The organism is Metabacillus idriensis (genome assembly GCF_009674765.1).
Lineage (GTDB): Bacteria > Bacillota > Bacilli > Bacillales > Bacillaceae > Bacillus_P > Bacillus_P idriensis.
The window spans coordinates 115,343-173,013 of the sequence record NZ_WKKF01000001.1 but is presented as its reverse complement, the minus strand read 5'-3'; the positions used below and the strand labels follow the sequence as shown (position 1 = coordinate 173,013).

Here is a 57,671-nt window from a genome sequence, read left to right as displayed (position 1 = left end):
AGAATGAATTCACGCATTTTTAAGATGCGCCTCCTTAATATCGGATTTCAATATTGTTTAGCGATATTGTAACAAATAATTATTAATTTTATGTAAAAATTTAATGAGTATTGTGAGGATGCCCTTGGTTAGCCTTCTTTTCATCTTTTTAAGAAAACAAAAAAGACCAGGGGATAAACCCTGACCTGTTAGTGATGACTGTGGTCATCTCCTGCATTTTCTGTCTTTTCATGTTCATCTGCTTTTACAGATTCTTCTTCAGAAACTTTTCCTACCGTGAATTCTTTTTTAGGCATAACGTGAAGATCACGGGCAGTCACATGAGTCTGAACAAAATACGCGCCATCTTCACTGAATGTTTTTTTGATTTCATAGATGCCTTTGCCTTTATGTACCGCCTTGATCATTTCACTGTCTTCTTTGCTCTCAGCTTTCCATATTTCAAATTGCACGTCAGATGCATCATCTACAGCTTCATCGCCTTGTGTTACTGCGACAGAGAGCGTTTCCTCTTTATTCTTGCTGATTTCAGCTGGCAGTCTTATATCTGCGTTTACCATTAATGACCCTTCAGCTGTGTTATCGCCAGAATCTGCTGCGCAAGCAGTGATAGACAGAACACATGCCAGTAAAAATAAAGCTGTTAGTATACGTTTCATTTCATAATCCCTCTCCTATTAAGAAGCAAGTCTATACACGATACCTATTGTAACCGCTTTACCCATTAACAGTCAAAAATCTCCAGGCAATCACAAATTCACTATTACGTTTTAAACCTGAGCCTTAAAAATATGTCTTTATGCTTCAAATACGATATTGCCTTTAAATAAAACAGCTTTACGTTTTGACCTTCTAGCTACAGCTTCTGCTGAACAGGAGGCTTCCGCAAGGACAAAGCTAGCCTCATCTCCAACCTTGGGCCATACTTGTTTACCGTCTGTTGAAAGCGGCGTAATTCCTTTTGTGATATAGCCAAGCGCCTGACTTAAGCTGCGCTCGTCCTTCCAGCGATTTAACTGAGCAAGTGTATTTGCCTTCTCAAGCATATCTCCTGTGCCAAATGGATCCCAGTGGTCTGTAATACTGTCTGTGCCCAAATACACATCCACCCCTTGTGACTTCATTAATGAAAGCGGCATTTGAAAATCAAGCGGAGCAGTTGACGCTATATTGACTCCTGCTTCTGAAAATCTGACTGCAAGCTCCCGCGCTTCCCCTTCAGCTAAAGCAGCAAGTCCAAAACCGTGGCTGATCGTTATTTGTTTAGTAAGTTTTGCCTCTTCAATCATACTGACTAAGCGCTTCATAGTGTAAATTCCCAAGTGCCCTCTGTCATGCAGATGAAGATCGATTCCGGCATCAAATTCTGCGGCAATGTCCACCATTGCAGACAATGATTTTTCTATATCTTCATCAACTGTTGCAGGATCAACTCCCCCAACTAGATTGGCGCCATTTCTCATCGCTTCTTTCACAAGCTGCACACTGCCGCTTCGAAGCAAGCCGTGCTGAGGGAATGCGACAATCTCACCTTCTATTTTATCTTTATAGGTATGAAATGCCTGATGAAGAAATTCGAGATGCTGTAATCCGATTACTTGATCAACGTTGCAATGTGATCTCACAAATGTCGTTCCATTCATAAGCTCAAGCTGCAGAATTCTTTCTGCCCGCTCTTTAACAAACGGAAGCTGCTCAAGCAGCAGGGTCTGCTCTTCCTCGATGCGGGAAAAAATGTTTTTAGCTTTAACTGGAGCTTTCCATCTTCCTCCATAATAGGTTTTATCGAGGTGGATGTGCATTTCTGAAAACGCCGGTAAAGCTAGTGCCTCTTTTGCATCATAGATCTCACATTCACCCTCAATCCCATTTCCGGCAGGCGCTATTTCTTTAATTCTTCCATCTTCTATGCATAAATTAAAAACCATTGTTTCTGTTTCGATATAATTTTCGTCAAATTTATAACCCGTTTCTAAAACAACATTTCTCACCCATAGTTTCTTCATATCTTTACCCCTCCGTATGTATAGCCTTATTACCCTTCGTGTATAAGTTCAATGAAGTTTTGAGCTGTTTTTGGCAAATAATGATTTTTTAGAGAAATTACCCCTGATTCCCCGAGTTTTTCTGTGTCTTCAACTAGATAAACATGTAAATCTTTCAGTGAATTTAGTTTCACAACTGTTTCCGGCACAATCGTAGAGCCAAAACTCGAGGAAACCAAATCAAAAAGAATGGAAATATCAGAGCACTCACACATAATGTCTGGAATAAGTCCTCTGCTCGAAAAAGCTGAAGAAATTTTGTTATATAAACCAAGCCCTTCTGTACTTGGGATAATGAGTGGAACACCAGTAAGATCTTCAAACGAAACAGAAGATGACATCGTATGAGCTGAATCCGCAGTTACAAAATAAAAAGGCTCGGGTTTAAGCGAAATCACATCAAAATCATCAACTTCAAGCGGCAATCTCACTATTGCAAGATCAATGACTCTTTCTTTAAGAAGCTTGCAAAGCTGAGCGGATTCATTCTGTTGAATTTTATATGATACATCAGGATACCTTTTCTGAAATGTTCTCAAAAATCTCGGCAAGTCATAACTAGATAACGTATTTACGCCGATTGAAAGCTTTCCTGTTTTACCTGTTCCAGTTTCTTTGACTTCGAGCATAGCTTCTTCCATGGCATCTGTTATTTTCAGGGCATGCTGATACAGCTTATGTCCAGCATCCGTCAGCTCAAGTGATTTCCCCTTTCTTTCCGCCAATTGTAAACCAAGCTCTGTTTCCATTGCTTTCAGCTGCTGGCTGAGCGGCGGCTGTGCCATTCTTAAACGATTGGCCGCAGCCGTTATTTGGCCTTCTTCCGCAATGGCGATAAAATACTTCATTTGCCTGATATCCATATGTAACCTGCCTTCTTCGTATACTGAAAAGATATAGTTTATTCATTATATAAATATTTTTCATATATTTAACTGTATGATAGCATAATAGGAAACGAAAAAAAATGGAGAGAAAAACCATTGCTGCATAGATCATTATTATTTACTGTTATCCTTTTTATCATCATGCTTCTTGTGGTCTTCGGCTTTCATGAGGAGGAGCTCAAAGTAGACAGCGAGCCGCTCACAGACGGGGAATTAGTTGGTTAACTAAAAATGGTTTATTATAATCATAGATCATGTAAAAAGATACGTCTTTAAGATTCCAATCTTATTCTCATTCTGTTCTTAGATATAAAAGAAAAAGGGGAAAGAATATGACACTATCAAAATTAACAACGCCGCTTGCCTCGATACAGTGGCTCTTCTTTATTTTTGCCAATACGATTGTTGTTCCTATCTCAGTAGGAGCTGCATTTGAACTTACACCGGATCAAATTGCCATAACCCTCAGAAGCTCTCTGATTTTCACAGGTCTGGCATGCTTTCTGCAAGGGTGGATTGGCCACAAATACCCTTTAATGGAGGGTCACTCAGGAATTATTTGGGGGCTGATTTTAAATCTCGGCATGTCAGCTTCTGTACTCGGCATGAGCTTTGCCCAAATTGGCGGAGGAATTGCTACAGGCATACTGCTTGCCGGAATTACAACGATTATTCTGGCTGCGTTAAACCTCACTTCTGCGGTGCAGAAGATTTTCACACCTATGGTTGCCAGTGTGTATCTTTTTCTGCTGGCTTTTCAATTAATATTGACCTTCTTCAAAGGAATGCTGAAAATAGAACCGGACGGAACATTAAATGCTGCTGTAAGTTTATTTTCGATTGCCCTAGTTTTTTTCGTCAGCTTTTTAAAAATAAAAGGGAATGCTTTTCTGGGCAATTTCTCTATACTGCTCGGAATTGTTGTTGGGTGGATTCTCTATCTGATATTATTTCCTTCGGAAGGATCCATACAAGCCGTTACCGGGCAGGGCTCCATCTTCTTTCCGCTCGGAAAACCGAATCTTGAATGGGGAATTATCCTGATAGCCTTTCTTGGCGGCATGATGAACCTCAGCAATACAATTGCCTCCATTCAGGCTGCTGCAAAGCTTTATAAGGACGTTCCAGACTCTGCTTCATACAGAAGATCGTTTTTTTTAACAGGTACTTATTCCGCAGGTGCCTCCCTGCTTGGCCTTGTTTCATATGCACCCTTTACATCGACGATCGGATTTTTAGAAAGCACTCAACTATTCAAACGCAAACCCTTTTTCATTGGCGGGGCACTCATTACCCTTTTAGGCATATTCCCGCCGCTCGTAGCCATTCTCATTACACTTCCAATAACAGTCGGAAACGCTGTCCTTTTCGTTGCGTATCTGCAGCTTTTCGGCACAGCACTTAAAAGCATTCAAGGAACAAGCTTTGACTCAAAAACCATTTTCCGGATTGCAGCGCCGCTATTGCTCGGCGTAAGCATCATGAACACAGATCCCGCAGTCTTCCAGAACCTATCAGTCTATATTTCCCCCCTCCTATCAAACGGTCTTATGATGGGAATTCTGCTGTCTATTGTATTAGAGGCTTTTGTGAAGTGGGAATAAAGAAAAGCGGAAGCGCCCGTTTAGCTCCGACAGACAGATAAGGATCAGCGAGTAAAGGCGCTTTTTGCCTTTACTCGCTGATCCGTTCTGGCCGAGGAGTTGGGCGGTGGAACTGGACAATGTGTTAAACAGACCTACCTGTTCAGACTCGGGCAGACAGAAAAGAATTCACCCGAAAAGTCCGGGTCCCGCCTTTCCTGAGGGAATTTGTTCTGGCCGAGGGGCTAGGAGATGGAGCTGGACAAAGCCGAAAAGCGGAAGCGGCTGTTAACCTATCAGACGTCCATACCCAACACAAAAACCATTTATCTTCATGATAAACGGTTTTTATTTTATAATAGACTCTATTTAATCACTTCTATTGATAAAATATTGTCAAACCGTTTCAGAGCGAATATACTTTAATCCTCGATGAAAGGTGATGAATATGGAACAAACATATAAAAAAGAACCCTTTGCACTCTATGAAAAAAAATTTAAAGCGCTGGCTGATCAGAAACGGCTGGAAATTCTTCATCTCATATGCCGTCGCCAGACAGTGTGTGTAGGAGATTTAAGTGAAATGATAGATATGCCTCAATCTAAATTATCCTACCATCTTAAGATTTTATTGGACGCAGAGTTGATTTTGAAAGAAACCAAAGGCACCTGGAGTTATTATTCTTTTAATAAAAAAGAAATGAATCAGCTTCTTTCTGAAGAATTATGCGGACTGTTCACATCAAGGTGCTCAGAGGAAAAGTGATGCTCAGGAATTACTTTTTTATCATTTTTTCTGTTTTAAAGCAAAAAAAAAATAGCTTTCACTATTTTGGGCAGAGCTTAAGATATTTTCTTGGTCATCAGCATTTCATTAGCCTGATTTTCCGTACAGCCTTTAATTAAAACAAGTTCACTGACAAAGATGTTCTTTGCATTGTTCAGCATTTGTTTTTCACTTGTATTTAGGGCTTTTTCAATGCTTTTTCGCATGAGGTCTCTTACTACTTCAGCCCCCTGCTGGATTTCACCTGATTTTATTTTATCCATATTGGTTTTATATCGTTCTTTCCAAGGCAGCAGCTCATCTGATTCTCCGTCATGAAAAACAACTAATACTTCTTCTAGTTTTATTTGATTTTCTACAGGACGAATTCCGAGCTTGCCAAGTTTTTGCAGAGGGATCATAATCTGCATATTTCCGATGGACAGCTGAATCACAAAGTAATCCTGTTTCTTTCCTTGAATCTCCATCTCTTTTACAGATTCTATGATTCCTGCTCCGTGCATTGGGTACATAATTTTGTCGCCTATTTTGAACAAAAAAACACCTCCATATGGTATCTATTTACAGTATACCATACAGAGGTAAATATATCAAATTTTTAATTTTAACATCATTTATTATTTAATGTCAATAGTTATTTTTTTTTTGTTTCTGCGGCTGCCGTCCCTGGCAACACGACTTAAACACATTTCTTCCCGTTCCTCTCACAAACCTTAATGGCATTGATTTCTCCGCCGATCAAAATGGCAAATCCGGATAAATAAAGCCAGGTTATAAGAACGATGACACCGCCAAGACTGCCGTATGTAGCATTAAAATTCCCAAACTGAGAAACATAAAATGCAAACCCAAGCGATACGAGCTGCCATAAGATGGTTGCGATGATTGCCCCGAAGTAGACACCTTTTAAAGTCATCTCTTCATTCGGTGCCAAATAATACAAAACCATCAGCACGGCACACATCATCAGAAAAGAGATTAAAAACCTCATCACATTTAAAATAATTTCATTGTCACTAACAAATGAAAAATAATTTCCAACAAATCCGATAATGGCACTACCAAACACAGGCAATACAAGTGTAAGGGCAAACGTAATGACAAGGCCGATCGTCATAATGACTGCGTGAAGACGAATTTTCCAGAATGGACGTGTCTCTTCCACAATAAACGCTTTATTTAACGACCTGATAAGGGCATTTGTTGCATTAGATGCTGACCAGATCGTTGCCAAAATACCAAATGACAGCAAGCCTCCGTTAGGTTCATTAATTAACCCTTCTAAATGGTCAGAAAGCATCCCCCCTGCTTCTGCAGGCGCATATTGGTTTATAATATCAACCATCCTGCTCGTTTCAATATTGAAGTAAGGAAGCAATGCAACCAGGAAAATAAGAAGCGGAAATAAGGATAGCAAAAAGAAATGGGACAGCACCGCTGCCTGATCTCCCGTTTCATGCAGCTGAATTCGTTTAATAAGTTCTTTGATCAACCTGAGACACCTCCAATTGTAATATTCTTTTTCCTTAAATCACGTTCTTAAAACCTGAAACCATCATGAATGTTTGCCGAATGATCAAAAGAGGTATTTTGATAATTAAATACGGTAAGGAGTTTTGCAATGAAGAATGATGCACAAGAAAGAATGTCAAAGACATTTATTATGTATTCCATCCTCCTTATTGGAGCTTTCAGTTTTATTTTCATAGAATTTGCAGATGAAGTCATTGAGATGGAACTTAAATCATTTGATAACCCAATCATCCAATACATACATGGAATGCGCACCCCTATGCTTGGTCAAATCATGGCAGGCATTACTTCCCTGGGATCAGTAACCGGCATCATGATTGGAATGTCCATCGCACTCATTGTACTGTTCATCAACCGGCAATGGTGGGAAGGGCTGTTTTTAATTGTGGCAGTATCCGGTTCATCTCTTTTAAATTATTATCTGAAATGGATGTTTAAGCGGGACCGTCCCACATTTAACCCTCTTATTACAGAAGACGGATATAGTTTTCCGAGCGGACATTCGATGGTTTCCTTCTCATTTATTGGTATTCTCGCCTATTTAATAACTTTAATGGTCAAAAAGAAGAGTCTTAAGGTACTGATTATGGCATCTTTCTTTTTCATCGTTTTTTTAATCGGCTTCAGCAGAATCTATCTTGGCGTGCATTACCCAAGTGATGTCATTGCGGGGTTTGCTGCGGGAGGCGCGTGGCTCGTCATTTGTATTGTGGCTCTGAAGTTTAAAGCAAAAATATAGAAGAGCCCGGAGAATTGTCTCCTGGGCTCTTTTCACTTTAAATCCATCCGCGGAAGCGGGAAGCTTCCGCCATTTTCCTGCTTCCGATCATATACGCCGCAAGTCTCATGTCTACATTATGGACAAGTGCGGTTTGAAATGTATTCTCGAAAGAATCAACCATCACTTTTTGAAGTCTTTCCGCTACTTCTTCTTCTGACCAATAATATCCCTGATTATTTTGGACCCATTCGAAGTATGATACTGTCACACCGCCTGCACTGGCCAGCACATCCGGCACGAGAAGAACCCCCCGCTCCGTCAAGATTCTAGTGGCTTCGATGGTTGTCGGTCCATTTGCAGCCTCGACCACGATAGATGCTTTGATTTGATGCGCATTTTCAGCTGTAATCTGATTGGAAATGGCAGCCGGTACAAGGATGTCGCAATCAAGTGCAAGCAGTTCTTTGTTTGTAATGGTATTCGTAAAAAGTGTTGTTACTGTTCCAAAGCTGTCACGGCGGTCCAGCAAATAGTCGATATCCAAGCCATCTTCATCGTAGAGTGCACCGTATGCATCTGAGATGCCGATTACTTTTGCACCTGCGTCATGCATGAACTTCGAAAGGAAGCTTCCTGCGTTGCCGAAGCCTTGAATGACTACGCGAGCACCTGCAAGGCTTATGCCTTTTTTCTTAGCTGCTTCTTCTATGCAGATGGTCACGCCGCGGGCTGTTGCTGTTTCTCTTCCGTGTGAACCGCCGAGGACAAGCGGTTTGCCTGTAATGAAGCCCGGCGAATCAAACTCGCGCAGCCTGCTGTATTCATCCATCATCCACGCCATGATTTGAGAGTTTGTAAACACATCCGGGGCAGGGATATCTTTAGTGGGACCTACAATTTGGCTGACTGCCCGGACGTATCCGCGGCTCAGTCTTTCCAGCTCTTTAAGTGACATTTCTCTCGGATCGCAGATGATTCCGCCTTTTCCCCCGCCATACGGCAGATTCACAATGCCGCATTTTAAGCTCATCCAAATGGACAGTGCCTTTACCTCATCTTCGCTTACTTCAGGATGAAAGCGCACTCCTCCCTTAGTCGGTCCGACAGCATCGTTGTGCTGTGAGCGGTACCCCGTAAAGACTTTTACCGAGCCATCGTCCATCTGAATCGGAATACGAACTGTAAGCATTCTGACAGGTTCCTTCAGAAGCTCAAAAAATTCTTCTGAGTAGCCTAATTTGTTCAATGCCTCTTTAATAATTGTCTGCGTCGACTGAAATAAATTTAAGCTTTCTTTTTCTTTATCTGCCTGTACGTCCTTAATAATCCCCATGATTCCACCCCATTGATATGAATAGTAGCATTTATTTTTATTAGTTATTCTGATAACACGCGCGTAATTTTTTCGATTGCCCACTCAAGATCTTCTTCTGAAATCACAAGCGGCGGTGCAAAGCGAATCACTGTTTCATGTGTTTCTTTGCAGAGCAGCCCTTCATCCTTCAGTTTTTCGCAATAAGGACGGGCAGGTACAGTAAGCTCTACCCCAATAAACAAGCCTCTTCCGCGCACTTCTTTGATCAAAGGATTGTTGATTTCCGCAAGCTTTTCTTTAAAATAAGCACCGAGCTTTAGCGACCGCTCTGAAAGTTTTTCTTCTTCGAGAACCTGAAGGGCTGCAACAGAAACAGCACAAGCAAGCGGATTGCCTCCGAATGTTGAACCGTGAGACCCTGGGTTGAAAACACCGAGAATGTCTTTGTTTGCAGCAACGCAGGAAATCGGGAAAACACCGCCTCCAAGAGCTTTGCCTAAAATGTACATATCAGGCTTCACATCTTCCCAGTCACAGGCAAAAGTTTTTCCTGATCTGCCGAGCCCTGACTGAATTTCGTCAGCGATAAAAATGACGTTGTTCTCTTTGCACACTTGAGCTGCCTGCTTCAAGAATCCCTGAGGAGGAATGACGATGCCTGCTTCTCCCTGAATCGGCTCGATTAAAAAGGCTGCTGTATTTGGTGTAATGGCTGCTTCCAATGCTGCTAGATCACCATAAGGAATCAGTTTAATTCCAGGGAGCATCGGACCAAAACCACGCTTGTATTCTTCTTCTGAGGAAAGCGACACAGCTGACATTGTGCGGCCGTGAAAGTTTCCGATGCACGCGATGATTTCAGCGCTGTTTTCAGCAGCGCCCTTCACGTCGTAAGCCCATCTTCGTGCAGCTTTGATGGCTGTTTCCACTGCTTCTGCTCCTGTGTTCATCGGGAGCACCATTTCTTTTTCTGTCAATGCAGCAACAGACTCATAGAAAGGTCCAAGCTGATCGTTATGAAATGCGCGTGATGTGAGCGTAATTTTATCTGCCTGATCCTTAAGCGCCTGAATGATCTTCGGATGTCTGTGCCCCTGATTGACAGCTGAATAAGCACTAAGCATATCCATATACTGGCTGCCTTCAGGATCTCTCACCCAAACGCCTTCAGCCTCAGAAATCACAATTGGAAGCGGGTGATAGTTGTTTGCTCCGTATTGGGATGTTTGCTGAATGAGTTCTTGAGATTTTGTCAAAGTTGTCATATCTGTTCCTCCTTAAAATGTCTCTGAAGTTGTTTTTGCCTGCATGTGAAGCAGCAAATAGTCAGGTCCGCCGGCTTTAGAATCTGTGCCTGACATGTTAAATCCGCCAAACGGCTGATAGCCGACAATGGCTCCTGTACAGCCTCTGTTAAAATATAAGTTTCCAACGTGAAACTCTTCTTTAGCGCGTTCAATGTGATCGCGGTTGTTTGAGATGAGAGCACCTGTTAATCCATAATCTGTGTTGTTGGCAATCTCAAGAATGTGGTTAAAATCCTTTGCCTTGCAGAAGGCTGCGACTGGTCCAAAAATCTCTTCCTGCATAAGGCGGTCTTTTTCGCCTATATCAGCAAAAATAGTAGGCTGGATGAAGAAGCCGTCTGTATCGTCTCCCTCCCCTCCTGTCATGAGTCTGCCTTCTACTTTGCCTATTTCTATATAACTCATAATCTTGTTGTAGGAATTCTGGTCGATGACCGGTCCCATACAAGAGCCCGCGTCCTCAGGATTTCCGACTGTCAGCTCTTTTGTAAGTGCTACTGCCTTTTCAAGAACTTCATCGTATACATCCTGATGAACAACCGCACGCGATCCTGCCGAACACTTTTGTCCTGAAAAGCCAAAAGCTGAGGCAACAATGGCAGATGCAGCCAAGTCCAAATCCGCGTCTTTATCAACGGCAACAGTATCTTTGCCGCCCATTTCAGCGATGACCCGCTTCAGCCATTTTTGTCCGCTGTGAACTTTTGCGGCACGTTCATAAATTCTGCAGCCAACTTCACGCGAACCTGTAAACGAAATAAATCGTGTTTTCGGGTGATCAACCAAGTAATCTCCTACTTCAGCACCGCTTCCCGGAATGTAATTCAGTACACCTGCTGGAAGTCCAGCTTCTAAAAGAAGCTCCGCAAATTTCGCTGCCACAACAGGCGTTGAGTTAGCAGGTTTTAAAAGGATCGTGTTTCCCGCAACAATAGCCGCTGCTGCCGTTCCCGCCATGATGGCAAGCGGAAAATTAAACGGAGAAATAACGATTCCTACTCCAAGTGGAATATAGCTGAACGAGTTCTGCTCTCCTTCTCTGCTCTGCACAGGAACGCCGTCCTTCAGCTTCAGCATTTGACGTGCATAATACTCAAGAAAATCAATGGCTTCTGCCGTATCTGCATCTGCTTCACTCCAAGGCTTTCCTGCTTCTTTTATGAGGTAAGCTGAAAATTCATGCTTTCTGCGGCGAAGAATGGCTGCTGCACGTATCAGGATGGCTGCACGCGCTTCGGGTTTTCTTAGTTTCCATGTTTCAAAAGCTTCCAGCGCCTGCTCCATGGCTTTTTCGGCTAATTCCTTTGTCGCTTTGGAAACGACTCCAACCACTTCTGCTTTGTTGGCAGGATTAACAGACGTTATTTTTTCTGATGTCGTGATTCGCTCTCCCCCGATGATAAGCGGATACTCCTTATTCAGATGAGAGTTCACGAATACCAGCGCTTCTTTAATTGCCTGAATGTTTTCATTTTTACTGAAATCTGTAAACGGTTCATGCTTGTATGTGACGGTCATGGCCATTCCTCCTGAGTTTGATTCTTCAATAAAGATAGAATGCAAGTTCCATGCCAACCTGTTATCACAGCAGTGAAAGGATTCTTAGTGCAAAATAATATGGCAGTGCAGAATTTTTTTGCACCAGAAGCGCAAAATTATTTTGCCTAAAATGCATATGAGAGGATAAAATGGAAGAAAAGTACGATAAAGGGGGGGTAACTATGAATCTAAAAAAAGAAAATCTGCATTTGTTTATGGAATCCATCATTGATGAAATTGATGTGGGTCTTCATGTGATTGATAAAAAAGGACACACCATTCTCTACAATAAAAAGATGATGCAAATTGAATCAATGGACAGCCGGGATGTCATGAACAAAAATCTCCTGGACGTTTTCATGTTTTCTAAAGACGGAGACAGCACGCTCGTGCAGGCTCTTCAGAACGGCACAGAAACGAATAATATTAAACAAACCTATTTCAACAACAAAGGAAAAGAAATCACAACCGTCAACAACACTTTTCCAATCAGAGATGGCGATGAAATCATCGGCGCTGTTGAAATTGCAAAAGATATTACAAAGATCGAGAGGCTGATAAAGGACAATATTAAAAGAAAGGGAGGGACACGTTATACCTTTGAAAGTATTATTGGGGAAGGTCCTGCTATAAAAGAAGTCATTGAAAGTGCCAAGCGTGCGACACGCACAGCGTCATCTGTCCTGATTGTCGGTGAAACCGGTACAGGAAAAGAGCTTTTTGCACAAAGCATCCATAACGGAAGCAGCCGTTCAGCAGCTCCTTTTATCTCTCAGAACTGTGCGGCACTGCCAGACAGTCTGATTGAAAGTTTGTTGTTCGGCACCAAAAAAGGAGCTTTTTCAGGAGCGATTGATCATCCCGGTTTGTTTGAACAAGCAGAGGGAGGCACGCTGCTGCTTGATGAAATTAACTCTTTGAATCCTTATTTGCAGTCCAAGCTGCTGAGGGCTTTGCAGGAGAGAACGATCAGGCGGATTGGCGATACGAAAGATACACCAATTGATGTAAGAATCATAGCGACAATCAATGAAGATCCGATTGAAGCGATAACCAATGAACGCATGAGAAAGGATCTATACTACCGTCTGAGTGTAGTGACTGTTTTTGTTCCTCCGCTGAGAGACAGAACTGAAGATATCCCTCTTCTTATCAGGCAATTTATCCGAAAATATAATGAGCTTTTTCAAATGGATGTTCAGCGTGTTGATCAGGAGGTCATGGATAATCTTCTTTCTTACGAATGGCCGGGCAACGTGCGGGAGCTTCAGCACACGATTGAAGGAGCGATGAATTTCATTGCAGATGAGGAAACGATCCGACTTAACCATCTGCCTCTGCATTTCCGCTCAAAATCAAAGACGCGGACAACTGCTTCCTCCCAAGTACAGGTTTATGAAGAAAAAAGTGAGTCCCTGAAGCTGAAAGAACACTTGGACCGTTCAGAAGCCAACTATATCAAAGCCTTGCTGAAAAAGAACGGATATAACATTTCAAAAGCAGCAGAAGAAGCGGGTTTAAGCCGCCAGAGCCTGCAATATAGAATGAAAAAACTTCATATCGAAGCAAAAAAAAGCTTCTGAGGGAATATTTCCCCAGAAGCTTTTTTTCGTTATGCTGCTTCTTTAAGATCGCTGTTTTTACGAATATCAGAAACCGTTTTGATCTTATAATTTTTAAACACAATCGATCCAAGCAGACCGAATACACCACCGGCAACAGCACAAAGCGCGGCTGTTATCGTAACGGTTAATGGGTCATTAAATCCGTACATGACAGCTAAACCTGCGATGGGAGTTGCCGTTCCTGTTGCGTTGTTTACAAGTCCGAATAAGGCAACGACTACACCGGCTGCAGCTCCGCCGAAAAAGTTCGTCACATACACCGGAATCGGATTTGCCGTAATAATGTCTGCTTGAGTTAGAGGCTCAATCGCTACGGCAATAGTTGTTCGTCTGTCGCCAAATTTAAGACGGCTGAAGAGAACATAGTTCATGAAGGAAGATCCGAATACAGCCAAAGCACCAATCGCCATAGGCAGTCCAGTTAAACCAAGCATGGCTGTTAGAGCCATGGAGCTTAATGGCGCTGTAGCTACAACTGTAATCACTCCTCCAAGGATAATCCCCATTAGAATCGGGTTGCTGTTGGCTGTTTCAGTAATAATGCCGCCAATGTTCAGAAGTGTAGCATCCACTACTGGAGTTAGGGCGTTTCCTATTAATCTCACAAGCGGAGCCGCAACAAGAATCGTCACCAGCAAATCAAGACCTGCAGGTGTTTTTTTCTCAATCAGTTTTACCAGGAAAGCAACAAGATAGCCTGCAAAAAAACCAGGAAGCAAACCCAGTCCGGCACATGATACGCCAAGCATCAGGGCGTAAACCGGGGACACACCGAGTGCAAGCGCCACAAGAGCAGCAGCCGCTACTCCCCCCATGCTTCCTGCGGCATCGCCAACTTCTCCGAGAAATTCAACCTTCAGAAGATCTCCTCCAACATATCGCTGAAAGGCTTCAACAAGAAAGGCAGCAACGGCTGCATTTGCAAGCGCCCCCATCGCTTTCATGCCCTTTGGAGCTTTATAGCTGAATAATGAAAATAACCCAAGTACTAGTAATAATAGCGCTGTTCCTTTTACCAATTCCATCTGTCTCTCTCCTCTGGCTGTTAAGAATGTAAACATCAGCTGGCATTCATTCTTTTATAATCATCAAAAAGCTCTTATTCTTTCACACCTTCAGCCGCAAGACAGAAGGTATGAAAGAATAAGAGCCTGCATGCGGAATCATTGTTCAATACGATTTTCAAAGATTAGCCTCAGAGGATAATCAAAGATTAGCATATCACACAATTCACATCTTCTCATCTTTGTTGTTCATACCTTCTTGTAGTCTGGCATTTTAGCGGCTGCCAGGTAGAAACGATCAGACCATCTTGACTGAAATTATACAAGAATATAAAAGTTTAAATAATAGTAAGAAGTATATAGGAATTGGTTCCACCAGACAATGGATATTGAAAAGTTCGGAATAATCAATATACAAATTACATAATCTGCTGAATATCCCACAACTCGCAGGATCCATACTCCAGTCGGAAAAAACCCATAATATTATCCTTTTTCCAGCTAAAAATCGATCGATCTTCAAAAATACCTTTGATAAGCAGACCGCCTGTTTGTCCAAGTTCTGAACTACCAACAAAATAGTTTACTCGCCCAAACCGCCTTCCAACGCAGGATTCACGTTCGAACTCGCGAGCTCCATTTCCTGGTCAAGATTTGTTAGCCGCCATAAAAAAAAGAACCAAACCGCATTCGGCTTGGTTCCCCGGTCTCACTTCACTTTTACAGACACAGGAGTAATATCAAGAACAGCATTAACTACTGAATAATCATCTTTGCCGCCATCTTTATAGCCCCAGAATCCATCTGTTTCTTTCGTTTTTCTGAATGTAAGTTCGACACCTTTTCCTTGGTCAAAAGCGTAGCTTTTTACTTCTTTTTCACCACTGTTGTCAATCAGGTTATAGGAGAGGAACTTGCTTAGTGTTCCGTGAGCAGTCAGAACGCCTGAGTGCGGTGATGCTTTGTAATCTCCGTACTCGTAGCCAACTGTACTGACTTTGTGTTCGCTGATGTCGAATTGTTTTGTTTGAAGATCAACGGAGTCACCCGCTGCAATTGTTGAAAGAAGAATGTTCTTATACTCACTCTGTGTTTTCGGATTTGTTTTTACTTTAGATAAGTCAACCACTGTCACTCCTGCGCGGCCGACTACTTCAATTTTCTTTTCAGCATTGTTCACGACCATGGCTGTATCTTCATCTATTCCATAAGAAAGCTGATTGTTTTCTCCTTTTTCATAGGCTGTCGCAATCAGTCTGCCAAGGCGGGCTTTGTTGTCAAAGTGCTGATCGATGATGCCGTATTGGAAGAAACCAAGTCCGCGTTCAAGATAGCCTGATCCGCCTTCCTGCTGCTGCATGCCGTCATATGTGTCAGTAAAGCCTTTTGCAAGAGTATCAAGGCTGCCGCCGCCTGCAAGCATTACATCGCTCATGATTGCTGCACCGGCACTTGTTCCGCCGAGAACTGCCCCGTTTTTATAAATGTCCCAGATCGCAGTCAAGGCTTTGGATTCTGATTGATCTGAGTTAAAAAGAGCTTTCGTGATCTTCGTCTGATCGCCGCCTACAAACCAGATGGCATCAAGCTCTTTTATGCTTGCAGCTGCTTCTTCGCTGTTTTTGTTCTTTTCCCACTCTGCTGCATCGTTTTCAGGAGTCTCTTTGTAGTTTGTCGTTGAAATCGGCAGGATCTGAATATTTTCTTCTTTAACTCCGTATTTCACAAGATCTTTTTTAAACGCTTTGGATGAGTTCAACGATCCGCTCGCTGCCGGAACAATCCCAAACTTCGCGTCTGTTTTTCCTTCAGCAAGGTCTATAAACGCTTTATATACGGCTTCGTTTGTTGATCCAAGAGCACCGCCTGCGATTACAAGGTTTCCTTTAATGTCGCCGCGATCGGTTTCTTCAGGAATTTCAAAATTAGAAGGTTTATAGTTTTTGAATGCCTTATCATCTTTTTTGAACTTAATAGAAACCGGTGTAACATCCATTTTTACGTTTGTGATTGAATAGTCATCTTTTTGGCCATCCTGATATCCCCAGTAACCATTCGTTTCATCTGTTTTACTGAACGTTAATGCAAAGCCTTTTCCTTTGCTGTCATATAAATAGCTTTTTACTGATTTGGTCGACGAGTTATCAATCAGCGAGTAAGAAAGATATGGTTTGAGTCTTCCGTAAGAGGTAAGAATTCCAGTCGCTTCAAGCGGTTTAAACGAATAATACTCGTAGCCTTTTGTTTCATCTTTGTCCGGATTCACCGAAATAGCTTTAGTCTTCAAGTCAATTTTGTCACCAGGAGATAAGAAGCTGATCGAGACATTATTGACTGGGTGCAGCTTCTTGCTTGCAGGTTTTGCCTTGCCGGCATCTACAACTGTGACACCGCCGCGGCCTGCAATTTCCGCTGTTTTCGCCTTATTGTCAACGATTAAGGCTGTATCTTCATCAATTCCGTATGAATGAAATTTCTCTTTTTGTTTTTCATATTTCACAGCTGCTGCTGCCAGTCGGCCCAGTCTTGCTCTTTCATCGAAGTGCTGATCCACAATGCCGTATTGGAAAAAACCCAGTCCTTTTTCAATGTAAACAGGTGCATATTCTTTGTTCGCAGGTGCTTTATCCACCTCTGTGAATTCACCTTTTAACCCTCCAAGGCTGTCGCCTCCTGTAATCATAACGTCACTCATGATCGCAGCTCCGGCGCTTGTCCCGCCCAGAACAGCTCCATCCCTGTAGATGTCCCAGATCGCATCTAGCGCTTTTGTATTTTTTCCTTTTTCATCAAAAAGAGTGTCCGTAATTTTCAGCTGATCTCCGCCGACGAACCAGACAGCGGAAAGGTCTTCAATCTGATTGATGATCTCTTTTTCACTTACGTTGTTTTTCCACTTACTCTCATCAAAATCAGTATCACTGAAATCATGATTTGAGATTGGAAGAATATCTACATTTTCGGCTCTCACTCCGTATTTAACGAGGTCTGCTTTAAACTCATTGGAAGACTTCAGCTTTCCGCTCGCAGCAGGAATAATCCCGATTCTGGCATTTTCCTTTCCGCCTGCGCGGTCAATAAAAGATTCGTAGACTGCTTGATTGCTGCTCCCCAAAGACCCTCCTGCAATAACAAGACTGCCTTTAATTTCTTCCTTGCTTCCTGCAGAAGCAGGCATGCTGAAACTTGATGCAAGCAGACAGGCTGCCGCAAGCATACTGAATGGTTTCTTCACTCCAATTCCCCCTCAAAATTAGATATTCTCTTGTTAAAGCAGACTGACATTCATTTATGCTTCAAAGGTTCCCTTGATAGTTGGGACCCCTCCTTCAACCATTACTTTTCCCTTTGCGATAACTGTGTCAATTTCGAGTGTTTCTTTATCAAGCATGACGAGGTCCGCATCGTTTTCTGCACGGATTTCCCCTTTTTTCTTCAACTTTAATATGCGGGCTGGATTCGATGTAATGACTTGAAGAGCAGCCTCGAGAGAAACTACCTCATTAAGAACAGATGAACGGACCTCTTCAAAAAGGGAAGATACTTTCCCAACTTGAAGCCCTGCAAAATCACCGTCTGAATTAAAATATGGAAGGCTTGCCTGACCGTCAGATGAAAACGTAATTTGTGCAGCTGGAATCCCCCTTTCAAGCATCAGGCGCAAGCCTCTGCTGCACTTTACTTCGCCCTCCTCGAGAAATTGAGGAATGGTGCTTGTGGTCAAATCTACATAACCGCCAAGTTCCGCATATTTGATTCCCTCTTCAAACAGCTCAGCGTTTCGGTTAATATGGGTCGGATGGAAGTGATGGATAGGGATGTCCGTTTTTTCTGCGATTTCAAATAAAAGATCAAGTTTGCGGTCACTATCTCCGACATGAATTTCAAGCACTCCGGCTTTCCCGGTAATCAAACCGCCATTTCTGGCGGCAGCTGCAATTTTGGCCAGCTCTTCAAACGTCGGTTCAGATGAACGATGATCAGAGATCGCAATCTCTCCAACACCGATGATCTTGTCAATAAATATCAGATCCTCTTCAATTTTACCGGTCAGTGTTTTCACCGGAATCTGGTAAGACCCTGTGTGAAGATAAGCTGTGATGCCTTCTTCATCAAGTGCATGTGCTTTTGCAAGCAGACTCTCAATTCTTCTTGTTGTTCCGTCCGTTCCGAGTACTCCTATAACGGTAGTAATCCCGGCAGTTGTAGCATCCGTTAAATTCAGCTCAGGGGTGCGTGTTTTAAAACCGCCTTCGCCTCCGCCGCCAATCAGGTGAACATGAGCATCAATAAAACCCGGCACTAAAAGCTTGCCTGTTCCGTCGATCACCAGCACATCAAGTGATGCCGCATCCAAATCAATGCGGTCTTTGATATAGCCGATTTTATCTGCTGTAAGGAGCACGTCCTTTTTGCCTAAATAATGAGGCGCGTATACTTCTGTATTTTTTATAAGAGTAAGCAATGTTTGACCTCCTGTGTTTATCTATGATGACCAGTCTTTTAAAACGGCCCGTAATTCATCAAGTGAGCAATAACAACTGCTGCAAGTCCGATGAGATATTGAATGAAAACAAGCGGCAGCACCCATTTAGCCCACTTCGTCCAAGGTATACCCGCGATTGCAAGACCGGCCATTAGTGTACCTGCTGTCGGGAAGATGATGTTTCCGATTCCATCTGCAAATGAGAAGGATAGGACAGCTGTTTGACGAGTAATATCAAGCAAATCTGCAAGAGGCGTCATGATTGGCATTGTCAGCATCGCATGTCCGCTTCCTGAAGCAAGGATAAAATGGATAATAGCCTGGAAATTGTACATTCCGATAACACTCCAAAAAGCAGGAATATTCTCAAGTGCGCCTGAAACTCCGTAAAGCATAGGATCAATAATATGCCCTTCATTTAATACGACCAGCGTCGCTCTCGATACCCCGATAATGAGTGCTCCGCCAATTAACAGGGAGGAACCTTCTACAAACGATTTGGCAATTTGATCTGCAGAAAGTCTGCCGATGATTCCGATGACAATCGTTAATACTACAAAAAGAGCAGCAATCTCAGTGATATACCATTGAAATTTTATGACTCCAAATGCAAGAACTACGTAATTCAGCAAAAAGGCGCCTAAAATCAATTTATGTTTTGTCTCTAATTTTTCATTCGAATTCAACAGGACATCCGCTTCTTCTCTGCTGTATTTTCCGAAAAAGCCTTTTGATGGATCTTTCTTCACTTTCATTGCATGACGGTAAACAAAAATAACCGATACTGCATAAACAATGACGAATAATACAAGTCTGTACCCCATGCCGGAGAACATCGGAAGCTCAGCAATCCCCTGTGCCACCCCGACTGTAAATGGGTTCATGACAGCTGTTGTAAAACCTGCCGCAGCCCCAAGAATGACGATCGCCGTACCAGTCAGCACATCAAATCCCAATGCGAGCGCAAGCGGAATCAATAATGGAATATAAGCAAGTGTTTCCTCTGCCATCCCCATAAGAGATCCTCCGATGGCAAAAAACAGCATCATCGCAGGAATCAAAAGTTTTTCACGAGTTGCAAGCCTCTTAGCAAGCGTAGTAATCAATAGGTTAATCGTACCCGTTGCCGTTAACACTCCAAAAAATCCGCCGATGATCAAAACAAAGAAGATAATGTTTGCAGCTTCTACCATTCCGGTATGAAGTGCTTTTACCATTCCAAACGGGCTGACGGGTGTTTGTTCAGCGGACTGAAACGTATCCGGATCAATTTCTGTTCTTCCGTCAACCTCTACCCTTGCATAATCTCCTGCAGGCAATACGTAAGTTAATAGTGTTGCAACAACCAATACACCGAGTAAAAGTGCAAAAACATTAATCTTGCGTTCTTTCTTTTCCTTCCCCTTTGGTTGATAAGCTGTTTCAGCTTGAGCCATTAGTTCTTCTCCCCTTCTTCATGTTTTCTTTAGATAGCAAACGACATCTCCCTTGGAAATGCCTCTCCTCTCGGAAATTGTCATTTGCAAGTATATAATGCAATTTTTGTGCCAACATGAAATGAGAGGGGCTTTTTTATTTTAGGCTCTTTTCGTAAATATTGTTGCTATTAGACTAAATGATAAAAACATGAGTGGATTGCAGCGGAAGGAACTTGACTCCTGCGGGATATAGAGCAAAATGGGAGACCCCACAGGCAAAGCCGAGGAGGCTCCCATGCTCCCCGCGGAAAGCAAGTTCCTGGAGCGGAAAGGAACGGACAACATTTATCATGAAAAACAACAATTTATGCGAAAACAGCCTTATTTTATATCGTCCACCTCACAGCTTGTCCTTTAGTAAGTATAGTCCAAAAATAAAATTGACCCAACTCTAATATTCATCATATTGCATAAAGTATTATTATCTAAAATTTCTAATAATCATTGTCTTTTTGGTCTAAATTGGTTTATTTTTATGATATTATATAACCAATAGAACCAAAAGGAGTGAGAAAATGAAACCTTCCATTATTCTCCTGACAGGCGGTATAAAAACAAAAAAAACGCTTCATACCCAACTCAACCAGCTATTGGGAGATTATCTTTCCATTAAGAGCTATGCTGTAGATGATGGTCTTCCGACTGACCTTAAGGCAGACATTATTCTCTATTCCTCAGAATCCCTTAAAGAAGAACTAAGTCATTTAAAGAATATAGATGCAAAAGTACTAATAACCGGCCAGAGGACTGTTCATCACGAATACTTAGACAAGCTGCTGAACCTTCCGGCGGGTTCAAACGTGCTTGTAGTAAATGATGAATACAACGTCACGATGGAGCTGATTCAGTCCCTTTATCAGCTGGGAATTAACCACGTCCGTTTTATTCCGTTCAAGAAAAATCACTCTTATCAAGAAAATATAGATGCTGCAGTTTCACCCGGTGAAATCGAGCTTGTCCCTTCATATGTTCCGCTTATATTGGATATTGGCGTCCGCCTCTTTGATATGACCACTATCCTGAAAATAGCTGATTACTGCAGCCTGCCTGAGAATGCCACACTGCAGATCTCCGAAAGGTACATCCGCAGCATCATCCTGCTTCAGCAGAAACTGATGCTTGCCGAAAAGCAGACAAAAGAGGTCTATCAGCACATTCAGAATGTAGTTAACACAGTGGACGATGGAATTTTAGCCATGAATGAAAGAAATGAGATTACCGTTTTTAATGAAAAACTTGAAGCGCTTTTTCAAGTAAAATCAGCAGAAATAATGAATTTCCCCATCCAGACTGCCAGTTTTGAAAAAGAAGTTGTGGAATTTATTATGGAAGGATCGGAAGAAAGTCATTTATTCACCATTCACGGGGTGGATGTCGTCGTATTCCGCTACTCAATGACAGGAGAACAAACAACTGTTGCTGTTTTTAAAAGTGTGCGCCAAGCCTTTGAAATTGAAAAAACAGCACAGCGAAAGCTAAAGGAAAAAGGATTTTATGCTAAATACAGCTTCGATGACATCATTTGTGAAAACTCAAAAATGAAGAAGCTTAAACAAATTGCAAAGAAGCTTGCATTATCTGAACACCCGATTTTAATTCAGGGAGAATCAGGAATCGGCAAAGAATTATTTGCCCATGCGATCCACCGGCATTCCATGAGAAAGAACGGCCCATTTTTGCCGGTGAATTGCAGTGCCCTGTCAGAAAGCCTGCTTGAAAGCGAGCTTTTCGGATATGAAGAGGGAACTTTTACTGGAGCACAGCGCGGCGGCAAGAAGGGATTGTTTGAACTTGCAGATAACGGCACCATTTTCCTTGATGAAATTGGAGATATCAGCCTCTCCATGCAGTCCAGGCTGCTTAGGGTTCTTCAGGAAAAGGAAATTAGAAGAATCGGAGGAACCAAAATTATTCCGATCAACGTAAGGATTATTTCAGCAACAAATAAAAGAATTGAGGAACAAATGAAAACTCAAACATTCAGAAATGATTTGTTTCACCGTTTAAACGTGCTGAATCTTTCCATCCCTTCTTTAAATCAAAGGAAAGAAGATATTCCGCTCCTGACTCACCACTTTATTACGAAGAATGGAAAATGGCTGAAGGTCGATCCTATACTGATGGAAAAGCTGACAGCAGCTGAATGGAACGGCAACATCAGAGAGCTTAAAAATACAGTGGATTACATGATTACGGTTTGTGAAGGGGCCATCCTGACAATAAAAGATCTCCCTCATTCTTTTTCAGCAGCTCTGGAGACAGAACCGTCTCATCAAAACATGCTTGAACAAACAGAACATGACACAATCCTGCAGATTGTAAAAGAATGCAATAATTCAGGAAAAGCTGCAAGCAGGGACTATATTTCAGAAAAAACAAAAGAACGGAGCATCCCGCTGCCAATGTCTCCGCAGCAGGTGAGAAGGCGTTTGGATGACCTTGAGGAAAAAGGAATGATTATCAAACGCAAAGGACGCGGAGGCACAAGGATAACTGAAACCGGCTTAAACTATTTAGAGCGATTCCTTCCATAAAAAACCGGACTCATCATCTGAGCCCGGTTTTTGCATTTATTCTCTATTCTGCGCAAAGATCATGATAAATTTCAGCAATTCAAACAGCGAGATTAAAGCGGCGGCTACATACGTGAGGGCAGCTGCCCCCAGCACTTTGTTCACTCCGCGTTCTTCTTCATTGCGGATGATGCCTTCTGCAATCATAAAGTCCTTCGCTCTTCTGCTTGCATTAAATTCAACCGGCAGTGTGACAAGCTGAAAGGCAACTGCTGCGGAAAAGAAGATAATTCCGAGCCCGATCAGATTCAGCGAACCGAGCAAAAATCCTCCAATCAGCAAAAACGGAGCAATGCCGGAAGAAATACTGACAACACGGAACATTTTATGCCTGAGCGTTAATGCACCATACGCCTCTTTATGCTGAACCGCATGGCCTACTTCATGAGCTGCAACTGAAATAGCCGCAATGGACTGCCCGCCGTAAACAGGCTCAGACAGCCTGACTGTTTTCTTAGTCGGATCATAATGATCTGAAAGTGTGCCTCTTACAGGTTCAACGGGCACATGATGAAGTCCGTGATGATCAAGAATTCTGCGGGCAACCTCCATTCCAGTTAACCCGGAAGAAGCCTGAACTTTTGACCATTTATTAAAATTGCTTTTCACTTTAGCCTGAGCCCAAAGTGCAAGGCCAAATGCTGCAAAGACCAAAATATCCATGGGATGAAAAAACATACAGCGCCTCCTGAATCAGATTCTTACTGTTATATTTCCTCTAACAGCTTCTAATAAACAGAGAAGTGCTAACATGATGTGCCCGGAATGTAGTAAAATAATGGTATACTCCAATGGAAACGGATGTGAACACATGTCTATAAAACAGGAACAGGATACCCTTCAAGAATTACAGGAAGCTGAAAAGCATTATTCAGAAACAAAATTCTGGGATAAATTAAAGAAATTCGGAAAAAAAGCGGGCTCATCCGTGGTCTATGCCGTATTGCTTTTGTATTTTACGCTGCAGAAACCTGAAGTGCCGAAAAAAACAAAAGCCATCATTATCGGGGCATTAGGCTATTTCATTTTGCCGCTCGATCTAATCCCGGACCTTGCAGCCGGAGTCGGCTACACCGACGATTTGGGTGCACTGGGCCTAGCCCTTCTGCAGGTAGCTATGTATATTGATGACGATATTAAAAATCAGGCGAAGGAAAAGCTGACAGAGTGGTTTGGCCAGTCAGTGGATACTTCTGATATTGATGCGAAAATCAAATAAAATACAATAAAAATGTCTATTCCGCTTTGGATAGACATTTTTGTTGTATTTTATTGCCTGGGAGCAAACAGCATAACTGAAACTCCAACCAGACAGATTACTGAGCCCGCCCAATCATAAATATCAGGCGTTTTCCGGTCCACTCCCCATCCCCACAGAACGGAAAGAATAATAAATATACCGCCGTAAGCCGCATAGACCCTCCCAAAGGAAGGGAAAGTCTGCATAGCTGCAATCATTCCATATAAAGCTAAAGAGATTCCGCCAAAAACACCCCAATAAACCGGCTTGCCTTCCCGGAGCCAAAGCCAAATTAAGTATCCTCCGCCAATTTCTGCGAGCCCGGCCAGCAGGAATAGGAAAATTGTGTAAACCAACAGGCACCCTCCTTGTGTATCATTTTTATTAAATTTCTTTCTTCATCAGCTGAAGATCAATATACAATTGAATCCTTGTATGAAAATCATCAAAATCAATGGATGTGAGCTCGCTGATTTGATTAATTCTGTATTTGAGCGTGTTTGTATGCACATACAGCTGCTCGGCAGTCGGCTTGATTTTGCAGTTGTTGAACAAATAAATCTCAAGTGTATGTATCAGCTTTGTCTGGCTTTCTTCATCCTTCTTCTTCAATATTTGCAGGCTTTTATTGTTGTAGCCGGTTATACTGTGATGCTTTGAAATGGTTTCGAGATAGCGGAATATCCCGAGTTTGCTGTAAGTGAAGGGAAGCTTTTCAGGAGAGCCGATAAATTTGGCTGCATTAATGACTTCCAGTGCTTCAAAGTACGATTTTCTCAACTGCAAAATGGAAGAATAAGCATTGCCGATTCCAGCATAAATTTTATGGCTGTCCAATTGCGACAGGACGGTTGATGTCAGCTCTGATGCACTTGCCCCAAGCTGGTCAGCAACCTTTGCATTGCTCCCAATAATGACGATTACCTTCAGCTGATCTGTAAACACATGAGCAAAATGATTCAGCGCGTTTGCAAATAAGCGAACCGTTTCTGTCAGGTCATCCAGCTGTTCCTCTTCACTTTGAGAAACAGTAAAAATATTGACGATAAACGTTTCCGGGATGAGAATGCTGTGATTTGCCGCTTCCCATTTAATTTGATTTTCCGTTTGAAAGACTTCTCCAATAATCTTTTTATAAAACTCGTTTTTTTCTTCGTTTTCTCTTAGATTTATCTGATTTTTTTGATACAGAAGCTTGCCTATATGGCGGGATACTTCATGCAGAAAATCCAGCTCATTCTCTGACATAGGCTCTGTCTCCTGAACCCAGATATAGCCAAAAACTTGATCTTTGTAGATGGCGCTTACAACAACCCGCTGATTTAAGCCGATTTCTTTTATCTGTTTTACCCGAAAAGGATGAGTAATTGTTTTAAGCTGATCCACAATGCCTTCATCCATGAATTTCTCAAGAATGGGAATCGGCCAGTGCTTTGTAAAAATGGTCTGCTGATTGGCTTGATCGAAATGGCCTATGTAATAAGAGCTGTATGCCAGCAAAGAGAATTGATCATTTTCAATGACGACTGGTTTTTTTAAGTAAGTGCTGACCATATCTGTAATATCGTTAATGTTTGTAATCGTCTGTATCTTTTCCAGGATCATATAGATGGACCCCCGCTTCTCAAGTAAATGATGAACCTAATTATAATACTTTTGAGCGGCTAAAGGGAATAGAGAAAAGCGTGCCAGGCTATTCAGCTCCAACAGACAAATAAATAAACGGCCAGCATATTCTCATGCAGGCCGCTTTTCTCCTAGATGAATCTTACAATACTGCCGGAGCCCATCATTCCGACTCTTAAAATACCCATCGCTCATTTCCCTTCAGAAATTACTTTGTTTACTCTTACAGGACTGCTGTAAGAACTTTGGATCTCATAATGCTTGCCGAGGGAAGCAGACTCATGAAAACCATGCATAATTTCAAGTACATGATAAGCCAGATCGCCCGTTGCATGATGCTGACGTCTATTCAATATAGCATCTGCCATGTCTTCAATCCCTAAGCCACGCAGGTTCTCAACTGCATCTGAAACAAGCTCTTGCTCCACCCACTGATCCGTTCCTTTACGGTGGTTAAGCTTTACCGGCCCGGCAAACGTGTTCGGATCAGGAACAGAAATTGAGCCTTCTGTTCCGTAGATTTCAATAAACGGCGTTTGAGTGGCCTGCACATCAAAGCTTGTGATGATAGTGCCGATTGCTCCGCTCTCGAACTCCACAGTTCCGGAAATGTGGGTAGGTGTCTGAACAGGAATTTTCTTTCCTGCATTCTCTCCTGTCATTATGGTTCTTTCTAAAAAAGGAAAGCCGGAAGAAGCACTAACCCGCTTAACCGAGCCCATAAGAGAAATAAATGCCGTTAAGTAATATGGGCCCATGTCATACATCGGACCGCCGCCGACCTGGTAAAAGAATGCAGGATCCGGATGCCAGTGCTCCGGTCCGCTCTTAAGCATAAAAGCCGTAGCTGCAACTGGCTGGCCGATTGCACCATTCTCAATGAGTGCACGGCATGTCTGCAGCCCCGCTCCAAGGAACGTGTCTGGGGCTGCACCAATCAAAAGTCCGTTCTTTTTTGCCGCAGCCAATAGCTCTTTCCCTTCTTGGAGAGAAATGCTGAGCGGTTTTTCCACATAGACATGCTTCCCGGCGTTTAAGGCCTGCAGACACAATGCATAATGACCGCCAGGAGGTGTTAAATTCAGCACAATATCAACGTCTTCATGGTTGATTAATTCATCAACCGAAAGAACAAAAGGAATGCCATGCTCCTTCGACTTCTCTTCTGCTCTGCCGCGGTCCAAATCAGCAACCGCAATGATGGTTAAATGCTCAAAATGACTGCAGTTTTTTAAATATATATCACTGATTACACCACAGCCAATCAGTCCAATGTTTATTTTTTTCAAGATGTCCTCTCCTATCTATTACTCTTTTACAGCTCCTCCAGCCAATCCTTTCACTACTTTTTCCTGCGAAAAAATATAAATGACAAGGATCGGCAGACTTGCTAGTGTAAGGGCGGCCATTAAGCCCGGAATATTGACTGAAAATTCCCCTTTAAAATCCTGCAAACCAAGCGGCAAGGTCATGTTTTCCGGACTGGAAATCAGAACAAGAGCAAATATGAATTCATTCCATAAATGAATAAAGTTATAAATTAATACGGTCATCAACGCAGGTGTCAGCATCGGCAGGATGACACGCCAGAAAATACCGAAGTGATTACAGCCGTCAATTTTTGCCGCTTCTTCCAGGGAAACTGGAATCTCTTGCATGAATTGGGTCAGAATAAAGATTGATATTGGAAGACTAAAGGCAATATACGGACCGAGCAATGCCCAGATTGTATCGTACATCCCCATACTTTGTGAAAGCTTAAAAACAGGAATTAAGGTTGCATGGATCGGAAGCATCATCCCCGCAATAAAAAGCAGAAACACGACACGATTGAACTTAAACTTCATCCTGCTTAATGGATAACTCGCCAATGCAGCGATGAGCATTACTGCAAATACAGCCACTACTGATACGAGTATGCTGTTCAAAAAATAGCGGGACAGTCCCATTTCAAATACACTCTTAAAGTTTTCAAGGGTAAAGGAAGAAAAAAGTGAATAAGGCTGTTCAAAGAACTCTGTCCGGCTTTTTAAACTAGTTGAAATCATATAAAGAAAAGGAAAGCCTGTAAAAACAAGCAGAATAATGGCAATCATGTACAGAGGGATCTTTTTTATCGCTAGATTCATGCATAGGCTCCTTTCTTTTTCCGATAAAAGTCAAGCGCCTGAATGATGACCGTCACTATCAATGCAAGGAAAAACATTACAAACGCAATGGCACTGGCATATCCCATGTTAAAGTTTATAAATGCCTGCTTAAACATATAGGTTCCAAGCAGTTCAGTTCCGTGGTTTGGTCCGCCGCCCGTCATCACATAGAAAATATCAAACGCCTTAAGAGATCCGACAATCGCAAGGATGGATGAACTGACAATCGTAGGCATTAACAGCGGAAAAGTGATACGGAAAAACTTCGTGAACGCATTAGCACCATCGATTTCTGCAGCTTCATAAAGCTCTTCCGGAATTCCAACAATTGCTGCTTTAAACAGAATCATATAAAAAGGAGAAAACTGCCAGATGATAACAAGCAAAACCGCAAACATCGCAGTATGCGATTGGCTAAGCCATTCCACATTTTCAAATCCGAACAAACTTACAAGCTGGTTGATGATGCCGTTCAAAGGATCGAGCATGAGCATCCATAATAGTCCAACTGCTACAGTAGAAATTAAAAATGGAAAAAAGTATACACCGCTGAACAGCCTAATGCCCCTGATTGGCGCAAGCAGCATAAGCGCCATGATCAGTCCCAGAGGAATCTGTACAAAAACCGAAGTAAGCACAACCCAAGTATTATTCCTCATTGAAGTCCAAAAAATGCTGTCATTCAATAGATTCGCATAGTTCTGCAGTCCAACATATGTGCCCGCACCCACACCATCCCAATCGTAAAAACTGTAGAGCAATGTGGAGAAAATTGGGTACAGCACATAAATGATATAAATGATAATGGCAGGGGCTAGAAACAGACTGATGGTGACAAATTTGTTCAGTGATTTCCTTTTTGGTCTCACAGCAGGCTGAACTGCCGTCTTGCTCGTTCGTATTCCTTTTAATTGCGTTTCCATGTCATCCCTCCTAGGCGTATTTCAACTGCAAGGAACAAAGGGGCATAGCCCCTTTGACACAGCTCTATTTACTCCTTCTTCAGATCTTCCTTGGCTTTTTGCTCCATCTTTTTTGCCGCTTCTTCCGGTGTCATATCAAGACCGAAAACAGCTTGGGTAGTATCTTTATGCAGCTCTGCAAGCTCTGGTGGAAGTGTCTGGTCATATGGCATCTGAAGGTGAGTCGCATTTTTCACCACATCGTAAAAACGTTTTGTGAATGGATCTTTTGGAACAACATTGTCCACAGCCGTTAACGAGCCTGTGCGGTCTACATACTGCTGAGCGGTTTCCGTACTGCTCAGTTCCTTGGCAAGCTCGGTTGCAAGCTTCTGGTTTTTGCTGTTTTTTGCAACGGACCATACCGGACTCGCTGATGCGCCAAGGTGGGTTTGATCGCCCTGTCCTCCATCCACTTTCGGGAATACAAAGAAATCAAGCTTACTTTCAAATTCAGGAGCTTCTTCTTTCATATTGTTCACAAATGAAATGGTCATATCGGTCATCGCAGCCTTACCTGAATACATGAGCTGGCGTCCTTGTCCTTCATCATAAGGAACACCATTAAATCCTGAGTTAAAAGCTTTCATTTTTACCATTTCCTGAATGTGTTCCCCGGCTTTTACATAGGCCTGATCGTCAAAGCCTTTTCCAGTCCGGTGAAAAGCGCTGTCGAATAGCTCTGGACCGCCAATACGGCTAGCGAAGTTCATTAAATAGTAAGCACCTGGCCACTTAGTTTTATTGGCAAGCGCAATTGGAATGATGTCATTTTGGTTAAGGGTATCTATAATCTTCAGCCATTCATCATATGTTTCTGGAGGAGTTAACCCGTATTTCTCAAAAATGTCCTTGTTATAGAATACAACGTCAATGGATAAGCCTAGAGGTAATCCAAACACTTTGTCATCATACGTTGAATTATCCAGTGCCAGTTTGTTGAAATGATCTTTATCTGTTTCTGAAGTAATATCAAGTACCTTATCTTGTTCTACAAAATTCTTCAGCCAGCCTCCTCCCCAGCTTACAAAAACGTCCGGAGCACTGTCGCCGGACATGGCAACGGAAAGCTTCTGCTTGTAAGCATCATTTGGAATCTGGAGCATTTTCACATCAACATCCGGATGTTTTTCCTCAAACCGCTCCACAGCTTCCTGGTACACTTTTTCCTTCTCTCCCGGATCAATTTGCCAGAACTCCAATGTTTGTTTTCCCTTGGAATTTGATTCATCAGCCGACGACTCTTTCGCCCCTCCGCCATTTAAACCGCATGCAGATAACAACATTGCTACTGAGATACTTAACGTCAACACTACTCTTTTCACAGCTATTCCCTCTTTTCATTTAAATGGTAGTTACGCTGTTATGTAGTTCTTGGTGAGGTATTGAAAACTGATTTCAATGCTTTCAAGCGGTGAACGCCTGCTCTGATCTTGCTCTACAATCCACCAATTCACTTTGGAGGATTCCCCTATGTTTAAGATTGCTTCAAGATTTACCCCGCCTGTACCAAGTTCCGCAAAAAACTGATCTCCATCTGTGGTCATGTCTTTTAAATGAACAAGTGGAGTTCTTCCCTGATATTTTTCCAGCCACTTCACCGGATCCTCTCCTGCTTTTGTCAGCCAGTACACATCAAACTCCGCTTTTACCCAATCATGATTTGTTTCTTCGAGCAGCAGTTCAAGAGGCTTTCTGCCATCAGACAACGGCTGAAGTTCAAAATCATGGTTATGGTAAGCGAATGACAATCCTTCTTTATGACAAGTTTCACCAACGGAATTAAGGATAGAAATAAGCTCACGGTAATCCTGCTCACTTCGCCGCTCTGCTGGGAGGAATGGACAGACAATGTGTTTATTTCCGATGACGTGCTGATATTCTATGACAGAACTCAATTCCAGCTCCAATGCCGCCAGGGGAATATGGCTTGACGCTGCCTTAAGCCCAAAATCATCCAGAGTCTTTTTCAGTTCTGTTGCTTCCAGTCCGCCATATCCGGCGAACTCAACGCCTTCATATCCGATATTAGCAACCTTTTTCAGCGTTCCGATAAAATCTTTTTCTGCTTCGTTGCGCAGGGTATACATTTGCAGGGCTACTGGTATGCGTTTTGACATTTCAGCCTCTCCTTTTCTATAAATCTGGATTTATCAAATGTAATCGGTTTCATTTTTTATTAACTTTATAGCCTTTATTTTCTAAGCCTTTTAGTTTCACATAATGAAACCGATTACAATTTTAATTATCTTTAAGAAGTTTTGCACCGCATGAATCACGAATAATCAATTCGTTCTCCAGCACATATTGCCTTTTTGTCATTTCAACTCCATTAATCTGCTCAAGCAACAGCTCCATTGCTTTTTTGCCCATCTCAAACATAGGCTGTGCAATGGTGGTTATACCAGGATCATAAATAGCTGAAAGCTTAATATTATCAAATCCCACAACTGCAAGATCCTCAGGAACCGAAAGTCCGTAATCCTTCGCAGCCTTTATCACGCCTGTTGCCATTTCATCATTCGCAGAAAATACAGCAGTCGGCGGATGTTCCAGCGCCAGCAGCTTGGTCATCTGGTTATAGCCGGATTCATAGGAGAAATCGCCTTCCTGAATCAAGATGTTGTCAACATCCAGGTTATTTTGCAAAAGTGCCTGACGATAGCCTTTCAGCCGGTCCTGACTCAACAGAAGGTGAAGCGGGCCTGTGATATGAGCGACCCTGGAGTGTCCAAGCTTTATGAGATGCTCTGTTGCCGTTCGGGCGCTGCTCACGTTATCTATGGAAACGGTTGGAATGGCGATGCCTTCGAGGTAGTCCGCCGTAAGTACGACCGGATACTGTCTCATCACTTCGCCTAAAACACCTTTATCCATTCTGGCAGACAGCAATATCATTCCATCCACCTGACGCTGTTTTAGATGATCAAGGTATTCATATTCTTTTTCTACCTGTTTATTCGTGTTTGCAAGCAGCACCCGGTACCCTTTCTCGCAAGCAGCATGCTCAATCCCGCCGAGAATATGGGAAAATACCGTATTCATTATATTCGGAACAACTACCAGAATCGTGTTGGTTTCACTTCTTCTGAAATGACGGGCCAAAATATTCGGCTGATAATTCAGCTGCTCAATGATTGCCAAAACCTTCTCCCGCGTATCCTTCTTCACTGTTTCTGGATTTCTGAGCACTCTGGAAACCGTAGCCTTTGAAACATTTGCTTTCTCTGCAACATCGTTCATCTTTACCATTGGTGCATCCCCTATACTACTGAAATTGAATCTATTAATGTAACCGGTTACATTGAGTATATCACGATATGTCAGAATTAAAAGATTATTTATTGGAAAATATTAAAATAGATCGTTTTTCCTGTATTTCCCTATAAAAACTTAATAGAGTTTAAGAGAGATAAAAATAAGTAAGTCTGTTTTTAAACATTCAAGTGCCATTTCGTTTTTAAAAAAGCCTCTTTTCGTAAATATTGTTGCTATTAGACTTAATGTTAAAAACTCTAAGTGGATTGCAGCGGATAAACTTGACTCCTGCGGGAAATAGAGCAAAGTGGGAGACCCCACAGGCAACGCCGAGGAGGCTCCCATGCTCCCCGCGGAAAGCAAGTTCCTCTCGCTGCAAGGAACGGGCAACATAAAAACAACAATCTATGCGATAACAGCCTTAAAAAAGAGCAATAAAAAAACAGAAAGCTCCCGTAAAGGGTTCTTCCTGTTTTGTAAAACCTACTGCTTTAAAATTCTTTCAAATTCATCAAAATGCTCTTCCGCTTCTTTAGGAGGCTTAGGTGTCATTAAGCTGACCGCAACAATTGCAATTAAGCTTAATCCAAAACCTGGGATCATTTCATAAAGAGTGTCTGATAATCCTGCCATCGACCAGAAGATAACCGTTGCGGCACCGACGACCATCCCTGCCAGTGCTCCCCACTTCGTCATTCTCTTCCAGAAGAGACTGAGCAGAATCAGCGGTCCAAAAGAAGAACCAAATCCAGCCCATGCATAGCCGACAAGTCCAAGTATAGTGTCGTTTTTCTCCCAAGAAAGAATAAGGGCAATGACCGAGATAAGCAGAACGGATAATCTGCCTAAAAAGACCAGCTCTTTATCTGAAGCTGAACGTCTGAAGAACGTTTTGTATATATCCTCAGTTAAGGAACTTGCCGTTACAAGCAGCTGAGAAGAAATCGTGCTCATAACAGCTGCAAGAATAGCTGAAATCAAGAATCCTGTAATAAATGGGTGGAACAGCACTTCCCCTAAAACGATGAATACCGTCTCTGGATCATCAAGCTTCATGTCATTTTGAGAAAAATAAGTGATGCCGATGAATCCTGTCAGCATCGCACCGATACTTGAAAAGATCATCCATCCCATCCCGATATTGCGGGCTTTTTTGATTTCTTTTACAGAATTAATGGCCATAAAGCGGACAATGATATGCGGCTGGCCAAAATACCCAAGGCCCCATGCAAATAATGAAATAACTCCCAACAGGCTCGTTCCAGTAAAAATATTTAAAAGTGCCGGGTCAATTGAACGAGCTGTGTCAATAGAAGGCCCAAACCCACCGACATGGATCAGTGTAACAATTGGTACGAGTATCAAAGCAATAAACATGATAATCCCCTGAACAAAATCGGTCCAGCTTACCGCCAGGAATCCGCCAAACAATGTATAGGCTACTACAACGCCGGTTAAAATCCATAATCCAGTATGATAATCAAGGCCAAATGTGCTTTGGAATAAAACACCGCCCGATACCATTCCAGATGAAACGTAAAAAGTAAAGAATATTAAGATAACTAAAGCTGAAATAAGTCTCAGAATCCGTGATTCATCAGCAAAGCGATTTTCAAGGAATGCTGGAATGGTGATGGAGTTATTCGCTACTTCTGTATACGTTCTTAATCTAGGAGCAACATAAAGCCAGTTGGCATAAGCACCAAGCGTTAAACCGATGACAATCCACATGGAACTGAGTCCTGTCGCAAACATAGCGCCCGGCAGTCCCATCAAAAGCCATCCGCTCATATCTGCCGCACCGGCGCTTAACGCCGTAACAGCTGGTCCGAGTCCGCGGTCTCCGAGCATGTAATCATTTAAATTAGACGTTCGTTTGTAAGCAAAATACCCGATCAGGAGCATGCCTGCCATGTAAATGCCTATGGATGTAATCAATGCGTAGTCAATCATAGATGAACCCCTTTCCCTCCAAATACTCTCTATTTTTATAGCTGCTAATTTCAACAATTGCTGCAGAAAACCGCCTTTTGAGCGAAATTAGCTTTTAAAAAGAGGAAGCAACCTGTTATGTTACTTCCCCCACCTATTAACCCCAATCTGTTATCTATGAATCTGCAGATTAAAATGTTTCAGATGTTGTTTTAGCCTGCATGTGAAGCTGAAGGTAATCAGGACCGCCTGCTTTAGAATCTGTTCCTGACATGTTGAAGCCTCCGAATGGCTGGTAGCCTACGATTGCGCCAGTACATCCGCGGTTGAAGTAAAGGTTTCCTACATGGAAGTCTTCACGTGCTTTTTCCATGTTAGCGCGGTTTGTCGTAATGACTGCACCTGTTAAACCATACTCTGTGTTGTTCGCAATTTCAAGCGCTTCATCAAAGTCTTTCGCTTTTGCAAAAGCAACAACCGGTCCAAAGATTTCTTCCTGCATTAAGCGTGCTTTTGGATCAACATCTGCAATGATTGTCGGCTGAACAAAGTAGCCTTTAGAGCTGTCACCTTCTCCGCCTGTAAGAATACGTCCTTCTTCTTTTCCGATTTCTGCATAGCTCATGATTTTATCAAAAGCAGCCTGATCAATAACCGGTCCCATGAAATGGTTTTCTGTCGGATTGCCGACTGTTAACTGCTTTGTTAATTCTACAGCGCGGTTCAACACTTGATCGTAAACATCTTCTACGATTACCGCACGAGAACATGCAGAGCATTTTTGTCCTGAGAAGCCAAATGCTGATTTTACAATCGATTGAGCAGCAAGCTCAAGGTCAGCCTCTTTATCTACTACAATTGTATCTTTACCTCCCATTTCAGCGATTACACGCTTCAGCCAAATTTGGCCGTCGTTAAGCTGAGACGCACGGTTGAAGATGCGAAGACCTACATCGCGTGAGCCAGTGAAAGAGATAAAGCGGGTTTTCGGATGGTCAACAAGGTAGTCCCCGACTTCTGCACCGCTTCCTGGAACAAAGTTCAGAACGCCTGAAGGAAGTCCGGCTTCCATCATAACTTCTACAAATTTAGCAGCTACAATAGGTGTAGTTGAAGCTGGTTTTAATAGAATCGTGTTTCCAGTTACGATTGCAGCTACCGCTGTGCCTGCCATGATCGCAAACGGGAAGTTCCAAGGTGAAATGATGATGCCGACACCTAATGGAATATAGTCATAGCGGTTGTATTCTCCCGGACGGCTTTCAACAGGAACTCCATCTTTAAGCTTCAGCATTTGACGGGCATAAAACTCAAGGAAGTCAATAGCTTCAGCTGTATCAGCATCAGCTTCGTTCCATGGCTTTCCTGCTTCTTTTGTTAAAAGGGCTGAAAACTCATGCTTGCGGCGGCGGATGATGGCTGCTGCTTTGAAAAGAACATCTGCACGGATTTCAGGCTTTACTTTTTTCCAGCTTTCAAAAGCAGCAGAAGCTTCCTTCATCGCTTTTTCTGCATGGTCACGGCTTGCCTTTGACACGCGGCCGATTACTTCTTCTTTATCAGCAGGGTTATAAGACACGATTTTTTCATCTGTCGTTACTTTTTCTGCACCGATGTATAAAGGATAATCCTGTCCTAAATAGCCTTCCACTTTTTGAAGAGCTTCCTGGTAGGCTTTTTTGTTTTCCTCGTTTGTGAAATCAGTAAATGGTTCGTGTTTGTATGGAATCATTAGAAATCGCTCCTTAAGAATAATTTAGTTTAACCCTTAACTTTTCACCATGCCTTTAAAGGCAAAAGCAATATTGGATGGCCGCTCGGCAAGTCTTCTCATGAAGTAGCCGTACCAGTCAAGACCATATGGTACATAGACGCGCATTTTGTAGCCTTGTTTGACAAGCTCCAATTGCGTTTTGCTTCTCATCCCGTAAAGCATTTGGAATTCAAACATAGAGTTTGGAATGTTATGCTTTTTGGCGAGCATTTTTGTGTACTCGATGATCTGGTCATCATGAGAGGCAATAGCTGTATAGTTGCCGTTAAGCAGACTTTGCTCAATCAGCTTTTTATAGTTTTCATCAACATCTGCCTTTTCAGGAAAGGCCACCTCAGGTGACTCTTTATATGCTCCCTTTACGAGACGCAGAAACGGTTTATACTGCGCGAGATCGCTTAAATCCTTCTCTGTACGATATAAGTAAGCTTGTAAGACCGTGCTGATGCAGCTGTACTTTTCTTTGAACTGTTTGAAAATATCAAGAGTAGCTTGACAGCGCACTTCATCTTCCATGTCGATCGTCACCATGACATTGAGTTTTTCCGCTGTATCAAGGATTTTTGTCATATTTTCGATGACCAGCTTGTGATCAATATCAAGACCGAGGGATGTCATCTTTAATGATACTTGTGAATCCAGCTTTTCCCTGCTGATCATTTCGATTGTTTCGATGCATTCTGCCGTTCTTTCTCTTGTGACTTCCTCTGAATCTACGAATTCTCCAAGATGATCGACTGTTACCAGCAGGCCGCTTTCATTCAGCTGTTTAATGAATTTGATGGAACTTTGAAAATCTGTTCCACCGATAATTTTCCCTGCCGCAAAACTGCCGCCGCGCTTCTTTGCAATATTATTAAGTAAGTTATTTTTGGATAAGAATAAGAAAAAATCTCTTGTAATCGCTTCCATCGTTAACGTACACCTCCTGTAGAAGTTGTAATCACAAGATAATCTTACTTTTTTTCGACAATTTTCACAACGTTCTAAAAATACAAGAATTAAGCGCTTTATTTGTTGTTTTTGGACAATGGGAAATGATTTTAAAGCTTCAAAGCAGATTTATTGAAACCAAAAAAGCAGCCGAGGCTGCTTTTTGGTTTCCTATTTAACAATCATCACAGGACAGTTTGCTCGTTTTGCCACTTTATGACTCACGCTTCCTAGCACCATCTCCTGAAGTCTGTTCAGGCCTCTGCTTCCTACAATGACTAAATCAAACTGATTCTCATTTGCGTAGCTTGCAATCGTTGGGCCTGGCTCCCCTTTTTTAATTTGAAGATCGATTTCAATGCCCTTTTCTTTTAAAAGAGTTTCTGCCGGGTATATTCGCTGCTTTCTGTGCTCATCTCTCATGGCTCTGTCCCCTTCAGACAAAACCTCTGATTTTGATGAGGCGGCATCTACTACAATACAGGATGGTTACAATGGATTTTTCTAAAGATGCAATGTGGCCTGCTTTTTCTGCAGCTCTTAACGCATTTTTTGATCCATCAACTGCCAACAATACCTTTTTAAACATATTAACCCCCCCAATGATCTATTTTGATGTAAAATCCTGGACGATTTAATAAAAATTGCATAGAAAAATTGAACTTATTGCAAGATGCGTCTTAAATGGAAGAAAAAAAGAGATAAAAGGAGTTATAAATCAATGTTTACGCTTACATTGTACTATATATTTTCCGGTTATGATGATATAATTTCCGGGTTATCAACGGCCACGGCTTTCATGAGAGTTGAAAGTCACAACAAAATAAGATAAAAGAGGTGTTTTTTGATTGAACGTAAAGACAATTAAACAAGAGTGGTTCGGCAATATCCGGGGAGACATTTTGGCGGGTATCGTCGTTGCTTTGGCCCTTATTCCAGAAGCAATAGCCTTCTCCATTATTGCAGGAGTTGACCCGATGGTCGGATTATACGCATCCTTCTGTATTGCAGTGGTGATTTCATTTGTAGGCGGCAGACCTGGAATGATTTCGGCAGCTACAGGAGCCATGGCATTGCTGATGGTGACGCTTGTTGCTGATCACGGCCTGCAATATTTATTGGCGGCAACCGTACTGACAGGTGTGATTCAATTTGGTATGGGTGTATTAAAGCTCGGAAAAGTAATGAAATTCATTCCAAGATCGGTTATGGTTGGATTTGTAAATTCATTGGCTATTCTGATCTTTACGGCTCAGCTTCCGCATTTCGCCGGTGAAACGTGGATCATGTACACTATGGTAGCAGGTGCTTTAGCAATTATTTATATCCTGCCTAGATTCACTACAGCCGTCCCTTCTCCGCTGGTGGCAATCATTGTGATTTCCATTATTTCAGTTATGACAGGAGCAGGTGTAAGAACGGTCGGAGATATGGGCGAATTAACACAGGCACTGCCTTTCTTCTTGATCCCTGATATTCCATTAAACTTTGAAACTCTTCAGATCATTTTCCCTTACTCATTCGCTTTAGCCATTGTCGGATTATTGGAATCCTTGCTGACAGCGCAAATCGTAGATGATATGACGGATACGGAAAGTGATAAAAATAAGGAAGCAAAAGGCCAGGGCATTGCCAATATTATCAATGGATTTTTTGGCGGTATGGCAGGCTGTGCGATGATCGGCCAATCTGTTATTAATGTTAAATCCGGCGGAAGAGGAAGATTATCGACTTTCGTTGCCGGTGTATTTTTAATGGTGCTGATCTTATTGTTAAACGACCTGCTGATTCAAATTCCAATGGCAGCTCTTGTCGGTGTGATGATTATGGTATCCATCGGAACATTTGACTGGTCTTCTTTAACAAAGCTGCATATTATGCCAAAAACAGACGCAGCGGTCATGATTGTGACAGTTGTGACAGTAGTTGCTACACATGATTTATCAAAAGGTGTGCTTGCAGGAGTTCTTTTAAGTGCGCTGTTCTTTGCAGCAAAAATTTCTAAAGTTCATGCAGAAACATTTGTTAGCGAGAACAAATTAATGAAAACCTATAAAATCAGCGGTCAGGTCTTTTTTGCTTCAGTTGAAGATTTGCTTTCAAAATTCAATTTCAAAGAAAAAATTGATACTATCACGGTTGACTTAACCAATGCCCATCTTTGGGACGATTCAGCTGTAGGAGCAATTGATAAGATTATCCTTAAGTACAGACAAAATGGCACTGAAGTCAGAATAATGGGGCTGAACAAAGACAGTACCACTCTTTTAAATAAATTGGCCGTATATGACAAACCGAATACTAAAGCAGCAAACCATTAATTCTTAAGAGATGCATTCGTGCGTCTCTTTTTTGTTTTATGCGGTGGCGTAAATCAAAAAGAATGATGAATGAAAAAAGAGGAAACCTTAAACAGGAATTCCTTTTCAAACTTCCCTCCCAATCAGCTAAAAAGGCAGGTGTCTGTTTTGACCAATTCCGAAAAAATAATCCGTCCTCTTGGCAAAAACACGAGATGGGCCATCTCCTCCCTGCTTAGCAGTCTGATTATTTTAAATTACTTTGACCGAGTTGCAGTAGCTGCAGCAGCACCTGAACTGCAGAAGGCTTTTTCTCTCAGTGCATTTGAAATGGGGCTTGTTTTCACTATTTACAACTATGCTTATACCGTAATGCAGCTTCCTATTGGAGGGATGCTCGACAAATGGGGAGTCGGTTGGGTAACGAGAATCGGCATGATCCTTTGGACTCTTTTAACCATCAGTATAGTGTTTGTTCAAGGAACCCTGCTCTTATATATTCTGCGTTTTTTAACCGGCATTACGAGCGCATCCGCTTTTCCTGCAGCAGCAAAAGCTACAGCCAACTGGTTCCCCTTTCATGAACGGGGATTCGCAAACGCTCTTTTTGATTCCTCAGCAAAACTGTCCAATGTAATCGGAGGACCACTGGTAGCAATTTTAATTACTCTTTATGATTGGAGAATTGCCTTTTTAACAATTGGAGTCATAAATGTTATTTTTACGGTTATCTTCTGGAAATATTATGATGAACCCCGTTCTCATAAGAGCATTTCAAAAGAAGAAATCAATTACATTCAAAAGTATGGGGATCTTTCCAATATGCCTTCCTACAAAGTTCTTCTCGTTTTAAAGACCTTCTTTAAAAATCGAAAAGTATGGGGGCTCATGATCGGCTTCACAGGATATGGCTACACCTTTAATTTGCTTCTGCTCTGGCTTCCGACTTTTTTCAGAGAGCAGTTTAAACTTGATTTACTTTCCTCCTCCCTTTATACGGCCATTCCCTGGCTGATTGCCGCTATATCAGGTATTATCGCAGGAGGCTGGCTGGTTGACTTTCTGATAGGAAAAGGTCGTGCCTCAAACAAAGTTTATAAAGGAATCATCGTCATTGGAATGACAGTCGGCCTGACATTTCTGGGCTCTATTTTTACGGAAAATCCAATCATGTCCATGCTTTTTATTTCTATTGGCCTCGCTGGTATTTCCGCTACTGCCCCGGTCGGATGGACGATTGCAGCAAAGCTTTCACCGCCTGGGACAACTGCTGTTCTCAGTTCAATGGTTAACTTTTCGAACAATTTATTTGGGGGAATCATTGCCACTTTCCTGACAGGGTACATTGTTGATAAGACAGGTTCATTCAACATGGCATTTGTTCTTGCTGCTGCTGTTTTGGTTATTGGATTATTCTTTTATACAGCCGTTTTAGGCAAGATTGAACAAATTCCGATTGAGAAGACATAAAAAGAGGCTGGGACGTAACGATCAATTCCTGAATGAAAGCCGAACATTTAATAGTGCGAAAACCTTTAAAAGAAAGGGGTATTTTCGCATAGATTGTTGTTTTTCATGATAAATAATGTCCGTTCCTTTCCGCTCCACTTATGGTTTCTATCATTTAGCCTGCAGCAACAATATTTATGAAAAGAGCCAAAGAAAAAAATCCGAACTAAAACGAAATTCAAGTTGGAATTTCACATAATAGTTCGGATTATTCTTTGGCTGAAACCTATTGTCCTAGCCTTGTGTGTTACTTTTCTTTTTTCACATCAATCACCTTTACAACGACGATAGGCGATCTTTTAAGTCTTTTATAAATAAAGTCGGATATCACTGAATTTAAATGTTTCTCGATATCCCCTTCAACTTTATCTTCCCTGATGACAGCAGCAGCAAGTGCTTCTATTTCCACAATGAAGTCATTGGACTCTCTTAAGTAAACAAAGCCTCTTGAAATGATCTGCGGTTTGCGGATGATTTCTTCTCCGTTTTTAAAAATCAGAATCGAAATGATTCCGCTGTCTGCAAGCTGCTTCCGCTCGCCAAGCAAGGATGTTCCTACATCACCGATTCCATTTCCATCAACATAGACAGAACGGGCAGGCACTTTCCCTGCCTGATACGCCTTGTCACTGGAAACATTCAATACATGCCCATTATCCAAAATGAAAATATCTTCTTCTGGAATAAAGCATTCCATTGCAAGAGTCTGATGCATTTTCTGCATGCGGTATTCGCCGTGAATCGGCACCAGGAATTTTGGATTCAGCAGCTTCAGCATAAGCTTCAGCTCTTCTTGACCGCCATGCCCTGACGTATGAATGTCATAGAGCTTATTGTCAATTACATCTGCTCCGGCTTTCATCAGCTTGTTGATAATTCTGTTTACACTAAGAACATTTCCCGGTATTGGGGAAGAAGAAAAAATAATGGTATCGCCTTCCTCAATATGGATGTGGCGGTGTTTTCCTTCAGCAATTCTTGAGAGAGCAGCAAAAGGTTCCCCCTGGCTGCCTGTACACAAGATAGTCAGTTCGTTGTTTTTATAAGAACTGATTTCATCCGGATCTATAAACGTACCGCTTGGCGCTTCAATGTAGCCCAGCTCAAGGCCGATAGATATCGCTCTTTCCATGCTTCTTCCCGTGTAGGCCACCTTCCTGCCGCAGGCTACAGATGCTTTTATAACCTGCTGAAGGCGAAAAACATTTGATGCAAATAAAGCCACAATAATACGGCCGGACTGTCTTCTGACCAAATCTAAAATGTTTTGCCCAATCTTTTTTTCTGATACTGAAAAGCCGGGTACTTCACTGTTTGTGCTATCTGACAGCAAGCAGAGCACACCTTCTTGTCCAACCCTTGCAACCCTCGATAAGTCCTGCTCCGGTCCTGTGGGTGTCAGGTCAAATTTAAAATCTCCTGTGTGAACAATGTTTCCTATTGGCGAATGGATGACCACGCCAAATGAATCCGGAATACTGTGAGTTGTCCGGAAGAACGTGACATCCAGGTTTTCCAAATTAATCGTGCTTTCTTCTGTAATTTCATGCAGTACTGCATCTCTGAGCAGGTTGTGCTCCTCAAGCTTGCTTCTGATAAAACCCATAGCAAGTCTTCCTGCAAATACAGGAACATTCAGCTTTTTCAATAAGAAAGGCACACCGCCAATATGATCTTCATGTCCATGAGTGATAAAAAGCCCTTTTACTTTATGGGCATTTTTCACCAAGTATGTATAATCAGGGATGATGTAATCAACGCCTCTTAATTCTTCGTCAGGGAATTTGACTCCTGAATCGACAATCACAATCTCATCTTCATATTCAACGAGGTACATATTTTTCCCGATTTCACCCATTCCGCCAAGCGGAATAATCTTTACATTTTTCTCTATTGTCATGTTTAGTCTCCTAGCACTGTTGATCACTTTCAATTTCCGAGTCTTTATTTTTACAGCTATTATTTCATTGTATCATACCTTTTGCCTCAGAAAGGCCATTAATAAAACAGCAAGAAAAAAGACTGAGACAAAAGCACGTGATGTGCCTTTATCTCAGCCTGTCTTTCTAATTAAACCCTCGTTTTTCCTCTCTTTACAAAAAAGTTATAAAGAAAAACAATCACTGCAAGAACAAGAAGAACGTGAATAATTCCGCCTACTACATTAAATACAAGACCAAGCACCCAGAATAAAAGTAAAAGTCCAATAATCGTCCATAACATCGCATTTTCCTTCTTTCTCTCTTTATTTTATTTCATTAAAGATTATCTTCCCTCCATTTTTAAAAATTAAACTTTTACATAGATGATCCATTTGTCTCTTAATGATGTTTTCCTGACATGTCAGCTGATTTTTCTTTTTCACCAGCTTCCTCAGCAGCTTTCAACTCATCTTCAGTTACATTTCCGACGGCAAATTGCTGCTTTGGCATGACATGCATATCCCGGGCTGTGACATGTGTTTGGATAAAATACACGCCTTCAGCTTCTAAGCTGCTCCGGGCTTTGTAGATTCCATTTTTATCATGTGAGGCTTCAATCAAGACAGCCTTTTCTTTTTCATTCGCTTTCCATATTTCAAACGTGACCTCATCCGCATCTTCAACAGAATCATTGCCCTGTGTCAATTTCACTTTAAAAATAATTTCTTGATTGGAAGCGAGTGTTTCTGGCAGTTTTATGTCTGCTTTTACAATTTCGGGTGTTTCTTTTCCATTGGCTGCACAGCCGGTTAAACAGAATATAAGAATGATCATCCACGTATTAAATGATTTTCTATTCACGATTTTCATCCTATCCACGCTTTCAGCGGTTTGATTCTCACGAAAACAAATCGGTCCAGTAAATAGACTGCTATGATTGAAATTCCGACTAACGGCATAATCACCCCAAAAATCATCATAATGAAGAAAACTCCCCTTGCCGCCTTTTTATTCATTGACCCAGCGGGAGCTCCTGATTTCCCTTCAGGTTTTCTCTTTCTCCACATAATGAAAGAGCTGACAACCAAGCCGATCAACCCTAGACAAACAATCAACCCGATAATTTGATTGGCGAGGCCAAATAATGTGCCCTCATGGAGGGAAATGCCAAGGGATATTGCTTTAGCCATGATTCCGTAGTCACTGAACCTCACGTCACTTAAGATAGTCCCGCTGTACTGATCGAGGTGCAATGTTGCATCATCACTCGGATTGGGATTCGAAGCGGAAATGGTATAAACACCCTTCTCACCTTGAGGGAAAGAAATTGTATATGGCTTCGCAACTTTTTCATTTTCAGATATAGATTGAACATCTTCAAGCGAAATAGGTACATATTTTGCACCGGATGATGGTGGAACTGGAAGGTTTTCCGTTGCCCATGGCACCTCTTCTGCAACATCCCGCGTTTTGATGTCAGACTCAGGCTTTTCACCCCAGCTGTAGGCAAATGGCGGGGCTCCCGTATTTGTGGATGTGGCCACTTTATTAATTTTCTCCCCCATTACCCCTGACCACGGAAGACCTGTTGCAATTAACACTAAGATTGCAGCCGAAAACCAAAAAGCAGGCACAGCATGCATATCACGCCAAAACGTTCTGCCTTTTTTTGTGAACCTCGGTAAAATAGTGCCCCAGATGGAAGCTTTATTTCTTGGAAACCAAATATATAATCCTGTGATCAAGAGGATTACCGCCCAGCAGGCTGCAAGCTCGACAAGTCTATTTGCGACTGTACCGCCGACAAGCAATTCACTGTGAATCTTTTTAAAAATTTCCGTGAATTTTTCTTCTGTTTTTAAGCTTCCCTGAATGTCTCCGTTATAAGGATTTACATATACGGAAATCATTTTTTCATTCTGCAGCAATCCAAGCTCTGACGTCCGCATCGGATCATCATAAAATTTGATAGAGGTTACGGTTCCATCAGGATATTTCTCCTGAACATTTGACACTTGAGCGGTAGGTGAAAGTGTACTTGATCCTTCTTCCTGGACATAGTAAATATCCTTATATATGAAGTTTTCTATCTGCGGTTTAAAAAGGTAGACACCTCCGCTGAATGCCAGAATAATCAAAAAAGGCGAAAAGATTATTCCTGCATAAAAGTGCCACCTCCAGACAACTTGATAAATAGATGGTTTTGTTTTGTTTTTTGAAGGTTTTACTGGTGCTTGTTCTGCGTTTTCCCATTGATAGTTTATCTCGCTTTTAATCATGTTCGTTCTCCTTTTACATTTGTTTCTTCACATCAGCAATGAGTTTTTTGAAATTATTTCCATGTGTAAAGCTATAATCGTTTACAATTTCACCATTCTTGTTGATTAAGTAAAAATTTGTTCCATGTATCACTTGATCAGATGCTTCAGGTTTTTGAACAAGAGTTTGAAATTCATCTCTTGCAAATTTCTCTACCTCCTCCTGGGAATACCCCGTAAGCATATTCCAGTTTGAATCATCTTTTGTAAACTTTTGCATAAATGCTTTAAGCTTTTCCGGAGTATCCACAGATGGGTCTACGCTAATTGAAACCAGTTCCACAGGCAGCTCTTCTGCCTTCAATTCTGTCTGCAGGGCTGCCATGTTTGCAGTCATGGGCGGGCACACGGTCTCACAGCTTGTGAAAATGAAATCGGCAATCCATACCTTACCTTTTAAATCATTGGTGCCAAAAGCCTGTTCATTTTGGTTTGTATAGGTAAACGGTTTCATTTGATACGGTCTTTCTTCGTTAAATTGACAGGCGCTTTGAATAACACAGCTGAGAATCAGTATAAACAGGACTGTTTTGTTCAATGTTCCACCTCATTTTTTCAGTTGATTACCTTAAGAGTACATAATGATTGTGAACTTACTGTGAGAAAAGAATAAAGATTTTTCAACAAAATGAAGAAAAGCAATTGAGCCGGGTGGATACATATTTTTCCCTCGGTCTGAAATTTAGAGGACTCACGCAACAACCAAAAACCGCCCGAAAAATCGAGCGGTTCAAAATAAATTTATAATAGGCCTGGCAGGATAACAGTAACAGTGGTTCCATTTAATGAATCACTGCTGATTAAAAATTCCCCTTCATGCAGCCTGACTATTTCTTTCACAATGGAAATACCAAGACCTGTTCCGCCTGTCATTCGGCTCCGTGCTTTATCCGAACGGAAAAAACGTTCCCCTATATGGGTGAGATCTTCTTCTGATATCTCATTTCCCTTGTTGTTAAGACGTAACAATAGCTGCTTGTTTTCTTCAATGAGAGTTATTTTTATCTTACTTTCTTCATCTGCATATTTGATTGCATTATCCAAAAGATTGTAGAAAACTTGCTGCAGCCGTTTAGGATCTCCTATAACGACAAGATCTTCATAAATATCCAGTTCTGTTTTTAACTTTTTTTCATTGATTCTGATATCAAATAATGCAAGCGTATCTAAAAACAGTTGAACAATGGCGATGGGTTCAGCGTTAAGTGTATACATATTTTCCTGAAGGTGATCAAGATCGATTAAATCGGTGATCAGCTTATTCAGGCGATTCGTTTCTCTTTCAATCGTCATTAAATAGTGCTCCGCTTCTTCAGGCGATGCATACATTCGGCGGTTAAGAGCCTGACTGTACCCGCCAATATAAGTAAGCGGCGTTCTCAGCTCATGCACAACATTTGCAAGAAACTCTTTTTTCCTCGCTTCCTGCTCCTCAAGCGACTGGCTCATGGAATTGAATGCGTGAGCAAGCTGTCCAATTTCGTCATGATTGTTATGGACAAGACGATTCGAGTAATTGCCCTTTGATACCTCTTTAGAGAATTCCTGAAAATCATTCAGAGGCTTAAAAAGCGATCGCCGAATCTGATTGACCGCTAAAAAGAGAATCATAAAAAACAGAGATCCGACAAGCAGAAGAATAGGCAGGCTTCCTTCGAATACTTCTTGAAGATCTGCTAAAGGAACATAGATATAGATGAATCCTATAAGCCCTTTATCTCCCATAATCGGGAAAACTGCGCCTATGATTTCACGGTTAAACTCTTTTACATAGCCATCCTTCACGATGTAATCCCCATTTTCAAGGATTTCGCGGTCTTCACTTGTAATCAGAGCTTCATAGTTCACTTCATATGGAAAATACGAACTTAAATCTTCAATATCATCCAGTACAATCACTTCATACTCAGACACGACATTGTACCAGTGAATTTTTTCAATGATTTCATCGCTTAGAGAGCCGTAGTGATAATGCGCAGCTGTTCTCTCGCCCTGATAAATGACAGACTCTTTGATGCTGTTAAAATAAAGTTCTTTGTATAAAAAATGCAGAAAAAAGAAAGAAAATAAAATGCTGAATACAATGCAAATGCCAATCAGCATCAGTACTTTCTGGCTTAAGTTCAGACGTTTCAATAGTTACACCTCAAATTTATACCCGACACCCCATGCTGTTTGAATGAGATATGCATAATCCTTCAATTTCAATCTAAGTGTTTTAATATGAGTATCTACCGTTCGGCCTGTACCAATGTAATTTAATCCCCAAACCGATTCAAGAAGCTGTTCTCTCGTAAAGACCGTCCCTTTATTTTTTGCAAGCAGGGACAGAATCTCAAATTCTTTTAATGTTAAGGATAAAGGCTGATTTTTTATCATCGCTTTATAGCCAGATGCATCAAGAACAAGCGGACCAACAGTTATCCGATTACTTAAAATGCTGCTCTGCCTCACTCTTCTTAAAACAGATTCAATCCTTGCAAGCAGTTCTCCCTGGTGAAACGGCTTTACAATATAATCATCCCCGCCAAGTTTGAGGCCCTGGATTTTATCCCATTCCTCCCCTTTCGCAGATAAAAAAATAAGGGGGATATGATGGTTTTTTTTCAATTCTTCTGCAAATGTAAAGCCGTCCATATAAGGCATCATAACGTCCGCAACTATTAAATCAGGCGCATCAATATTTATCCGTTCAAGAGCGTCCATGCCATTAGAAGCTTCAATGACTGAATAGCCCTCACTAATTAAAAATGTTTTTATCAGTGCTCTCATTGCTTCTTCATCATCAATGATCATAATAGTTACTGTGTTCACTATTCAAACCCCGCTTTAAAGTTCTATATTAGAGTATAATCTTTATTTTATAATAATGATGTGAAGTTTTTATGAAACGGATGTCTTAAAGACAAAATCTTTTAAAAAATGAGGTTCGGTTTTTTTCTCATATAGGAGGTTATACAAGATGAACTATGTAATGATCGGAGCCGGAGGAATCATTGGCAGTTTGCTCAGGTATTCTTTAGGTGTGCTCACCCACCCTTGGCTCAGCAATGGTTTTCCTCTAGGAACCCTTCTTGCGAACCTGATTGGCTGCTTTATACTCGGATGGTTTACAACTGGCATTTTGAGGCTGAAGCTCTTTCATCCTCATATTTTAGCCGGGCTTGGAACAGGTCTTGTCGGGTCATTCACAACCTTTTCCACTTTCAGCGTTGAAACAGTCCTGCTGCTTCGGAGCGGTTCAATTCTCATGGCGCTTATCTATGTGATCCTCAGTCTTGCTGGAGGACTTTTTATGTCATGGTATGGGTACTTCCTGGGACTCCGCATGTTTAAGGGAAGAGGCGAGGCTGCATCATGAACTTATTATTAATTGCTGCTGGCGGGTGTTTAGGGGCCATTGCCCGTTTTATCATCAGTTCACGGTTGAATAACAAAAGTCAGACTGGATTTCCAATCGGCACACTCGCGGTTAATTTAGCCGGCTCTTTTCTGCTCGGGTGGATGACCGGAAAAGGGCTGCCGGAAAGCTTTTATTTCCTATTCGGCATTGGCTTTATGGGAGCTTTCACAACGTTTTCCACTTTTAAGCTTGAGAATATCCAGCTTAGAGAAAAGAAAAATTATCCTGTTTTAATCAAATATCTCCTCTTCTCGTATGCCGGCGGGATTCTGCTCGCATTTATTGGATTAATGACTGGAATGGGCAAACAGTGATTGCCGCATAAAAATAAACAGCGTAAAATCTTCACATCCAAGACATCCTACTAATGGAGGGATGTATAGTGGAAAAAGACTTACAGCTATTGAAACAATTAACCGAAACTGCAGGCCCATCAGGTTTTGAAGCACGAATTCATAAAGTCCTTGAAGAAAACATAAGTCAAATAACGCCTGAGATTATAAAAGATCATCTTGGAAGCATCGTTGGAATTACGGGAAAAAAAGGCCCGAAAATTTTAATCGCCGGTCACATGGATGAAGTCGGTCTTATGGTTAAAGCCATCACGAATGACGGTTTCCTGAAATTCCAGACATTAGGCGGCTGGTGGGGGCATGTCATGCTTGCCCAGCGCGTAAAAGTCCTGACGAAAAATGGAGATTTGACTGGTGTCATAGGTTCAAAGGCACCTCATGTTCTGTCCATAGAAGAACGAAAAAATGTGCTGAAGCCTGAAAATATGTTTATTGATATTGGAGCTTCCAGCAAAGAAGAAGCAGAGAGTTTTGGAGTTCAGGTCGGAGATCCGATCGCGACTGTTTGTCCATTCGAAGTACTTCCAAATCCCAAGTTTCTGCTTGCCCGGAATTGGGATAACCGCGCAGGCTGCTATGTAGCCCTGAAAACATTAGAGAAAGTCGCTGCAGATAAAAAATCTTCTAATGTCTTATATGCAGGAGCCACAGTTCAAGAAGAAGTGGGTCTAAGAGGCGCTCAGACTTTAGTCAATAAAGTCAATCCGGATATATCGTTTGCACTTGATGTTGGTGTGGCTGGGGATACACCAGGAATGAAAGAAAAAGAAGGACACACAGAACTCGGGAAAGGTCCTTTGCTCGGTTTTTTCGATGCAAGCATGATCCCGCATCCAAAACTCCGTGATTTTGTCGTCGGTGTGGCAAAAGAACTTTCAATCCCTTACCAAGTAGACATCATGCCTGGCGGAGGCACAGATGGAGGGAAATTCCATCTTGGTTATCAGGGTGTTCCTACTTTGGTTGTAAGCGTTCCGGCAAGATATATTCACAGCCACGTTTCCATCGTGCACAAGGACGATCTGGATCATTCAGTCGAGCTGCTCTACCAAGTCATCAAGCGCCTTGATGAAAAAACGCTCAAGCTAATTACAGAAATGAACGGAGAAATTCATTAAAATTTATAAAGGCTTTTTTCTCATTTCGTGTTGCAAGATCCGGTTTGATGCTCGAAATTCGGCTTCGGCGAGCGATTTCGTGTTGCAAAATCCGGTTTGGCGCACGAACTTCGGCTTCAGGAGGTCATTTCGTGTTGCAAAATCCAGTTTGACGCTCCAACTTCGGCTTCGGAGGACAATTTCCTGTTGGACAAAATTTCCACCGAAAACAGCCTTTATAAAAAACGAAGAGCAAAAACTCTTCGTTTTTCTATTTTCTATTAAATCCTCCCACTTCGTCTTTCCAATAGGGCTACGTCTCTCCATCCCCCATTCATTTTGCCGATTCGTTCTCTTATCCCAACTTCTCTAAAACCGGCTTTCTTATGTAATTTTAAACTTGAGATGTTTTCAGGGAAAATTCCAGCCTGAAGCGTCCAAAATCCTTCTTTTTCGCTTAATTCAATAAGGGAGCGCAGCAGGGCAGTTCCGATCCCCCCACCCTTATATGATTTTCCGATATAGATGCTGACATCTGCTACCCCTGCGTAAACGCATCTTCCTGAGACAGCACTCAGAGCGGCCCAGCCAAGAATTTTATTTCCTTCTTTAGCGACAAGCCGGCATGTTTTAGAATGACTTTCATTCCAGCTCTCAAAAGAAGGGGCATCCGTTTCAAACGTAGCATTGCCAGTTGCAATGCCTTCTAGATAAATAGCTCTAACCTGATCCCAATCACTGTCTGTCATTTTTTTTATCTGATAATCCAACCTATACACCCTCTCAAAGTTATCTCGCTTAATTTATTATAAAATTCAGCTTTTTTGATGAAAAGAAAAAAGCCTCATTTCTGAGACTTTTACGATTAACAGCATTCACTTCCGCCAATCAATACGAAACCAGTTCCATCAGCCGTGTTCTCTTTATCCAGTGTTATATGTTCAACTGAAGAGGAAATTTGAGGATCTATTGCAACCTTAATGCCATTTACTTCTTGAACGATGTCCGCATCCATTGGTGCATCAAGCGATAAACCGATTTGCGGACCGCAGCACCCCGAACCTAAAGAATAGACTCTTATTCCTTCAGCATTTCGTTCTTGAAAAATGGTTTCTAATAATTGTTTCGCATTCTCTGTTATTTTCAATTTCTCCATCTCCCTCAATCTAAGTTAAGCGTTTGGGTATAATCGTTTTAACGTTTCGTGCATTTCAGGCTTTACATTGATTTTTGGGCGAGCTGTTTTAGCAATGTTCTCCGCTTCTTCTATCGTTTTTGCTTGTTCAAGTTCTAATAATGTACCGATTGCTACTGTACCGGTACGGTTACTCCCACCTTGACAATGGAAATATATTTTTTTCCCTTCGTTGTATGCTTTGACGACGTGATCAATGGATTCCTTTACTGATTCATCCTGCTGATCAGCATCATCTACGATAGGGCTGTGAACACGATGATAATTTGGGCTGTTTTCAGGTGCTTCTGCTCTTAAATCAAATACGATATCTGCTTTTTCATTTGCCATCATATCTTGTGCATCGTCTGCACCGCCAATATAAATGCGATCCTTGATTAATTCGTGATAATTTTTCGTTGTCATGCTGTATTCCACCTTGTCCATTTAAGTTAAGCTCAAGCATCAAGCTTTTTTAGTTCATCGTTAAATAATCCTTTAATTTTTCATAACCAAGTTTTTCTTCTTTCATCCATGGAATAATCGCGGTTTGAGGAGAATAGCCGGATGTTATTTTTTCAATCCAAGCCTTTTCTGATGTCGCTCTTCCTTTTAATATAGGGTCTTTTGTATTTGTTGCATATAAACTCTGGTTAATGACCCACCATTTTGGATGAATTTGTGCCCGGTTCAAGTCTTTCTGCAGCCTGCCTGCTTCAAGAACCGGTGTTGCTTCTGCAAGTGTGACAATGACCACTTCAGTCTCATCAGAATTTCTGAGACGGGGAAGCAGCTTTTTAACACTCTCTGGAACTTCGCCGTTCGCCCGGGTCATTTCTTTGTGATAAGCCTCCGCTGAATCAAGCAATAACAAGGTGTGCCCTGTCGGAGCCGTATCAATGACAACTATTTCATCCTCAGAACGCTCCACAACATCTGCAAAAGCTCTAAACACCGCAATTTCTTCTGTGCAAGGCGAGTTTAAATCCTCCTGCAAGTAAGCTAGCCCTTCTTCATCCAGCTCTTTCCCTGCATGTAAAAGAACTTCACGTTTGTATTTTTCGACTTCTTCAACAGGGTTTATACTGCTGATAGAAAGATTATTTTTCTTGATGCTTTGCTCAAATATGTATTCTAAATGTGCTGCCGGATCAGTTGTAGTTAAATGAACGTTATGTCCCTTTTCTGCTAAACCAACAGCTATGGCCGATGCAACTGTTGTTTTGCCGACTCCGCCTTTTCCCATTGTGAAAATAAGCCGTGTCCCGCCGTTTGATAAGCTGTCAACGACTTGGTGCAAGCCTGGTAATGCTATAGAACCTTCTGTAAAATCTTTTATCTCTGCAATAGGCAATGTGTATTGTTTAAATAAGTATCTTAGATTTTGAATGCCTGTAAGTGAATAAGAAACATAGGGAAGTGTATAAGAAATCACTTGTTTCAGTGCTTCTGGCATTTCTTCTAAGGCATCGCGCTGGCGCTGATAAAAAGCTGTTGACACTTCATCTTCTGCTAGATGAGTTTGCAGAAGTCCATTGATCAGAAGAATTTGATGGTTAATGCCAATTTCTTTTAACTCCTGTGACGCACGATTTGCTTCATATAATGAGGAAGCATCTGGCCTAGAAACAAGAACTAATGTCGTTTGATCAGGATTCGAAAGAGCTTCGACCGTTTTAGCATATAAATCTTTTTTATCCCCAAGGCCAGACATAGGTCCAAGACAAGAAGCACCATGAGTGCTTTCCTCTAAAAACCCGCTCCAGGCTGTTGGAAGCTGCAGAAGTCTGAGCGTATGTCCGGTTGGAGCAGTATCAAAAATAATGTGATCATAAGCATCCACAACTGAAGCATCACCAAGCAGCTTTGTGAATTCATCAAATGCAGCAATTTCTACCGTGCACGCTCCTGATAATTGTTCCTCCATGGTCGCCACAACTGTTTCTGGAAGCTTTCCGCGATATGGGCCAACTACTTTTTCCCGGTAAGCACTTGCCGCTTCTTCTGGATCAAGATTACATGCATGCAAACGTTCAACTGAAGGGACTGGTACGACTTGATTGGTCAGCTCCAGTTCAAGGACATCCTGAAGATTTGATGCAGGATCTGTACTGACTAATAAAACCGTTTTACCCTGATCTGCCAGGGCAACTGCTGTCGCACAAGCTGTGGATGTCTTGCCGACCCCGCCTTTCCCAGTGAAAAATAAGAAAGGAGTTTTTATTCCATTTTTCGGATTATAAGGCTCGTACATTTCCGTTCACCTGCTTTTCCTTACAATTGGTTAAGATTGATGGACAATCTAGCTTTAGGTTTTTGTTTTAACTCATCCTGGTTTACATGGAACCATTCCGCAAATTCTTCTGTTGAAGGGTACGATTCCTCTTTTACGACTTCACCATCAAAAAGAGTGATTGGCAGAACATCTGGTCCTTTTTCATGAAGCTTTTGATTGATGAGATTGTTTTTGGTGAATTCACCGGGATCATTTGCAAGATTGTATCTCGTGATTTCATATCCCTTTTGAGTTAACGAATAAACCGCAGATGCAACCCGGGTTAATTCCGGATCCACACTCGGACCGCAAACTCCGGTTGAACAGCACATAGCCGGATCAAAAATCTCTACTTTTTTCATATAAGCAAGCTCCTTCATTAAAATATAATGATTTACTTATGCATGATATAGAAAGAAAGCCGGGAGATCATCTCACGGCTTTTCTATTTTTATTATTCGCCAGTCTTGGCAAAACGCTCAATTCTTTCGCCAATCTCATCACGCACACGCTGGAAGAACGCCCATTTCTCTTCTTCCGTGCCTTTGCTTTCGCAGGATCGTCAAATCCCCAATGCACACGTTTAATGTGCGGCGGGGTAACAGGGCAATTGTCAGCTGCATGCCCGCATAATGTAACAATTAGGTCTGCATTGTTTAAGATTTCCTGATCAATCACATCTGAAGTTTGGTTTGAAATATCAATTCCTGTTTCTTTCATTGCTTTAACAGCGTTTGGATTTAAACCATGCGCTTCAAGTCCTGCACTTTTTACATCCCACTCTTCGCCAAGATGTTTTTTCGCCCAGCCTTCAGCCATTTGGCTTCTGCAAGAGTTACCAGTACATAAGAAGTAGATCGTTTTTTTAGACATAGGTGTAGTCTCCTTTTAAGTTGAGTTTGATGTTTTTAGATAATGAGCAGCCATAGATAAAGTCCAACAAGTGTGATAAACAAGGTTGGAATCGTTAAAATGATACCTGTTTTAAAATAAGTGCCCCAGGATATTTTGACGCCTTTTAATCTTAAAACATGGAGCCATAGAAGTGTGGCAAGAGAACCAATCGGCGTAATTTTAGGCCCTAAGTCAGAACCAATTACATTTGCATAAATCAATGCTTCCCTTAAAGTGCCCGCTGTATCTGTATCGGCAATGGCTAAAGCATCAATCATGACTGTCGGCATGTTGTTCATGACCGAAGACAAGATGGCTGCAATGAAGCCCATTGAAATCGTTGCGATAAATAATCCCTGATCAGCTGCCATTTGAATTACATCAGCTAAAACAGCCGTTAATCCGGCATTTCTGAGACCATAAACGACGACATACATCCCAATGGAGAAGAATACAATCGCCCATGGAGCCCCTTTTAACACCTTTTTAGTATGAACAGCCGGGCTTCTTCTCGCCATAGCCAAGAAGAAAATGGCGACGACACCAGCAACAAAGGATACTGGGATATGCAAGAACTCACTGATAAAGTATCCAATGAGGAGAACCCCCAGTACGATCCATGATAGGCGGAACATCTTCTCATCCTTGATGGCTTCTTTAGGTGTTTTTAAATCTTTAAGATCATACTTCCCTGGTATGCTTTTACGGAAGAACAAGTATAAAACGAGAATACTTGCACCTAAAGCAAAGAAGTTAGGAACAATCATCCGCGTGGCATATTCAATAAATCCAATGTCAAAGTAATCAGCAGAAACGATATTCACCAAATTGCTGACTACTAACGGCAATGACGTAGTGTCGGCTATGAACCCGCTCGCCATGATAAATGGAAAAACCATTTTCTCTTCAAAATTCAGGTTGCGGACCATGGCAAGTACAATGGGAGTTAAGATAAGAGCTGCACCGTCATTCGCGAAGAACGCAGCGACCAATGCTCCTAAAATCGAGACATACACAAACATTCTTACACCGTTTCCTCTTGCTGCTCTTGCCATATGCAGAGCAGACCATTCGAAGAAACCAATCTCATCTAAAATCAGAGAAATAATAATAATGGCAATAAATGCAAGGGTTGCATTCCAAACAATTGAAGTTACATCAATAACGTCACCAAAATCAACTACTCCAACTAATAAAGCAACTATAGCTCCACCGCATGCTGACCAGCCGATGGAAAGGTTTTTAGGCTGCCATATTACTAAGATGAGAGTTAAAAGAAAAATCAATGAAGCTAATATGACTGAAGTCAATCTTTCTTCCCCTCTCTATTCACAGGTAATGCGTAATCCTTGTGTTTCTAATTCTGTTAATAAGTTATCTTGTGCAGGTAAATACTCTAATAATCCTTTTATGAATGGATAATATTCACTTTCTTTATTCATTGAATAAAAAATCCATTGCCCTTTGCGTTTTTCTTTTACCAATTCTGCATCACGAAGTTTCCGCAGATGCTGACTGATTGCAGGCTGGCTTGTTTTGAAAATCGCAGTAAATTCACAGACACAGCAATCATTTGTCTCAAGCATTTTCATCATCGTGAGACGCGTTTTATCACCAAGCAATTTAAGTATTTGAGAAACTTTCTGAATATCAAGCGTTGAAGTCACTTCCAAATTGCCAACACCTCCATGTCGGAATCATTATATAACATTCCACTTATATAATAAAGTGCTTATATATAAAAACTTTGTAAATTTACTGTAAGCATCATAGTTTTTTCGGACAAAAAAACTTGGATTTAAACTCCAAGTTTTTCATCAACTATGCAAGTTATTTTTTATTCGAATTGAACCAGATGTCTTTTCATTAAGAAAAAGGATAAACCATAGGAGTCCTAAAGCTATAAACACACAGGCTCCTCCCCAATACAAATAGAGGAATCCGTTATTAAGCTCGATGAGCATGTAGCTGAGGAATGGCCCCAATGCTGCTCCTACATCCTGAACAATTGAGTAGATTGTAAGGAAAGAAACAACATTTGCACTCTTTGCTGCATCGATCGCAATAGCGTCCGTAAGCGTAGATATCGCTGTCGCTCCGACCATGACTGCAAGTGCAGAAAAAATCCACAATCCTAATGGCAGGGAACTTGAGATCATTCCAAACGACACAGCTGAAAAGAAAAGAGATAAAAAATAGATAGGAACCCTCCCGCTGATTCCGTCCGACCAGATGCCAATTCTTCTTGCTAAAAAAGGTTCCCACATCCACCTTGCCGACTGGATTAGTCCGGATAAAAAAGTAACGCCTATAATAAGTCCAAAGAGACTGATTTTCTGGCCATAATGATGTTCAATGATGGAACTTAAAGTTGAGGTCAGGACTCCTTGAACGAACAAAGTGATTAAAAAACCGCTTATAATGACAAGCAGTTTCCGCTTAAAAACAAATGCAAAATGAATGGATGATGAGTTTATTTTCTTTTCTGTCTGTGATTGTGAATCTGCGGCAAAGAAATAGATAATTAGAGGAAGGCCAAGCAATGTCAAAAAGCCAAATGCTAAAGAGACAAAACTAAGTCCCAGCCACGGCACTAATAGGCCGCCAAGGAGCATACCGAACAAACTCCCTAAACGGTAAATGCCATTATATAATCCCATCGCCGCGCCGCGATGGTTTTCATCTGCATAAAATGCCACACTTGAAAGTCCGCCGATCCGAAAAAAAGACCATGCAATCCCCCATAATCCGCGAAGGATAATCCAAGCAATAAACCCCTTAAACAAACCATATCCCAGTGTGGTGAATGCTCCAATAATGATTGCAAAGATCAGCCCGGTTTTTAATGAGATCTTTTTATAAATCCACCCTGCGATTGGACCAAAAGGCAGACGAATAAACCGATTGATGGAAAGAAGAATTCCCACCTGCCAAATAGAGTCAAGGCCTGCTTCTCTCCAGAAGATGGGCAAGGCAATATAAAGCATGGAATCTCCAAGTAAGCTTAGGGCAGTAATGATGGCAACCATGGTAATCACTTTTTGATTATGGGGTTTGCTTATTATTTCCTCCATGCAGCCTGTCACCTCATTCAAAATTACTATTCTTTTATTTCTTCATATGCCTCTAGGAACACTTTATAGCTTTGATTTCCTAAATAATCTTCTTTTGAACGAAAGAGGCGTTCAAATGTCAAATTGCGTGCCTGTTGGGCTGAACATTCAAATGCATTCATAAGCAATTTCATATAGGCAATGAAGTACTCTTTTCTTAAAGCGCCGGCGTGATTAATCACCATATCGTTCACTCCATGTTTCTAAGTTTATTTTCATAGCTGAAAGGGAGAGCAGCATTCTCCCTACTCTACTTAACAGCAAGAACTCGTTTCGTCACATGAGGATTTCGAATTAAGGTTCAAACTGCATACACCTGTCTCAGGAAGATCTAATTCCACTTTTTCAGCTGCCATCTGATCACCGCTTAGATGGGCGACTACAGATCTTACTTGCTCATATCCAGTTGCCATCAAGAATGTAGGAGCACGGCCATAACTCTTGGCACCGACAATATAAAAATTCTTTTCCGGCTGACGGAGTTCCTTCTCCCCGTGGGGACGTACAGTTCCACAGTTGTGAAAATTAGGATCAATGAGAGGGGCTAAAGCTTCT

Annotated in this window: 54 protein-coding genes, 2 pseudogenes and 1 riboswitch (2 of these 57 running past the window's edge); of the genes and pseudogenes, 12 read left to right on the top strand and 44 right to left on the bottom strand. The window is 41.7% G+C overall.

Translation table 11 applies throughout. The features are described from left to right. The 4 genes from GJU41_RS00910 to GJU41_RS00895 all read right to left on the bottom strand — a co-directional run. Positions 1 to 17, bottom strand: partial view of a PadR family transcriptional regulator gene (locus GJU41_RS00910; protein ID WP_070876144.1) — the beginning only. The gene continues 286 nt to the left of window position 1, outside the view; only the first 17 of its 303 coding nucleotides appear in the window; it begins with the start codon at positions 15 to 17; the stop codon falls past the left edge of the window. Positions 18 to 188: 171 nt separating this feature from the next. Then, entirely contained in the window at positions 189 to 659 is a 471-nt protein-coding gene (locus GJU41_RS00905; RefSeq protein ID WP_070876145.1) for a FixH family protein, read from the bottom strand. A gap of 138 nt (positions 660 to 797) precedes the next feature. Then, entirely contained in the window at positions 798 to 2,006 is a 1,209-nt protein-coding gene (locus tag GJU41_RS00900; protein WP_070876146.1) for an amidohydrolase, read from the bottom strand. Positions 2,007 to 2,035: 29 nt separating this feature from the next. Further along, positions 2,036 to 2,908, bottom strand: coding sequence for a LysR family transcriptional regulator (locus GJU41_RS00895; protein WP_070876147.1), 873 nt, complete (start codon positions 2,906 to 2,908; stop codon positions 2,036 to 2,038). A 120-nt stretch (positions 2,909 to 3,028) separates the two neighbouring features. On the opposite strand from GJU41_RS00895, the gene GJU41_RS25140 reads away from it, so the two are divergent. From GJU41_RS25140 to GJU41_RS00885, 3 genes are all read left to right on the top strand, one after another. Next, a complete protein-coding gene (locus tag GJU41_RS25140) occupies positions 3,029 to 3,157 on the top strand; it encodes a hypothetical protein (protein WP_263596905.1) in 129 nt (42 codons plus the stop codon). 107 nt (positions 3,158 to 3,264) lie between these two features. Then, the gene (locus GJU41_RS00890) at positions 3,265 to 4,536 is read left to right on the top strand and encodes a uracil/xanthine transporter (RefSeq protein ID WP_070876148.1); all 1,272 of its coding nucleotides are present in this window, start codon (positions 3,265 to 3,267) and stop codon (positions 4,534 to 4,536) included. Between the two features lie 421 nt (positions 4,537 to 4,957). Next, positions 4,958 to 5,281 carry an ArsR/SmtB family transcription factor gene (locus GJU41_RS00885; protein ID WP_396653154.1) on the top strand — a complete coding sequence of 108 codons (324 nt, stop codon included), beginning with the start codon at positions 4,958 to 4,960 and terminating at the stop codon, positions 5,279 to 5,281. A 77-nt stretch (positions 5,282 to 5,358) separates the two neighbouring features. On the opposite strand, the gene GJU41_RS00880 is transcribed toward GJU41_RS00885, so the two are convergent. Together GJU41_RS00880 and GJU41_RS00875 are read right to left on the bottom strand one after the other, a co-directional pair. Next, positions 5,359 to 5,838 (bottom strand): CarD family transcriptional regulator, encoded by a 480-nt coding sequence (locus GJU41_RS00880; protein ID WP_083328175.1) that lies wholly within the window; start codon positions 5,836 to 5,838, stop codon positions 5,359 to 5,361. Between the two features lie 143 nt (positions 5,839 to 5,981). Further along, complete coding sequence (locus tag GJU41_RS00875) at positions 5,982 to 6,794, bottom strand: YihY/virulence factor BrkB family protein (RefSeq protein ID WP_070876150.1); 813 nt, start codon at positions 6,792 to 6,794, stop codon at positions 5,982 to 5,984. A gap of 129 nt (positions 6,795 to 6,923) precedes the next feature. Between GJU41_RS00875 and GJU41_RS25135 the strand changes: the two genes are divergently transcribed. Then, the gene (locus GJU41_RS25135; RefSeq protein ID WP_154317848.1) at positions 6,924 to 7,574 is read left to right on the top strand and encodes a phosphatase PAP2 family protein; all 651 of its coding nucleotides are present in this window, start codon (positions 6,924 to 6,926) and stop codon (positions 7,572 to 7,574) included. 37 nt (positions 7,575 to 7,611) lie between these two features. Here the strand turns inward: GJU41_RS25135 and GJU41_RS00865 are convergent, their stop codons facing one another. From GJU41_RS00865 to pruA (GJU41_RS00855), 3 genes are read right to left on the bottom strand one after another with little or no spacing between them, the layout of a single operon-like run. Further along, positions 7,612 to 8,889 carry a Glu/Leu/Phe/Val family dehydrogenase gene (locus GJU41_RS00865; protein WP_154317847.1) on the bottom strand — a complete coding sequence of 426 codons (1,278 nt, stop codon included), beginning with the start codon at positions 8,887 to 8,889 and terminating at the stop codon, positions 7,612 to 7,614. 44 nt (positions 8,890 to 8,933) lie between these two features. Then, the gene (locus tag GJU41_RS00860; protein ID WP_070876153.1) at positions 8,934 to 10,136 is read right to left on the bottom strand and encodes an ornithine--oxo-acid transaminase; all 1,203 of its coding nucleotides are present in this window, start codon (positions 10,134 to 10,136) and stop codon (positions 8,934 to 8,936) included. A 12-nt stretch (positions 10,137 to 10,148) separates the two neighbouring features. Continuing rightward, positions 10,149 to 11,696 carry an L-glutamate gamma-semialdehyde dehydrogenase gene (gene pruA / locus GJU41_RS00855; RefSeq protein ID WP_070876154.1) on the bottom strand — a complete coding sequence of 516 codons (1,548 nt, stop codon included), beginning with the start codon at positions 11,694 to 11,696 and terminating at the stop codon, positions 10,149 to 10,151. A 203-nt stretch (positions 11,697 to 11,899) separates the two neighbouring features. Here pruA (GJU41_RS00855) and GJU41_RS00850 point away from each other — a divergent pair, with 203 nt between their 5' ends. Further along, positions 11,900 to 13,300 (top strand): sigma-54 interaction domain-containing protein, encoded by a 1,401-nt coding sequence (locus tag GJU41_RS00850; protein ID WP_070876155.1) that lies wholly within the window; start codon positions 11,900 to 11,902, stop codon positions 13,298 to 13,300. A 29-nt stretch (positions 13,301 to 13,329) separates the two neighbouring features. Here GJU41_RS00850 and GJU41_RS00845 read toward each other — a convergent pair whose 3' ends face one another. The 4 genes from GJU41_RS00845 to GJU41_RS00830 form a co-directional block, all read right to left on the bottom strand. After that, positions 13,330 to 14,367 (bottom strand): PTS sugar transporter subunit IIC, encoded by a 1,038-nt coding sequence (locus GJU41_RS00845; RefSeq protein WP_154317846.1) that lies wholly within the window; start codon positions 14,365 to 14,367, stop codon positions 13,330 to 13,332. 221 nt (positions 14,368 to 14,588) lie between these two features. Further along, positions 14,589 to 14,692: riboswitch (purine riboswitch) on the bottom strand. 363 nt (positions 14,693 to 15,055) lie between these two features. Further along, complete coding sequence (locus GJU41_RS00840; RefSeq protein ID WP_224771343.1) at positions 15,056 to 17,581, bottom strand: cyanophycinase; 2,526 nt, start codon at positions 17,579 to 17,581, stop codon at positions 15,056 to 15,058. A gap of 54 nt (positions 17,582 to 17,635) precedes the next feature. Beyond that, positions 17,636 to 18,811, bottom strand: a complete 1,176-nt coding sequence (gene iadA / locus GJU41_RS00835; RefSeq protein ID WP_154317845.1) for a beta-aspartyl-peptidase — start codon at positions 18,809 to 18,811, stop codon at positions 17,636 to 17,638. Positions 18,812 to 18,849: 38 nt separating this feature from the next. Further along, on the bottom strand, positions 18,850 to 20,268 hold the full coding sequence (locus tag GJU41_RS00830; protein ID WP_133312095.1) for a YfcC family protein: 1,419 nt from the start codon (positions 20,266 to 20,268) through the stop codon (positions 18,850 to 18,852). 557 nt (positions 20,269 to 20,825) lie between these two features. On the opposite strand from GJU41_RS00830, the gene GJU41_RS00825 reads away from it, so the two are divergent. Then, a complete protein-coding gene (locus GJU41_RS00825) occupies positions 20,826 to 22,844 on the top strand; it encodes a sigma 54-interacting transcriptional regulator (RefSeq protein WP_154317844.1) in 2,019 nt (672 codons plus the stop codon). Between the two features lie 36 nt (positions 22,845 to 22,880). On the opposite strand, the gene GJU41_RS00820 is transcribed toward GJU41_RS00825, so the two are convergent. Beyond that, the gene (locus GJU41_RS00820) at positions 22,881 to 23,561 is read right to left on the bottom strand and encodes a zinc metallopeptidase (RefSeq protein ID WP_154317843.1); all 681 of its coding nucleotides are present in this window, start codon (positions 23,559 to 23,561) and stop codon (positions 22,881 to 22,883) included. Positions 23,562 to 23,694: 133 nt separating this feature from the next. On the opposite strand from GJU41_RS00820, the gene GJU41_RS00815 reads away from it, so the two are divergent. Continuing rightward, the gene (locus tag GJU41_RS00815) at positions 23,695 to 24,102 is read left to right on the top strand and encodes a YkvA family protein (RefSeq protein WP_070877837.1); all 408 of its coding nucleotides are present in this window, start codon (positions 23,695 to 23,697) and stop codon (positions 24,100 to 24,102) included. A gap of 50 nt (positions 24,103 to 24,152) precedes the next feature. Here the strand turns inward: GJU41_RS00815 and GJU41_RS00810 are convergent, their stop codons facing one another. The 12 genes and pseudogenes from GJU41_RS00810 to GJU41_RS00755 all read right to left on the bottom strand — a co-directional run bounded on the left by GJU41_RS00810 (position 24,153) and on the right by GJU41_RS00755 (position 37,347). After that, entirely contained in the window at positions 24,153 to 24,479 is a 327-nt protein-coding gene (locus tag GJU41_RS00810; RefSeq protein WP_070877836.1) for a YnfA family protein, read from the bottom strand. Between the two features lie 28 nt (positions 24,480 to 24,507). After that, positions 24,508 to 25,728: a PucR family transcriptional regulator gene (locus GJU41_RS00805; protein WP_070877835.1), complete on the bottom strand. Its 1,221-nt coding sequence runs from the start codon at positions 25,726 to 25,728 to the stop codon at positions 24,508 to 24,510. A gap of 212 nt (positions 25,729 to 25,940) precedes the next feature. Next, complete coding sequence (locus GJU41_RS00800) at positions 25,941 to 27,038, bottom strand: Gfo/Idh/MocA family protein (protein ID WP_154317842.1); 1,098 nt, start codon at positions 27,036 to 27,038, stop codon at positions 25,941 to 25,943. 18 nt (positions 27,039 to 27,056) lie between these two features. Further along, positions 27,057 to 27,878 carry a carbohydrate ABC transporter permease gene (locus GJU41_RS00795; protein WP_070877833.1) on the bottom strand — a complete coding sequence of 274 codons (822 nt, stop codon included), beginning with the start codon at positions 27,876 to 27,878 and terminating at the stop codon, positions 27,057 to 27,059. Continuing rightward, on the bottom strand, positions 27,875 to 28,822 hold the full coding sequence (locus GJU41_RS00790) for a carbohydrate ABC transporter permease (protein WP_070877832.1): 948 nt from the start codon (positions 28,820 to 28,822) through the stop codon (positions 27,875 to 27,877). The genes GJU41_RS00795 and GJU41_RS00790 overlap by 4 nt, the downstream gene beginning before the upstream one ends. A gap of 68 nt (positions 28,823 to 28,890) precedes the next feature. Next, a complete protein-coding gene (locus tag GJU41_RS00785; protein WP_224771150.1) occupies positions 28,891 to 30,186 on the bottom strand; it encodes an ABC transporter substrate-binding protein in 1,296 nt (431 codons plus the stop codon). A 30-nt stretch (positions 30,187 to 30,216) separates the two neighbouring features. Next, complete coding sequence (locus GJU41_RS00780) at positions 30,217 to 30,981, bottom strand: sugar phosphate isomerase/epimerase family protein (protein ID WP_070877830.1); 765 nt, start codon at positions 30,979 to 30,981, stop codon at positions 30,217 to 30,219. Positions 30,982 to 31,102: 121 nt separating this feature from the next. Then, on the bottom strand, positions 31,103 to 32,113 hold the full coding sequence (locus tag GJU41_RS00775; protein WP_070877829.1) for a LacI family DNA-binding transcriptional regulator: 1,011 nt from the start codon (positions 32,111 to 32,113) through the stop codon (positions 31,103 to 31,105). 489 nt (positions 32,114 to 32,602) lie between these two features. Continuing rightward, the gene (gene putP / locus GJU41_RS00770) at positions 32,603 to 34,024 is read right to left on the bottom strand and encodes a sodium/proline symporter PutP (protein ID WP_428842543.1); all 1,422 of its coding nucleotides are present in this window, start codon (positions 34,022 to 34,024) and stop codon (positions 32,603 to 32,605) included. Positions 34,025 to 34,241: 217 nt separating this feature from the next. After that, the gene (gene pruA / locus GJU41_RS00765; RefSeq protein ID WP_070877828.1) at positions 34,242 to 35,783 is read right to left on the bottom strand and encodes an L-glutamate gamma-semialdehyde dehydrogenase; all 1,542 of its coding nucleotides are present in this window, start codon (positions 35,781 to 35,783) and stop codon (positions 34,242 to 34,244) included. A 36-nt stretch (positions 35,784 to 35,819) separates the two neighbouring features. Beyond that, the gene (locus tag GJU41_RS00760) at positions 35,820 to 36,737 is read right to left on the bottom strand and encodes a proline dehydrogenase family protein (RefSeq protein ID WP_070877827.1); all 918 of its coding nucleotides are present in this window, start codon (positions 36,735 to 36,737) and stop codon (positions 35,820 to 35,822) included. Positions 36,738 to 36,929: 192 nt separating this feature from the next. Then, positions 36,930 to 37,347: pseudogene (locus tag GJU41_RS00755) on the bottom strand (universal stress protein). 259 nt (positions 37,348 to 37,606) lie between these two features. Between GJU41_RS00755 and GJU41_RS00750 the strand changes: the two are divergent. Together GJU41_RS00750 and GJU41_RS00745 are read left to right on the top strand one after the other, a co-directional pair. Further along, positions 37,607 to 39,079 carry a SulP family inorganic anion transporter gene (locus GJU41_RS00750; protein WP_154317840.1) on the top strand — a complete coding sequence of 491 codons (1,473 nt, stop codon included), beginning with the start codon at positions 37,607 to 37,609 and terminating at the stop codon, positions 39,077 to 39,079. 165 nt (positions 39,080 to 39,244) lie between these two features. Then, on the top strand, positions 39,245 to 40,528 hold the full coding sequence (locus GJU41_RS00745; RefSeq protein WP_396653197.1) for an MFS transporter: 1,284 nt from the start codon (positions 39,245 to 39,247) through the stop codon (positions 40,526 to 40,528). Positions 40,529 to 40,814: 286 nt separating this feature from the next. Here the strand turns inward: GJU41_RS00745 and GJU41_RS00740 are convergent, their stop codons facing one another. The 7 genes from GJU41_RS00740 to GJU41_RS00710 all read right to left on the bottom strand — a co-directional run bounded on the left by GJU41_RS00740 (position 40,815) and on the right by GJU41_RS00710 (position 47,603). Continuing rightward, the gene (locus GJU41_RS00740) at positions 40,815 to 42,467 is read right to left on the bottom strand and encodes a ribonuclease J (protein WP_070877128.1); all 1,653 of its coding nucleotides are present in this window, start codon (positions 42,465 to 42,467) and stop codon (positions 40,815 to 40,817) included. A 170-nt stretch (positions 42,468 to 42,637) separates the two neighbouring features. After that, on the bottom strand, positions 42,638 to 42,790 hold the full coding sequence (locus GJU41_RS00735) for a lmo0937 family membrane protein (RefSeq protein WP_133312103.1): 153 nt from the start codon (positions 42,788 to 42,790) through the stop codon (positions 42,638 to 42,640). A gap of 98 nt (positions 42,791 to 42,888) precedes the next feature. After that, positions 42,889 to 43,350, bottom strand: coding sequence for a FixH family protein (locus tag GJU41_RS00730; protein ID WP_170292687.1), 462 nt, complete (start codon positions 43,348 to 43,350; stop codon positions 42,889 to 42,891). Between the two features lie 5 nt (positions 43,351 to 43,355). Further along, a complete protein-coding gene (locus GJU41_RS00725; protein ID WP_154317837.1) occupies positions 43,356 to 44,768 on the bottom strand; it encodes a PepSY-associated TM helix domain-containing protein in 1,413 nt (470 codons plus the stop codon). Positions 44,769 to 44,781: 13 nt separating this feature from the next. Continuing rightward, positions 44,782 to 45,303, bottom strand: coding sequence for an SCO family protein (locus GJU41_RS00720; RefSeq protein ID WP_396653196.1), 522 nt, complete (start codon positions 45,301 to 45,303; stop codon positions 44,782 to 44,784). 245 nt (positions 45,304 to 45,548) lie between these two features. Further along, positions 45,549 to 46,943, bottom strand: coding sequence for a sensor histidine kinase (locus tag GJU41_RS00715; protein WP_224771342.1), 1,395 nt, complete (start codon positions 46,941 to 46,943; stop codon positions 45,549 to 45,551). A 3-nt stretch (positions 46,944 to 46,946) separates the two neighbouring features. Further along, positions 46,947 to 47,603, bottom strand: a complete 657-nt coding sequence (locus GJU41_RS00710; protein ID WP_070877217.1) for a response regulator transcription factor — start codon at positions 47,601 to 47,603, stop codon at positions 46,947 to 46,949. Positions 47,604 to 47,769: 166 nt separating this feature from the next. Here GJU41_RS00710 and crcB (GJU41_RS00705) point away from each other — a divergent pair, with 166 nt between their 5' ends. From crcB (GJU41_RS00705) to GJU41_RS00695, 3 genes are all read left to right on the top strand, one after another. Beyond that, complete coding sequence (crcB, locus tag GJU41_RS00705; protein ID WP_070877133.1) at positions 47,770 to 48,168, top strand: fluoride efflux transporter CrcB; 399 nt, start codon at positions 47,770 to 47,772, stop codon at positions 48,166 to 48,168. Further along, on the top strand, positions 48,162 to 48,524 hold the full coding sequence (crcB, locus tag GJU41_RS00700; protein ID WP_070877134.1) for a fluoride efflux transporter CrcB: 363 nt from the start codon (positions 48,162 to 48,164) through the stop codon (positions 48,522 to 48,524). The genes crcB (GJU41_RS00705) and crcB (GJU41_RS00700) overlap by 7 nt, the downstream gene beginning before the upstream one ends. A 68-nt stretch (positions 48,525 to 48,592) precedes the next feature. After that, entirely contained in the window at positions 48,593 to 49,681 is a 1,089-nt protein-coding gene (locus tag GJU41_RS00695; RefSeq protein WP_396653153.1) for a M42 family metallopeptidase, read from the top strand. Positions 49,682 to 49,941: 260 nt separating this feature from the next. On the opposite strand, the gene GJU41_RS00690 is transcribed toward GJU41_RS00695, so the two are convergent. The 11 genes and pseudogenes from GJU41_RS00690 to GJU41_RS00640 all read right to left on the bottom strand — a co-directional run. Continuing rightward, positions 49,942 to 50,430 (bottom strand): GNAT family N-acetyltransferase, encoded by a 489-nt coding sequence (locus GJU41_RS00690; RefSeq protein WP_154317833.1) that lies wholly within the window; start codon positions 50,428 to 50,430, stop codon positions 49,942 to 49,944. A gap of 95 nt (positions 50,431 to 50,525) precedes the next feature. After that, positions 50,526 to 50,816 carry an adhesin gene (locus GJU41_RS00685; protein ID WP_318185148.1) on the bottom strand — a complete coding sequence of 97 codons (291 nt, stop codon included), beginning with the start codon at positions 50,814 to 50,816 and terminating at the stop codon, positions 50,526 to 50,528. Positions 50,817 to 50,831: 15 nt separating this feature from the next. Beyond that, the gene (locus GJU41_RS00680; RefSeq protein ID WP_070877138.1) at positions 50,832 to 51,260 is read right to left on the bottom strand and encodes a protein-tyrosine phosphatase family protein; all 429 of its coding nucleotides are present in this window, start codon (positions 51,258 to 51,260) and stop codon (positions 50,832 to 50,834) included. A gap of 49 nt (positions 51,261 to 51,309) precedes the next feature. Further along, positions 51,310 to 53,088, bottom strand: coding sequence for an arsenical pump-driving ATPase (arsA, locus tag GJU41_RS00675; protein WP_154317831.1), 1,779 nt, complete (start codon positions 53,086 to 53,088; stop codon positions 51,310 to 51,312). Positions 53,089 to 53,108: 20 nt separating this feature from the next. Then, positions 53,109 to 53,471 (bottom strand): arsenite efflux transporter metallochaperone ArsD, encoded by a 363-nt coding sequence (arsD, locus tag GJU41_RS00670; RefSeq protein WP_154317830.1) that lies wholly within the window; start codon positions 53,469 to 53,471, stop codon positions 53,109 to 53,111. Between the two features lie 92 nt (positions 53,472 to 53,563). Beyond that, a pseudogene (arsC, locus tag GJU41_RS00665) lies at positions 53,564 to 53,982 on the bottom strand (arsenate reductase (thioredoxin)). A gap of 35 nt (positions 53,983 to 54,017) precedes the next feature. Further along, complete coding sequence (locus GJU41_RS00660) at positions 54,018 to 55,313, bottom strand: arsenic transporter (protein ID WP_154317829.1); 1,296 nt, start codon at positions 55,311 to 55,313, stop codon at positions 54,018 to 54,020. 15 nt (positions 55,314 to 55,328) lie between these two features. Beyond that, entirely contained in the window at positions 55,329 to 55,676 is a 348-nt protein-coding gene (locus tag GJU41_RS00655) for an ArsR/SmtB family transcription factor (RefSeq protein WP_154317828.1), read from the bottom strand. 144 nt (positions 55,677 to 55,820) lie between these two features. Continuing rightward, a complete protein-coding gene (locus tag GJU41_RS00650) occupies positions 55,821 to 57,077 on the bottom strand; it encodes an MFS transporter (RefSeq protein ID WP_154317827.1) in 1,257 nt (418 codons plus the stop codon). A 26-nt stretch (positions 57,078 to 57,103) separates the two neighbouring features. Further along, the gene (locus tag GJU41_RS00645; RefSeq protein WP_070877145.1) at positions 57,104 to 57,301 is read right to left on the bottom strand and encodes a hypothetical protein; all 198 of its coding nucleotides are present in this window, start codon (positions 57,299 to 57,301) and stop codon (positions 57,104 to 57,106) included. Positions 57,302 to 57,370: 69 nt separating this feature from the next. After that, positions 57,371 to 57,671 carry the 3' end of an NAD(P)-binding domain-containing protein gene (locus tag GJU41_RS00640; RefSeq protein ID WP_154317826.1) on the bottom strand. It continues 1,058 nt past the right edge of the window, so 301 of the gene's 1,359 nt are visible here — the last part of the coding sequence; its start codon lies beyond the right edge, outside the window — the gene reads right to left on this strand; the stop codon is at positions 57,371 to 57,373.

What these genes read in the sequence shown, in the direction of transcription:
- GJU41_RS00900 (WP_070876146.1), bottom strand. Translation starts at nt 2,006, where the DNA reads ATGAAGAAACTATGGGTGAGAAATGTTGTTTTAGAAACGGGTTATAAA.
- putP (WP_428842543.1), bottom strand. Translation starts at nt 34,024, where the DNA reads ATGCTCCTGATCGGGTATTTTGCTTACAAACGAACGTCTAATTTAAAT.
- GJU41_RS00685 (WP_318185148.1), bottom strand. Translation starts at nt 50,816, where the DNA reads ATGGAGAAATTGAAAATAACAGAGAATGCGAAACAATTATTAGAAACC.
- GJU41_RS00820 (WP_154317843.1), bottom strand. Translation starts at nt 23,561, where the DNA reads ATGTTTTTTCATCCCATGGATATTTTGGTCTTTGCAGCATTTGGCCTT.
- GJU41_RS00780 (WP_070877830.1), bottom strand. Translation starts at nt 30,981, where the DNA reads ATGTCAAAACGCATACCAGTAGCCCTGCAAATGTATACCCTGCGCAAC.
- arsD (WP_154317830.1), bottom strand. Translation starts at nt 53,471, where the DNA reads ATGAAAAAAGTAGAGATTTTTGATCCGGCTATGTGCTGTTCAACCGGA.
- GJU41_RS00795 (WP_070877833.1), bottom strand. Translation starts at nt 27,878, where the DNA reads ATGAATCTAGCGATAAAAAAGATCCCTCTGTACATGATTGCCATTATT.
- GJU41_RS00865 (WP_154317847.1), bottom strand. Translation starts at nt 8,889, where the DNA reads ATGGGGATTATTAAGGACGTACAGGCAGATAAAGAAAAAGAAAGCTTA.
- pruA (WP_070876154.1), bottom strand. Translation starts at nt 11,696, where the DNA reads ATGACCGTCACATACAAGCATGAACCGTTTACAGATTTCAGTAAAAAT.
- GJU41_RS00885 (WP_396653154.1), top strand. Translation starts at nt 4,958, where the DNA reads ATGAATATGGAACAAACATATAAAAAAGAACCCTTTGCACTCTATGAA.
- GJU41_RS00895 (WP_070876147.1), bottom strand. Translation starts at nt 2,908, where the DNA reads ATGGATATCAGGCAAATGAAGTATTTTATCGCCATTGCGGAAGAAGGC.
- GJU41_RS00740 (WP_070877128.1), bottom strand. Translation starts at nt 42,467, where the DNA reads ATGACAATAGAGAAAAATGTAAAGATTATTCCGCTTGGCGGAATGGGT.
- GJU41_RS00815 (WP_070877837.1), top strand. Translation starts at nt 23,695, where the DNA reads ATGTCTATAAAACAGGAACAGGATACCCTTCAAGAATTACAGGAAGCT.
- arsA (WP_154317831.1), bottom strand. Translation starts at nt 53,088, where the DNA reads ATGTACGAGCCTTATAATCCGAAAAATGGAATAAAAACTCCTTTCTTA.
- GJU41_RS00850 (WP_070876155.1), top strand. Translation starts at nt 11,900, where the DNA reads ATGAATCTAAAAAAAGAAAATCTGCATTTGTTTATGGAATCCATCATT.
- GJU41_RS00645 (WP_070877145.1), bottom strand. Translation starts at nt 57,301, where the DNA reads ATGGTGATTAATCACGCCGGCGCTTTAAGAAAAGAGTACTTCATTGCC.
- crcB (WP_070877133.1), top strand. Translation starts at nt 47,770, where the DNA reads ATGAACTATGTAATGATCGGAGCCGGAGGAATCATTGGCAGTTTGCTC.
- GJU41_RS00905 (WP_070876145.1), bottom strand. Translation starts at nt 659, where the DNA reads ATGAAACGTATACTAACAGCTTTATTTTTACTGGCATGTGTTCTGTCT.
- GJU41_RS00805 (WP_070877835.1), bottom strand. Translation starts at nt 25,728, where the DNA reads ATGATCCTGGAAAAGATACAGACGATTACAAACATTAACGATATTACA.
- GJU41_RS00735 (WP_133312103.1), bottom strand. Translation starts at nt 42,790, where the DNA reads ATGTTATGGACGATTATTGGACTTTTACTTTTATTCTGGGTGCTTGGT.
- GJU41_RS00710 (WP_070877217.1), bottom strand. Translation starts at nt 47,603, where the DNA reads ATGATCATTGATGATGAAGAAGCAATGAGAGCACTGATAAAAACATTT.
- pruA (WP_070877828.1), bottom strand. Translation starts at nt 35,783, where the DNA reads ATGATTCCATACAAACACGAACCATTTACTGATTTCACAAACGAGGAA.
- GJU41_RS00845 (WP_154317846.1), bottom strand. Translation starts at nt 14,367, where the DNA reads ATGGAATTGGTAAAAGGAACAGCGCTATTATTACTAGTACTTGGGTTA.
- GJU41_RS00760 (WP_070877827.1), bottom strand. Translation starts at nt 36,737, where the DNA reads ATGGAAGCGATTACAAGAGATTTTTTCTTATTCTTATCCAAAAATAAC.
- GJU41_RS00790 (WP_070877832.1), bottom strand. Translation starts at nt 28,822, where the DNA reads ATGGAAACGCAATTAAAAGGAATACGAACGAGCAAGACGGCAGTTCAG.
- GJU41_RS00725 (WP_154317837.1), bottom strand. Translation starts at nt 44,768, where the DNA reads ATGATTAAAAGCGAGATAAACTATCAATGGGAAAACGCAGAACAAGCA.
- GJU41_RS00890 (WP_070876148.1), top strand. Translation starts at nt 3,265, where the DNA reads ATGACACTATCAAAATTAACAACGCCGCTTGCCTCGATACAGTGGCTC.
- GJU41_RS00775 (WP_070877829.1), bottom strand. Translation starts at nt 32,113, where the DNA reads ATGGTAAAGATGAACGATGTTGCAGAGAAAGCAAATGTTTCAAAGGCT.
- GJU41_RS00650 (WP_154317827.1), bottom strand. Translation starts at nt 57,077, where the DNA reads ATGGAGGAAATAATAAGCAAACCCCATAATCAAAAAGTGATTACCATG.
- GJU41_RS25135 (WP_154317848.1), top strand. Translation starts at nt 6,924, where the DNA reads ATGAAGAATGATGCACAAGAAAGAATGTCAAAGACATTTATTATGTAT.
- GJU41_RS00860 (WP_070876153.1), bottom strand. Translation starts at nt 10,136, where the DNA reads ATGACAACTTTGACAAAATCTCAAGAACTCATTCAGCAAACATCCCAA.
- GJU41_RS00680 (WP_070877138.1), bottom strand. Translation starts at nt 51,260, where the DNA reads ATGACAACGAAAAATTATCACGAATTAATCAAGGATCGCATTTATATT.
- GJU41_RS00830 (WP_133312095.1), bottom strand. Translation starts at nt 20,268, where the DNA reads ATGGCTCAAGCTGAAACAGCTTATCAACCAAAGGGGAAGGAAAAGAAA.
- GJU41_RS00825 (WP_154317844.1), top strand. Translation starts at nt 20,826, where the DNA reads ATGAAACCTTCCATTATTCTCCTGACAGGCGGTATAAAAACAAAAAAA.